Genomic DNA, 57671 nt, shown 5'->3' with positions numbered 1-57671 from the left:
GCCATATTTCGTCTTCTTCTGAAGAATTCCATTGCAGAATTTACACCCATTGCACCAATACTTAATGTCTCAACAAGTAATTGATCTTTTTCAGGGCAACAAATTACCTTAGCATCTAATCTTCTTACAAGCTCACCGACGGTGACACTTCTAAGCAGTGGTGATTTAGGCATTACCCCAAACACTTCAATATTCATATCTTTAAGAGAGGGTATTATTTCATTTTTAACTTTTTCTACTTCTTGAGGCAAAACTGCATTCAATACCACTCCAGCTAAATGATCTCCTAGTTGTTTTTTTGCATCAAGTAATGCATCTACGCTTTTACAATCTTCCCATAAATTCACAATTAAGACTTTCGCATCTAAACTCTCAGCTATTTGTGGGAGACTTAAGCCATAAATCATTCCTTCATGAAGACTTCCAGCCGCTTCTAAAATATTTAGTCCTTCAAAATCATCGTTAACCAATTCCGCAATTTGATCAAAACCTTTACCTGGAAGCAAGTCTTTATTTGAGATTCTTTTTTCAGCTGATATATTATCCAGTAATCCTACTGAAGAAATTAAATTCTCCTCTTCTATATTTAATGTTGATCCAATAAACTTAACATCATCATCTATTAATCCTTCATAAGACATTGAAGGTACATTAGTAAGTTCTATACATGTTGCGAGAGGTTTACCTATACGTACTTTTTTTCCCTCCTTTAAGAGTCTTTTTGCTATCCCAAGAACCAATGCAGACTTACCACTAAATGGCTCACATGAACCAACTAATAATATATCACTCATAATTAGTAAGATTGTTTATCAATAGGTTCAAGATAATATTTTTTTTCGAACTAAACAAATATTTATTTATGAGTTTTAATCAAATAAGTAAACAAATATTTTTTTAGGTAAATTTATTTTAGTTCTTTGGTATTTAATCAAAATCAAACAAAATGATAAATCCAATCAAAAACAAAAAAACTATTGGGATTACTGGAGCTTCCGGCGCGCTTGGGAAAGAATTAACAAAGTTGTTTCGACAGAAAGGATATAAAGTGATTGGATTTACTCATAGTAAAACTGATTATGTAATAAATCTTGAATCTCCTAATGAATGGATTAAATGGGAATGCGGGAATGAATCGATATTACAAAAGCATTTAGAAAAAATAGATATTTTAATTTTGAACCACGGTATCTATGATTTAAGCAGAGAAAATGCCAATTATGAAAACTCCATAGAAATAAATGCATTAAGCCAATTCAAATTTTTAAATTTATTTGAAGATATTGCTTTAAAAAATGAGTCACAAATAAAAAAAGAAATTTGGATAAACACATCTGAAGCAGAAATTTTACCAGCCTTAAATCCATCATATGAGATTAGTAAATCCCTGATTGGTCAATTAGTTTCTTTCAAAAAAAATCTTTTAAACAAAGATACTAAGAAAAAATTAATTATAAAGAAAATCATCCTAGGACCTTTCAAATCAGAACTAAATCCTATTGGAATTATGAGTCCAAAATTTATCTCTAAGAAGATTTATGATTTAGCTAATTCAAAAAGTTATTTAATAATAATTAGTCCAAACCCATTATCTTACCTACTTTTCCCCATTAAAGAATTTTTTAACTTTATATATTGCCAAATTATCTATAAATACAAATAAGAGTAGCTAAAAGTCTCTATCTGTCAATATTTCAATCCCATCTTTTAAAACAACTATTGTGTGTTCCCATTGCGCAGATAATTTTCCGTCTTTTGTTATGACGGTCCATCTATCATTTAATGTTTTACAATATTTACTTCCTTCGTTAACAATAGGTTCTACAGCTAATGTCATTCCCTCACGTAATACTACATTGGGTAATTCTTTAGTCCGAAAATTAAATACAGAGGGTTCTTCGTGAAGATTTCTTCCAACGCCATGGCCTGTATAGTCTTCAACGACACTAAACCCATTTTCTTTCACAATGTCTTCAATTGCTCCAGCGACATCGAGCAAGTTATTACCTGCTTTAATTTTCGAAAGCCCGGCATAAAGAGCTTTAAATGCTACATCACTAAGACTTTGAGCCTTTGAACTAACCTCTCCTACAGATATTGATATACAACTATCACCGTGGAAGCCATCTAAATATGCTCCTGTATCAATTTTCACTAGATCACCATTTTTAATTATTTTCTTTTTACTTGGTATTCCATGAACAACCTCATTATTAATACTAGAACAAATACTTGCGGGGAAACCATGGTAGCCTTTAAAACTTGGCACAGCTCCAAAACTTTTTATCCTCTTCTCTGCAAAATCATCTAAATCTTTTGTACTCATTCCCGGTTTAATTAAGTCATTAATTTCCCTCAGAACAGTTGCCACTATCCTGCTAGATTTTTTCATCAGATTTATTTCACGAGCAGACTTTATTTCAATTCCTCTGCTCCTCTGAATAAAGGGCACTTGATCATTAGTTTGGGAATTATTTTTATTTAATAAAAGATCTGCAAAATGTTTCATTGGAATAAATAATGCTAATAAGTAAATATCATCAAAATAGCCATTATGAACTTGGCTATCTTAAATCTATCAATGACAATGGGAAACAGGAATGAAATTTTTCTCTAATTCTAGGCAATTTCATAAAGCTTTGGCGCCTTGGATGTTTCTTCCATTATTTATTTCTTCCATCACTGGTCTACTATACAGGGTTTCAAAAGATTTATTAGGTTACTCTAGAGACCAAGTTCATTGGTTAATGTCCCTCCATGAGGGCGAATGGCTTGGAAATAATGGAGAATTAATATATGTATTGTTAAATTCCCTCGGAGTTTTATGGATGCTCATAACGGGATTCCAAATGTTTTCAAAAACAATTTCATTTAGCAAAAAGGTTACTAAAGGCGAGTCAAAGGGTTAAGATATTAAACTTGTAGGATAAAAAAGACCAAAATGGCTAAAGAGAAAAAAGAAAATGAGTTAGAAACCACCATCAAAAATGATGAATCAATTGATGTAGCAGTTGAACTTAAAGATAAAAAAGTGGTTTCTAAAACTACAAAAAAAATAAGCTTTTACAATGTTATTGAGGAATTTGAAAATGAACAATTAAAAAAAGAATTACCTGAAATTTATGTTGGAGACACTGTTAAGGTTGGCGTGAAAATTACAGAAGGTAACAAAGAAAGAGTTCAACCTTACGAAGGCGTTGTCATAGCAAAAAGGCATGGGGGCCTTAACCAGACAATTACAGTAAGAAGAATTTTCCAAGGCATAGGGGTTGAGAGAGTATTTATGCTACATAGTCCACAAGTTGCCTCTCTAAAAGTTGAACGTAGAGGTAAAGTAAGAAGAGCTAAGTTATTCTATTTAAGAGATAGAGTAGGAAAAGCTACTCGCGTAAAACAACGCTTTGATCGATAAAGTTGTAAAGTAACAATCTTATTGGTCACAAAGACGCTTATAATCATTAAGATGCGTCGTTAGTTCAGTTGGTAGAACGCAGGTCTCCAAAACCTGATGTCGGGGGTTCAAGTCCTCCACGACGCGTTTGATCAACATTATGTAAATCATTTTTTCATAAGATGGAGTTAGATCTTCAACCAGGGGACGTAGTTAAAGTCCTCGAATCAGCAGCTTTAGGATGGGTTCGTGCAAGAGTCATCAGAGTTAAATCTGGTGGAAGAGTTGTTGTACAAAGTGACCAAGGCAGAGAATTTACCGCCAGAGGCAATCAAGTTAGATTGATAGAACCTGCTGGCTTTCGACCTCAAAAATAAATATTTCTTTAATATTTAGATGGAACTAAACTAACTATTTCTTTAAATTCTCAAATTAATAAATTTTTTTTATTACAACAATATTAATTAAGTATTATGATCTGATAATTTTAAGAATGAAGTTCTAATTAAATTTAGAACTACAACTCTGGGACCGTAGTTCAACTGGTTAGAGCACCGCCCTGTCACGGCGGAAGTTGCGGGTTCGAATCCCGTCGGTCCCGTTTTTTTTTCTAAAAAAATTTGGAAAAACGTTTAAGATTAGCCCCAAGTCCAACAGGTTTATTTCATATTGGTACAGCTAGGACAGCATTATTCAACTGGTTATATGCCCAAAAAATTGGTGGTAAATTTCTTATCAGAATAGAAGATACAGATTTTCTTCGATCTAAGTCTGAGTACACAACAAATATATTAGAAGGCTTGAAATGGCTTGGGCTTAAATGGGATGAAGAACCTGTAAAGCAAAGTGACAGAATTTCGATCCACAAAAACTACATCAAAAAGCTACTAGAATGTGGAGCTGCATATAGATGCTTCACTACAGAAAATGAGATTTCCGAACTAAGAGAAGAACAAAAAAAGAAAGGATTACCTCCTAAACATGATAATAGACACAGAAATCTTTCAAAAGCAGATATAGAAACATTTATATCCCAAGGCAAAACTTCGGTAATAAGGTTTAAGATTGATGAAAACATAAAAATCACATGGGTAGATCAAATAAGAGGTGAAATCAAATGGCAAGGAAAGGACTTGGGTGGTGATTTAGTTTTGTCCAGAAGGTCTTTGGGATATGAGATTGGAGATCCTCTATATAATCTTGCAGTGGTAGTTGATGATAATTTTATGAATATTACTCATGTCGTAAGGGGGGAAGACCACATCTCTAATACTGCAAAACAAATATTGATTTATAAAGCATTAGATTTTAAATTGCCAATTTTCTCACATACACCTCTAATACTGAATAGCGAAGGGAAAAAATTATCTAAAAGAGATTGTGTTACTTCAATCGACGAATTTAGAGATATGGGCTATTTACCTGAGGCGTTAGCTAACTACATGGCCTTTTTAGGTTGGTCACCAAAATCTTCAGAGGGTGAAATACTTTCACTTGATGAGATATCTAAATTTTTTGACTTATCAGATATAAATAAAGCTGGAGCAAAATTTAATTGGGAAAAGCTCAACTGGATTAATTCTCAATACATAAAAAAAATGGAATTAATCAAGTTAAGTAAGATAATCCAGAGATATTGGGATGATATGAGTTGGAAACCACCATCTCAAGAATGGGCTGTAAAATTAGCAATTTTGCTTAGAGATTCAATGACCGTTTTAAAAGATGCCATTGATCAATCAAAACCATTTTTTTTATTGCCTCCAATTGAAAAAGAGGGTCAAGATTTTCTCGAAAACAAGGATAGTAAAGCATCTCTCAAACTTATCTTAAATTATTTAATACATCAAAATACTGTAAAACTAGACCAAGAGAAAGCAAAGGCAATAATAAACGAAATCTCAAAAAGGCATAATGTAAAAAAAGGGATTTTAATGAAATCACTAAGAGTGGCCTTTTTTGGTTGTCTCAGTGGGCCAGATTTAGTTCAAAGTTGGGAACTCTTCTCAGAGAGTAAAAGTGATATATCGCGGATTGAAAGATGTCTGATTACGGACTAGATTCTTTTCGTGCTAATTCAAGCCTATTCGCCAAAGGTTTGGCCGTAAGACCTTGGATCCCTACTGTCATTAATATTGTAAGGAACACTAAGCCTTGAAGACGTCCAGCTCCAAGTATACCAGCCTGCTCTAATCTGATAGAAAAAAGAGAGGCTACTGCTGCAGTAACAATACCTCTTGGGGCTAACCAGGCTAAAAAGACCTTTTCCTTTGATTCTAATTCTTTTCCCATTGTTGCTATCGAGATAGAGATAGGACGAACAATTACCATCATCATAAAAACGCAAACAACTCCTCCCCAACCCAGGGGACTTAATTCACCCCAAGAAACATCAGCTGCCAACAGAGGGAAAAGAACAGTTATTGCTAATTGAGCCAATTCACCTATTAGATTATCCAATCTCTCTTTATCTATTATTTCTCTTTTGCCCACAATAAAACCTGCCGAAACAGAAGCAGGCAAACCTGATTCTGGTAGGAAATATTCACAAATTCCATACACAAGGAAAATAAACCCAAGTGTAACTTGCAGCTCTATACCAAATGAGGCTTCATTTTTAATTTTTTTTAAAATTTCGGAAAGTAACCATCCTGAACTTAATCCGATTAAAACTCCGCCTCCTAATCTTTGCATTAATGCAATAAATACATCGTTAATCCCATGTAGGTCTCCTAACGTTAGTTCTAAAAGTAATAAAGCTAGTACTGCACCAATTGGTTCAAGTAACAACCCCTCAGCTTTTAAAACTTCCGAAAGAGGGGAAGCTAATTTTATTTGTTCAACTAATGGAGAGACGACAGTTGGTCCAGTAGCTAGAACTATGGCACTATATATACCTGCAACTTGCCATGAAAGTCCAGCCAGCCAATGAGCAATAAAGATTCCAGCTGATAATGAAATAAATAATCTTATCAATGATATTTTCAAAACAGTATTTCTTATATTCCCCTCAGGCAGTTTTAAATTTAGTCCCCCTTCGAATAGAACTAAGCAGACTAAAAGTCCAACAATTGTTTCAAGACCTTGTCCAAGATCTAAAGGTTCAACTATTCCTAAACCTGATCTTCCAATTAATAATCCAGACAGCAATAAAATAACAACACTAGGGAATCCCGTAAAAGAAGCAAATAATCGAGCACAAGCCCCTGCGAATACAGTTATACCCCAAAGTAATCCAAGCCTTTCAGGCGTCATATAATCTTATAAATAATAAAAAATATTAATTATTTTGATTAAATCAATAATCTAATCGCAAGTCCATTAAATAGAATACTTTTTAATCTAATTAATAAACAGAACTAAATCAAATTTTAGTAATCTTGTCAGTATTACGATTAAGTAGAAAAATTATCTCTATTAAGAAAATTGGCTTATTAAAGCAATAACAATAAAAATAATTCCTATACCAATAGTTGCCATCCTTCCATTCCATATTTCAGCTTGTGGGGTAAAACCTCTTTTCCATAAATTCAGTTCATTTTTATCAACTAAGTTTTTTGTTTCTTTAATCTCAATTTTGGGTTGATTATTCATTTGAGTTAAAAAGGAGGATTTTCTTCATAAAGGGTATTTGCTTGTTCAATTGAGAGTCTTCCTGAGACACCTAATTTAAGGGAACTTAAATGATCCTTAAATTTAATCCTGAACAACGCAGCTGCTCCAATCATCGCCGCATTATCTGTACACAGATTAAGAGGAGCTAAATGAACTTTAATAGATTTTTTACTAGCTTCACTAATCATCATTTTTCTTAATGTATTATTAGCGGCTACACCGCCAACTACAACAACATTATTCAAGCTATGATCTACTGCACATTTTATAGTCCTCTCTACTAATACCTCCGCTACTACTCTCTCAAAACTTGCAGCAATATCAGGTACTGGGACAGGCTTCCCATCTAGATTTATTTTCTCAACTAATCTTAATACAGCAGTTTTTAGACCACTAAAAGAGAAATCATATTTAAGAAATCCACCTTTTTTATCAGAAATCCTACATTTTGGTAAATTGAATTTCCCAGGGTCTCCATTTTTAGCAATCTTTTCAATTGCCGGTCCTCCTGGATAACTAAGACCTAATAATCTTCCAACTTTATCAAAGGCCTCTCCAGCTGCATCATCAAAACTCTTACCAAGTCTTTGCATTTTCCTTCTCTCATCAACCTTAATTAATTCAGTATGTCCGCCACTAACAAGCAATGTAAGAAATGATTTCTTTGGATAGTTTTCAGAAAATAGAATTGAAGATAAATGTCCCTCCAAATGATGCATTCCCAAAAATGGCTTTGAATGTAACATACAAAGTGATCTTGCGGTAATAGAGCCAACACGTAAACATCCAACTAATCCAGGAGCTACAGTTGAGGCAATATAATCAATTTCCTCAATTTTAATTTTTGATTCTTTTAATGCCTTGTCTAAAACAAAAGGTAATAATTCTAAGTGCTTTCTAGCCGCAAGTTCAGGGACAACTCCTCCCCATTTTGAATGATCTTCAATTTGAGATGCAATGATATTTGAATGAATTTTGAAATTATCGCCAATATTAGAAACTATTGAGACAGATGTCTCATCACAACTTGTTTCAATAGCTAAAACTTTACGCATATTTGATTCAACTTGTTCTATCTTAATATTAATTTCTTAATCAACACACTATAAGGAATTAAAGATTGCAACTTATGAAATTCTTTTTTTCAATCATAACCTCAGTTTTTCTGTTTTTAGGAATAACTCCAATTGCTCTAGCCGCAAATGGGCCAGCCTTAAATGCTGACAGAGCAAGCACAGAATTTACTGCATCAGCACTCACAAAATGTTCTGAAAACCCTAAGTTCATTGAGAGAGCAAGTGCTGCTACTACCCAAAAAGATATCGCAAGATTTGAAAGGTATGGAAAAGCATCTTGCGGCGACGATGGCTTACCTCATTTAATTTTGGGAGCTCCACTAGAACCATGGGGAGCGCTATTAAATAGAGGTCATGAAGGAGATCTTCTGATTCCAGGTACAATATTTATTTATATTGCCGGGATAATTGGTTGGTCAGGAAGGGAGTATTTAATTGAATCTAAAAAGACTAAGAATCCAGCTGATATGGAAATCTTTATAGACTTTGATCTGGCCCAAAAATGTCTTGTAAAAGGTGCTCAATGGCCATTACTTGCAAACCAACAAGGAAGAAGTGGAGAACTTAGAGAATCAGATAAAAATATCACTCTAAATGGTCCACGATAAAACTTAACTTTTATATTTATCTTAAACACAAAATGTTCAAAATTTTCAGTACTAAATACATGAGATCAGCTCCTGTAGTATCAGCGATCTGGTTGACTTTAACAGCAGGAATTATCATTGAATTTAATAGATATTTTCCTGATTTATTATTCCATCCAATGAGCTTGGGCTGAGATTTTACAAGAATAATCAAGACCTAATTATCTTGATTATTCTCTCAGCTGTTTCATCAACATTGTGATTTATTAATTCAAAATCAAATTGATTTGATAACGACATCTCATAATTAGCCCTGAAGAGTCTTTTTTTAATTGCCTCTTCTTTTTCTGTGCCCCTATTTCTTATTCTTCTCTCTAACTCTTTTTTATCCGGAGGAAGTAAAAATAATGAAAGAGACTCAGGAAACTTTTCTTTAATTTGTTTTGCGCCCTCCACTTCAATTTCAAGTAATACTGTTAATCCATTATTAATTTTCTCCTTAACAGAAGATAAAGGAGTTCCATAATAGTTTCCAGCAAATTCAGCCCATTCAAGAAAAAGATTTTGTTCAATCATTTTTTTAAATTTTTCTTGATTCAAAAAGTAATAATTTTCTCCCTCCTTCTCTCCCACTCTAGGTTCTCTAGTAGTTGCAGATATTGAAAGCGAAATATCTTTATCTTTACCTAAGATTTCTTTGACAACAGTTCCTTTGCCCACCCCGCTAGGTCCAGTAAGGATAATGAGTTTTTTTAGGTTTTTCATATTAAAATTTTTACAGTAAAATAAACATCTTGTGAATTAAATAGAAATAATGCAAAAAGGTGTTCCTCAGATAATGGATATTACAACGATTAAATCTGTCTTGCATGATTTATCAAAGAATATTTTACCTACAAAGTTTGAAACTGCCCAACAACCAGAGCCTAATACAATGCAATTATGTTTTCGAGGAGTTGATTCTCAAACTTGGTTAGAAGTTTCATGGAATGGTAACTCTCCAAGAATACTAAAGATAAATAAGCCAGAAAAGATTGGAAGAGAAAGCACACTTTCTAAACAAATAAGATACGGCTTAAAATATATGGCTTTAGTTTCGATTAATCAAGATGATTTTGAGAGAGTTATAAAATTTGGTTTTGCAAAAAAACCTGGAGATGAAATTAGCAAGTATTTAATTTTTGAGTTAATGGGAAAACATAGTAATATTTTTTATTTGGATGATAAACATAAAATAATCGCAGTAGGTAAACAAATTAATTCAAGTCAATCTAGTTTCAGAACAATTTCAACAGGATCAATTTATTCTGGCCCTCCAGCTAATCTTAAAAAACAACCTAGAGAAGATGAGTCTTTTCAATCATGGAAAGAATCAATTTCAACAGTGCCTGAGTCTTTGAAATACTGCTTAATAAATACCTACCAAGGAGTAAGCCCTATCCTCACAAAACAATTAGAAATCTTAAGTAATACTAGCGATTCGGAAATAATGGAAAAAAATATTGATTTCATTAGCGATGCAAACTTAAAGGAGATATTTAAAAGTTGGAAGATATGGATAAATAGGTTTAAAAACAATAACTTTAACTTTTCCATATTTAATAAATTTTTTTATTGCGTTTGGTTTTTAGATAAAGAAATTAACTGTGAAAATAAAATAGATTTATGCACCAGTTTAGAGAATTATTATGATTATCATTTAAAACAACAAAAACTTGAATTCTTAGTAAAAAAAATTGAAGGGATGATTTCGAAACAAACAAATAATGAGAAAAAGAATTTAAATTTTCAATATGATCTCCTGTTAAAGTCAGAAAACCACGAAGTATATAAAGAAAAAGCTGATAATATATTCACTACTAATGAGATCAAAAAACAAGATATTATTAGAGGACAAAAACTATATAAGAAATCAAAAAAACTAAAAAGATCTAGAGAATTGATAAAAGAAAGGCTAAATATTTATAAAACTAATTTAGCTAGATTAGATGAATTCACTACACTTCTAGAAAATCTAAATTCTTTCAATAATGAAGAGATTTTTGTGGAAATTAAATTACTAGAAGAGATTATGGACGAACTTTGTAACGAGTTTAATATTTATCTAAAGAAGCCAAGAGAAGATAAGAAAAATACATCTGATATAGAATCTTGCCCAATTGAAGTTGACACCCCCACAGGATTGAGGCTTCAGGTAGGGAGAAATATGAGGCAAAATGATTTAATAAGTTTTAAGTTTTCCAAAAAAGGTGATCTATGGTTTCATGCACAGGAATCTCCAGGAAGTCATGTAGTTTTAAAGTCTTCATCTCAAGCAGCATCTGAACAAGATCTTCAAATCGCTGCAGATTTAGCTGCTTTATTTAGTAAGGCAAAAAGAAACATTAAAGTTCCAATTAGTTTAGTCAAGATTAAAGATTTGCAAAAAATAAAAAAAGGTGGGCCAGGATGCGTTTCATTTAAAAATGTAGAGATTGTTTGGGGAAACCCTACAAGAGGAGAAGATTACATTAAAAAAAACCTTAAAAGAGTAATTTAGTTTATAATAAAAAAAATTTTTAATTCTAAATGTTTGATTTTCTTTTGGGTACTCATGAATTTTTAGGAAATCATAGTTTCCCAGAATTTATTGTGGGATATCTATTTGGAGCTGCATTGATAATTGGAGCTCCGACTGTTTTCTTATTACTTGCTTTCGTAAGCGCTCTAATGAAAACAAATGGGAAAATGGGTGGATATAGAGAATATGAAACCTATGGCGAATCATCATTAAATGATGCCCCTCCTTTTTTATTACCAGATCCAACCAATCCTAATAAGTAAACAAATAATTAAATAAATTTAACAAGAAATAAAATTGGACTTTAAACGAAATTAATTTCCAAACTTTATCTTACTAAATCTTTATTAATCAATAATGAAAGGTGAAAGTCAGAGCGAAAATAAACTATCAGACTCGATCACTTTTAGTGATCATTTAGAAGAGCTTCGTCAAAGAATACTAAACTCAATTTACTCAATACTTATTTCAATATTCTTTAGTTTTTTAACTATAAAGCCATTAATATCTTTTTTAGAAATCCCAGCTGGTGATATTCATTTACTACAACTTGCTCCAGGAGAGTTTTTATTTGTAGCTATTAAAGTTGCAGGTTACAGCGGATTAATAGTTTCTATGCCTTATATTTTTTATCAAATAATATTGTTCATTTCCCCTGGATTAACAAAACAAGAAAAAAGCCTTATTTTGCCCGCAGTTTTTGGCTCAGGTCTTCTATTTTTTTTGGGATTAATTTTTTCATGGTGGATATTAGTTCCTGCCGCCATAAATTTCTTTATTACTTTTGGTGCTGACATTGTTGAACCAACATGGTCGATAGAGAGATATTTTGATTTCGTTCTTTTATTAATGTCTAGCACTGCATTAGCTTTTCAATTACCAGTATTACAATTTATTCTTGGTTCTCTTGGAATAATTACTACAGAGAAAATGATTTCGAATTGGAAAATAGTTGTAATCTCCTCCGCAATCTTATCTGCAGTGATTACCCCTTCAACAGACCCATTGACAATGTCATTGCTATCTATATCAATTGTATTTTTATTTTTTGTGGGTACTGGATTAACTTACTTATCAGAAAATCTCAAGTCAAAAACTCTTTCATCTTCTCATTAATATTTAATTGCAAGCTGACAGCTCTACCTAACCTTGGCCTAGCATTGACTTTCTTTAGCCATTCCCTTACTTCTTCTGAGTATCCACCTCTATTTAAAATTTCGATTTTATCAGCTATCGATTTTTTATATTCAACTTCACTTAGAGGAAATGATTCCTGTCCAAGGAATCCCCACATCATTTGAAAATAGACAAATTTTCCTCTTCTAAAGAGTCTAAAGTCATATTTTTTTCCCCAGCGATGAATCAAATAATGAATAACTTCATCAACTAGTAATGGTTTCATTTGAATCAATTAATTAAGACTTCCAAAACTTTTACTTTAAATTATTAAAAGTCCTATCTATTTGCAACAGAAATTGAGCAATTTGATCCATAATAAATATTAAATAACTGAACCAAGTAGCGAATGACTCAATTAAGTTCCAATGATGTCCCTTCAATGGGGCGAAGGCAATTTATGAATCTTCTTACATTTGGTACTGCCACTGGTGTAGCTTTAGGAGCCCTCTACCCAGTAGCTAATTATTTCATGCCTTTAAGAGCAGGAGGAGGCGGTGGTGGAACTTCTGCTAAAGATGAATTAGGGAATCCAGTAACTAAGACAGGTTGGTTGGCCAACCATCAAGCAGGTGACAGAAGCCTAGTGCAGGGTCTCAAAGGTGATCCAACTTATTTAATAGTTAATGAGGGTGGGGAAATAGGAGAATTTGGTTTAAATGCAATTTGTACACATTTAGGTTGCGTTGTCCCATGGGATAGTGGAGCTAATAAATTTATATGTCCTTGTCATGGTAGTCAGTACGATACAAATGGGAAGGTAGTCAGAGGTCCTGCTCCTTTATCTTTAGCACTGGCTCATGTAGATATTGAAGATGATGCCGTACTTGTCAAACAATGGTCAGAAACAGACTTTAGAACCAATGAAAATCCTTGGTGGGCATAAAAAAAATGAAAGATCTTAAAAATCAAATCATGAGAAAAACAACTTTATTCATCTTCACAATGCTCTTCATTTCGAGTATTGTACTTTATCCTAAGACCACTTTTGCTTATCCATTTTGGGCTCAGCAAAACTATGAATCCCCAAGAGAAGCTACAGGAAAGATAGTCTGTGCGAATTGTCATCTAGCTCAAATGCCTACTATTGCAGAGGTTCCGCAATCTGTGGGTGCTGATAGTGTTTTTAAAGCTGTTGTAAAAATACCTTACAAAAATGACTTAAAAGAGATCGGAGCTGATGGTTCTGAAGTTCCATTACAAGTTGGCGCCGTTGTAATGCTGCCTGATGGCTTTAAACTTGCCCCACAAGAAAGATGGACTGAAGAAATCAAAGAGGAAACAGAAGGGGTTTATTTCACTAATTACAGCGAAGAGAAAGATAATATCATCATCGTTGGTCCTTTGCCTGGGGATACTAATAAAGAAATCGTTTTCCCTGTACTTTCGCCTGATCCATCCACTAATAAAGAATATCACTATGGGAAATACTCGTTACATATAGGAGGTAATAGAGGTAGAGGTCAGGTATACCCAACTGGAGAGAAAAGCAATAATTTAGTTTTCACCTCTTCCACCTCAGGAACTATTAATTCAATAGAAACAATTGAAGATGGCAGCTATAAGGTCAATATAGAAAACGATGAAGGAGAGATAACTACTGAAGCAGTTCCTGCTGGTCCTCAACTTATCGTAAAAGAACAAGACAAAATTAATGCAGGAGATCCACTTACTAATGATCCTAACGTTGGCGGCTTTGGGCAATTAGATGCTGAAGTTGTACTTCAAAGCCCTTACAGAGTAATTGGATTAATTGCATTCTTTATTGGTGTAGGGCTAACACAAATACTTTTAGTATTAAAGAAAAAACAAGTAGAAAAAGTGCAAGCAGCAGAGGGTATCTAACTTTCTTTTCTAAATGCTTATATTTCAAGCTTTTATACAATCTCCAGGTGAAACATTTTTAAATTTAGGATTTCTTACAATTAGATGGTATGGATTGCTAATTTCGGTTTCAGTTTTAATAGGCCTATTTGTCTCTAAAAAACTTGCCAAGGCAAGGAATATTAACCCACAGTACATTAGTGAAATACTTCCATCATTAATAATCTTTTCAATAATTGGAGCTAGAGCTTATTACGTAATTTTTGAGTGGAGGCAATATAGCGGAGAGAACTTTTTTACTTCTTTAGAACTATTCAATAACACCATTCAAATACCTTCTTTTCTGGCAGTTTGGGAAGGAGGCATAGCAATCCATGGAGGTCTAATTGGAGGATTATTATCTATTATTTATTTCTGTAAGTCGAAAAGCATTCATTTAAAAACTTTTATAGATATATTAATACCCTCAATTATTCTTGGACAATCTATAGGAAGGTGGGGGAATTTTTTCAATAATGAAGCCTTTGGGGTGCCTACGAATTTGCCTTGGAAATTATTTATACCTATCCAAAATAGGCCTTTAGAATTTATTAATTACGAATTTTTTCATCCTACTTTTCTCTATGAGTCATTGTGGAATTTTTTAATATTCATCCTCCTTATTTTTATCTTTAATAAACAGAATAAAACTGATTTTTTTAGGCCTGGCTTTATTAGCTGTCTTTATTTAATAAGTTATAGCTTTGGAAGATTCTGGATTGAAGGTTTAAGAACTGACCCACTATGTATTGGTGGGCTTCCGCCTTTCTGTAGTGGCGGTATAAGAATGGCTCAATTTATAAGTATTTTTCTATTTTCTTCTGGATTAATTGGAATATTTTTTTTAAGATTAAGAACATATAGTGGTAAAAACAGAAAGAATGGATAAAAAAATATCCTTTATTGGCGTTGGTCCCGGCGACCCCGATTTATTAACACTAAAAGCTTTAAAAAAGATAAAAATTGCAGATGTCATTATTTGGACTGATTCTCTAATTCCTGAAAAGATTTTAGATTTTTCAAAAGAAGGTTCTGAAAATATAAAAACGAGTTCGCTCAACTTAGAGCAAATCACCTCAATTATGATAAAAAAATTTCAAGAAGGGAAAACTGTTATAAGATTGCATGATGGAGATCCTTGTCTTTTTGGCGCGATTAGAGAACAAATAGAAATTTTAAAAAAAGAAAAAATTGAAATCGAAGTTATTCCAGGTGTAAGTGCTTTTCAAGTCGCAGCAGCATATCATGAAGCTGAGTTAACTATCCCTGACGTAACGCAAACAATAATTTTAACAAGAGCAGGAGGAAGAACTGGTATGCCCGAGAAAGAATCTCTGAAAGATCTTGCGAAACACAATTCCTCTTTATGCCTTTATCTAAGTGCTAGGCATGTAAAAAGGTCTCAAGAAACTTTACTAGAGTTTTATCCCCCAGAAACTAAAGTTATTGTTGGATTCAGAGTATCTTGGGATGATGGTTGGACATCATTAATAGAATTAAAAGATATGGAAAATTTTTCTATTGAAAAAAAATTAATTAGAACTACTATTTACATAATTAGTCCAGCAATTAATAATTCTCAAAACAGGTCTAATCTATACAATCCATCATATAGACATCTCTTTAGAAATAAATAATCTTAAAGTTGATAGAAAAATATTAATCACTATAATTAGTAAAAATTTGTTTGCTTTGAAAGAAATAAAATCTAATCCAGAAGGCAATAATAAAAAAGAACAATCCTCTTTAAAGAGAATTGGAAATTTTATTAAAGAGGCAAGGTTAAGTAGAGATCAATCTGTTGAAGAATTGGCTTCTGATTTAAAAATTGGATCTCATCAACTTAAAGCCATTGAAGAAGGCAATGAAGAAGAGCTACCTGAAAAAGTATTTATCAAAGCAATGATTCGTAGAATTTCACAGAAGCTGAAACTTGATACAGAATTTATAATGAATGAATTCAAGACTGAGAGGCAAGAGATAAAAATAGAACAAATAGTTGAAAAAGTGGCTAAAAAAACTAATAAAACTGTACAATCTAATGAACTAAGTCCACCAGGGTTTTGGATATTTATTTTAATCTCAGGCTTTCTTGGACTAGTCGCCTCATCCTTAATTTTCAATTTATTTTCAGAGTCTTTTCAGAATCAAACTCCAAAACAAGAACTTATTAAAAAAAACTAAATAACTTTTAAATACAAATTCTTTAGTTCTTTTATTACATTACGGCATAATCCTAAGTTCCATTTTTCAAGTAGAAGATCATTGTTTCTATTTAAAGGTAAAAGTTCAAAGGTAAGAAGATTTTCCTTCAATTTTATTTGAACTGAGGAGATTACCTTATCAGGTCTTTGATCAAGAGATGCTGCTAGTCTCAAAATTAATGACATTTCAAGAACTAATGTTTTATCTTCTTTGGATATTAAATTTTGCCAAGACTCATGTCTTTTCTTGGGTAGAGTCTTTCTATGGTATCTAGCTATCGAAGCAATAATATTTGTTTCTGCTTCAGAATATCCCAACAACTCACAATTTTTTATTAAGTACCAAGAGTGTTTGTGATATGAACCAACATTCACGTATTTCCCACAATTATAAAGATTAGAAGCTGCCCAAAGAAATTCTTTAGCTTTAGAATCATTATCGCTATGAAAAATATTTTTAGTCTGATCATAGATTTGAAAGGCAATATCGATAACTTTCTCAGCCCTTTTACTATCTACTCCAAACTTTCTAGCCTGATGAACTATCGTTGTTTTTCTAATATTGCTTTGAATATTTAACTCATTTTTTATTATCCCTTTACGAAGCATCCAATCAACAACTAAACCCTCTCTAAGCGCCCTCTCACTTATTGCTAATTCATTAAAGTTCAACATATCCATTGCAGTATTTAATATCAATGCACCTGGAATAATTATTTCTGCTCTTCTCTCACTTAATGAAGGTATTTTCTTGATTTCCGAAACTGGCATATTAATTAGTTTTTCCAATACATTCTGTAAATTTTCCCTTTTAAATTTATAACCATGCAACTTTTGTTTAGATTCTCCTAAATCATCTAAAATCAAATTTCCTAATGAAGTTGCAGTGCCACTTGTTGCAATCATAGATAAAGACTTATCTCCCTTAGATCTACTCTTTATTTTTCGAACGGATGGTTCCAAAGAGCCTTGAATAAAAGTTGTTAGAAACTTCGATCTTTCTGAATTTAAAGGTTCTTTATTTAAAAAATCATTCTTAAGTCTTACCGCACCAACTCTAGAACTGGTAAGAGCTATTGCATCTTTTTTATCTGCAAGTATTAATTCTGTAGATCCTCCTCCAATATCTATGATTACATAAGATTGGTCTTCAAAAGCCATCCCAGAAAGAACACCAAGATAAATTAATCTGGCTTCCTCAGAACCACTTATCAATTCTATTTGAATCTCAGTTTCATCAAGAACTCTTCTAATAAAATCTTGACCGTTTGGCGCTTCCCTAACTGCACTTGTTGCTGCTGTTACTATTTGTTTTACTCCATTACTTTTACAATATTCCTTAAATCGCTTAAGAGTAACTAATGCTCTTTGGATTGATTCTTCAGTAAGATTACCCTCCTCATCTCTTTCTCCAAGACGAGTGGTTGATTTATCAGTAAATTTTATTGAAAATGATTTTAATTCTAGATTGATTTCTGCTACCAAGAGATGTGTAGAGTTAGTTCCAATATCTATCGAAGCTACTAAAATTTGCTTTTCTTGAAAATATCTTAAATCTTGTTTCTGTATCATTTCTTTTTATAAGATGCAGACATCTTTAATCCATTAATAAATATACTCAAGATTGATTATTAAATAATAGAAATTACTTAATCCTAGTAAGATTATTTAAAGTTATGAAATATACAATAGGTTATATGCAAAATAAAAATCGAGAACTTAAATTAAGTACTTTTTTTGAATTATTAAGGTGGAATAAGCCTACTGGAAGAATAATCTTACTTATTCCTGCTGGATGGAGTTTATATTTAACACCAAATGCTAATCCAACATTTTTAATGTTGTTAAGAATAATCCTGGGAGGACTAGTAGTAAGTGGATTAGGCTGCGTGGTTAATGATATTTGGGATAAAAAAATTGATCAAAGAGTTTTTAGGACAAAAAATAGACCTCTAGCTGCAAATAAAATCGGTCTTAAAGCGGCTTATTCAATTCTTTTCTTTTTAATTTTATTTAGTTTCTTTTTAACTTTGTCACTACCTCAACCTGGAAGGCTCCTTTCCATTTTACTTGCTTTTTTAGCTTTACCTATTATTTTAATTTATCCTTCTGCCAAAAGATGGTTTAAATATCCTCAATTAATATTATCCATCTGCTGGGGTTTTGCTGTCTTAATTCCCTGGGCAGCAAATGAAGGCAATTTGAATAGTATTGTTTTATTGTTTTGCTGGCTAGCTACCATTTTTTGGACTTTTGGTTTTGACACGATTTATGCTTTAGCAGATAAAAAATATGATATCAAAATTGGAATAAATAGTTCCGCTGTTAACCTCCAGAACAATACAAGAATAACTATTCAAATTTGTTATTTTTTAACTTCTAGTTTTCTTGCATTATGCGGATTTATTAATCAAATGGATTTTATTTTTTGGCCAATTTGGCTTATAACGTCAATCTTAATGCAGAGAGATATACTAAAGGTATTTCCTGAGGAAAAGCAATCAATAAAAAATATTGGGAATCACTTCAAAAATCAATCAATTTATGGAGGAGTACTTTTATTTGGAATCATTATTGCCTCATAAATTCTAAATATGGTTTTTAGATTAAAAAAAGGTGATCTAATCGAAATTGTAACTCCAGGCTCCTTTATTGATGAAGAAGAAAATTATCAAAAAGGCATAGAAATATTAAAAAACTGGGGCTTGGAAATTAATGAAAATAATTCTCTATCAAAAAAATTTGGTTATTTTGCAGGCGATGATCTAACTAGATTTGAAGAACTGGAAAAAGTACAAAATAGTAAGCTAATCATTTTTGCAAAAGGAGGCTGGGGTTCAGCAAGAATATTAGAAAAAGAACCTTCTTGGCAGCATGGGTTAATGCTGGGATTCTCAGATACATGTTCTTTATTATTATCTAAATATTCTCAAGGATTTATGGGTTCTATTCATGGGCCTATGGTTACAAGCCTTTACAAAGAGCCAGAGTGGAGTCTTGAGAGATTAAGAAATTTACTTTTTGAGGGATATGTTGAGGACATTAGAGGGATTCCTTTAAGAGGTGGAAAAGCGAAAGGAAATATTATAGTTTCTAACTTAACTATTGCTACTTTTTTAATTGGGACTAATCACTTTCCAGATTGCAGAGGGAAAATAATAATTTTTGAAGATATTAATGAAGATATTTATAAAATTGATCGCATGTTGACTTACCTCAGGATGACTAAAACACTTACTGAAATTGCGGGTATTGGATTCGGAAGTTTTTCTAATAATTCCTTCGACCTTGAATGGAAAGATTTACTAAAAAACTGCATTATTGAAAGACTCCAAGAGTTTAATTTTCCTATTCTTTTTGACCTCCCCATAGGCCACATCTCAGGGAATGCATGCATCCCGTTAGGGTATGAAGCAACCTTAAATGGTGATAACGGCATTCTTAGTATCAATAAATCTTTTTAACTAGGAGTGCTTCACAAAAAGTTTTGCTATTTTCAAATCTATGGGGGATGTAATTTTTATATTTGAATAAGTTCCTTCAATAATCTTTACTTTCCAATTAAGCATTTCGAATAGTGAGGCATCATCTGTGACTTTCCAGTTTTGATCAATTGCCATATTATGAGCTTTTTTTAATCTATCTACTAAAAAGCCCTGAGGAGTTTGCGCTGCCCATAAGTAATTTCTATCTGGTGTTTCTTTAATAAAACCTTCATTATTCACAATCTTTATTGTGTCAGTTACCTTAGTAGCCAAAATAACAGCTTCATTTTCATCTAATTGGTTTGCGCATTGGTCTATCAATTCAGGATTAATTAGACATCGAGCACCATCATGAATTAAAACTTTTTCAGCATCTTTTGGCAGTGCATTTAAACCATTAAAAACTGACTTTTGTCGAGTATCTCCACCATTAATCCAATTAACTTTATGGGCAAAGTTCTTTGCTGAATTTAATAATAATTCTTTATCTTTTGGTTGCCCAATTATTCCAACCCATTTTGTTGAGCTTGCAGAAAATACAGATTTAAGTGTCCAATAAATCAAGGACTCTCCCTCTAAATCAATAAGTAATTTATTTTTTCCAGCTTTCATTCTGCTACCACTGCCTGCAGCTGGTATTAAAAAGTGCACGATAAAAGGTCTTAATTTTTTCTAGACAATTATAAATAAAAACAATATCTTTACACAAATAGTACTACGATTGAAAATTATAAAATTTTACAATGACCAATACAGATTTATTATCAGGCAAAGTTGCTTTAATAACTGGAGCTAGCAGAGGAATTGGTAAAGAAATTGCTTTAGAACTAAGCCGCTTGGGAGCAGAAGTTTTTATTAATTACTCTTCCTCCGATGAAAAAGCTGAAGAAGTCGTAAATTCAATAAAAAATTCGGGAGGTAAAGCTCATAAATTAAAATTTGATGTTTCAAAAGAGGATTCTGTTAGTTCAGCTTTTGAAGACATCATAAAAATCAATGGCTCCATTGATATCCTCATTAACAATGCTGGTATTACTAGAGATGGACTATTGATGAGAATGAAATCGGAACAATGGGATGACGTACTAAATACAAACTTAAAAGGAGTTTTTCTTTGTACAAAATATGCGTCAAAATTTATGATGAAAAAAAGAAGTGGTAGTATCGTAAATATTTCATCTGTTGTTGGAATAATTGGTAATCCCGGTCAAGCAAATTATTCTGCAGCCAAAGCTGGCGTTATTGGATTCACAAAAACTTGCGCTAAAGAATTTGCTTCAAGAGGTATAAACGTAAATGCAATAGCTCCAGGTTTCATAGAAACAGAGATGACTGAAAAACTTAATACTGAAGAGATTCTTAAAGTTATTCCTTTAGGGAAATTAGGAAGTTGTACTCAAATTGCAAACTTAGTTTCATTCTTAGTTTCAAGTAATGCAGGAAGTTACATTACAGGACAAACAATTAGTATTGACGGAGGTATGAGTATTTAATTATGTACTTTCGTAAGGCTGGCCCAATTCATCTCTTAACCTTCTAATTTTTTGTAATAGTTTTAGTCTTCGACTTCTAGCCGTTAATGTCAAGAAAAATCTTAGAGGAAAGTATATTAGTGTCATAGCAATCGCGAGGATCGCGGTAAGAGTAAAAATAAGATTATTTGTTTCATCCATATTCTAAAGATACTATTATTTGAATTAATTTGTATGTCTCATTAAAAGAAATTCGGCTTTCCCCACTTAATTAAATATCCCTTAAAAATGATTCTATGGGAGATTAGAATAAGAATAAAGAACGAGTAAACATGGCTAAACAGTTAAGTTTTTCTAATGAATCAAGAGAAGCGTTAGAGAAAGGTGTAAATTTCGTAGCTAATGCAGTAAAGGTTACTATTGGGCCGAAGGCAAAAAACGTAGTCATAGAAAGAAAATTTGGTTCTCCAGATATAGTAAGAGATGGATCTACAGTTGCTAAAGAGATTGAGATTGAAAACCCTATTTCTAATTTAGGAGCGAAGTTAATAGAGCAAGTTGCATCCAAAACAAAAGAGAGTGCTGGTGATGGAACAACAACAGCAACCATTTTGACTCAGAAGATGGTTCAGGAAGGATTAAAAAATATTGCTTCAGGTGCTAGTCCCATGGAGTTAAAAAAAGGTATGGAGGTAGGCTTAGCTTTTGTTCTAGAAAAATTAAGTTCTAAAAGTATTTCATTAAGTGGTTCTGATATCCAAAAAGTTGCAACAGTTAGTGCGGGAGGTGATGAAGAAATTGGATCTATAATTTCAAAGGCCATGGATATTGTTACTTCGGATGGTGTAATAACTGTTGAAGAATCTCAATCATTAGATACAGAATTAGATATAACTGAAGGAATGTCTTTTGATAGAGGATATAGTTCTCCGTATTTTGTAACAGACCAAGAAAGGCAAGTTTGTGAACTTGAAAACCCCAAAATATTAATAACTGACCAGAAGATTTCAACGTTAGCTAATTTAGTTCCAATATTAGAAGAAATTCAGAAATCAGGATCACCTTTTCTAATTCTCGCTGAAGATATAGAAGGAGAAGCATTAACGACTCTTGTCTTGAATAAGAATAGTGGAGTTTTGAATGTAGCTTCCGTGAGGGCTCCATTATTTGGTGAGAGAAGAAAAGCTGCCCTTGAAGATATTGCAATTCTTACAGGGGCTAAGTTAATTAGCGAAGATAAATCAATGACACTAGACCAAGTATCGATTAATGATTTAGGTAAAGCAAAAAAAATAACCATAACAAAGGATAAGACTACTATTGTTGCCTTTGAAGACACTAAAGATTTAGTTAAAGCGCGAGTAGAGAAATTAAAGAGAGAAGTCGAGATTACAGAATCAGAATATGATCAGGATAAAATCAATGAAAGGATCGCCAAACTTGCGGGAGGTGTGGCTCTTATAAAAGTAGGAGCTGCAACAGAAACAGAGATGAAGTTCAAAAAATTGAGAATAGAAGATTCCCTTAATGCTACAAAAGCTGCTATTGAAGAAGGTGTTGTTTCTGGAGGTGGTCAAACTTTAATTGAAATATCAGATGAACTTTTAAATTTAAGTCAAAAATCCTCCGATGATTTGAGAACAGGCATAAATATAGTAAAAGAAGCCCTTTCAGAACCTACTAAACAAATAGCAAAAAATGCTGGTTTTAATGGCGATGTAGTTGTCGCTGAAATTAAGAGGCTTAACAAAGGCTTTAATGCTAATTCAGGAAAATATGAGAATTTAAAGGAGTCAGGGATATTAGACCCAACTAAAGTAATAAGATTAGCGCTTCAAGATTCAGTATCTATTGCAGCTATGCTTCTGACAACAGAAGTTGCTATTGCTGACATTCCAGAACCTGAAGCTGCCGCGCCTGGAGGGCCAGGTGGAGATCCGATGGGAGGTATGGGAGGTATGGGTATGCCAGGAATGGGTGGTATGGGTATGCCAGGAATGGGTGGCATGGGTATGCCAGGAATGGGTGGCATGGGTATGCCAGGAATGGGTGGCATGGGTATGCCAGGTATGATGTAAAAAGCTAACTAGCTTTCTTATCGTTTTTAATCCACTTTCGTCAATTTTTAATATAAGACAGGAGTGATTTTTGTGAATTTATATATTGATTTATATTATTAGAATCTTGATTTTTGCTAATTTTTTCATTATTCCTGGAATTTTTTAAGCCATTCAATTCCCATTTTGTTTCTTCTATATTTTCTGATTTTTTTAATAATTCAAGCTTAATTTGTTCTTAATTTTCTTCTTCATGCTGATATCCCCTTAGTACTGGGCTATGGAGTAATAAATCATTTAATAAATCAATCCCAAATCGATGGACCTACTTAAGAACAACATGTTCTTTAAGAAAAATTATTCTCTAAAGAGGCCTTTAAAAAACTTCTATTAGATGATTTTTTAAAAGCATATTTTTTTTAATTTAACTTTCTATTTAAAAGAGGTCTTATAATAATTAAGGAAAAAACTGTCAAAGAAAATAAAATTGAGATACAACTCTTACAAGTTAAATCACCATATGGGGCATGTAAAGCCACTAATTCTAAATCCATAGTTTGTGTGTAAGCTGTCCTAATAGGTTCAATCGCAAAAGTTAATGGATTTAATGAAGCTAACCAACCCAGCCAATTTGGCATAAAAGAGATTGGAGCTAAAGCAGTGCTTGCAAAAAGAAGAGGTAAGTTTATTACGAAAATAAGAGCGATTAATTCAATATGTCCCGGCAAAACAAACGCTAAACATAAACTTATTGATGTCACAAAAAGAACTAATAAAATTAGTGTTGTAAAGACAATTCCTAAACCATATAAATTTGGCCATCCATAACCCAAAATATATGAAACAACCATTATTACAATACTCTGAATAAAGCTCAGGATTGTTATGTAAAAAAAAGAAGATAAAACTATGGATAATCTACTGGTTAAAGGAGCCACAAGTAATCTATTAAGAAATCCAAACTCTCTATCAAACATTAAAGGAAGACCAGAGTTTAGGGCTCCGCTAAAAGCAGTAAAAACAATAAGTCCCGCTCCTAAAAAATTCCCATAAGAATCAACTCCTGGTAAAAAACCTTCGGGAGCTTTAGAGAATAATGCCCCAAATAAAAAAAGCCAAATTATGGGTTGTAATATTCCAGCTAAAAGAGTTGATGGTCTTCTTTTTAATTGAATAAATAATCTCTTTGTTAAGGCAAATGTTTCTTGATATAAAAAAAATAAATTATACTGTTTTAATTCCATAATTAGCAGTAATTAGTTTTCATTATAGTTAGTTAAGCAAAAGTTTTTTATCGCATTGATTGCTTTGATTCTTTTTTAAGGTCTCTTTTCCCTGTCATAAAAATTTCGGCATCCAATAATGTTTTCCCAGTTGCCTGAAGATATACATCATCCAAGCTTGGCTGACTTTGGGTAAGAGAAAAAATTTCAAACTTTGAGAAGGCCAATTCCACTTTGAGCTTCGTAAGTAAATCTTTTTCCTTATCTGCTACAAAATTTATGGAGAAACCTTGAGCTTCATTTATGATAATCTGACTAATTCCATCTATTGAAGATAAAATTTGACATATATTTTTTGCTTCTTCCTGATTACTAAATTCTCTTACTTTCAAAGTTACTCTATCTCCTCCTAATTTTTTTTTGAGTTCTACAGGAGCTCCTTGTGCTATAACTCTTCCATCATCAATTATCACTAATCTGTCTGCCAATTTATCTATTTCATCAAGATAGTGACTGCTTAAAATAATAGTCATCCCATCATTTCTGAGATGTTTCAAAAGTTGCCATATAATATTCCTACTTTCAATATCTAAACCAACTGTAGGTTCATCCAATATTAATACTTGGGGCAAATGTAACAGTCCAGCTGCCAGATCTATTCTTCTTTTCATCCCCCCTGAATAAGTTCCGCACTTACGATCAATCCAATCATTCATTTCTAATTGATCTATTAATTTCTTTATCCTTTCAAATTTTTTGTTTTTGTTGAGATGATATAAATCTGATTGAAAATCCAAAAGCTCTCGTCCAGTTAATATTTTATCAAGTGCAATGTCCTGGGCAACATAACCAATTAATTCTCTAATTTTTCTAGAATTTTTTATCAGATTAATATTATTTATAAAAACTTCTCCACTATCAGGCTCTATTAAAGTAGCGAGTATTTTTATTAGTGTTGATTTGCCAGCACCATTTGGACCTAGTATTCCGAATAATGTGCCAGCTTCAATTTCCATCGATAAATTTTTTAATGCCTTAATACCTGAATAAGATTTTGAGAGCCCTTTAACTTTTATATAATTCATCAAACTTACTATTTAATTAAAAAACATTTTACATCTAATTTAATTACTAAGCAGGGATAATATAGAGACAAATATTTGCATAGATTGCTGCTCAAATTCTACGGATAGTTGGGTTCTGGAAATTAATAACAAAAGACAAATACCAAACATATATAGAATAGACCACCTAAAAAGAGACTTTGCTCTTGAAAGATCATCAGGAGATTTCTTTAATTCATTTATTAATTGAATAAGTCTTCCATTAAATGGCAATAACATAATTCCATATAAGAGCCCTCCTTCAGGTAAAGCAAAGACTCCCATTATACTCATTAAAACTGTTGCCCATCCGTAACGAGAAATCGCTTTAGCAGTAAAAACAGATCCCTTAACAGAAGGGAGCATAGGAATACCAACAGATGCATAATCATCCTTCAACAAAATTGCAAGTGCCCAAAAATGAGCTGGGGTCCATAACATTACTAAGCCAAACAACCACCAACCACTAAGGCCTACATGCCCTGTAGCAGCAGATGCTCCAACTAAAGGTGGTATCGCACCAGCAACTCCTCCGAAAACAATATTTTTTGTTGTACGAGGTTTCAAAATAACTGTATATAAAATCACGTAGCTAAATAGACCAAGAAGAGTTAATCCCGCAGCTAAATAATTTACACCACTTACTAAAAGCATAGAAGCTGCCAAAGTACATGATACGGCAGCTAAAAATACAGTCTCAGATGACAACTTTCCTGCGGGTAAAGCTCTTTTGCTAGTTCTTGTCATCCGCTTATCTAATTCCATTTCCCACAAACAATTAAGTGCTCCTGCTGCTGCTGCTGCCAAAGCTCCACCTCCTAAAGTACAGATAAGTTTTGGAGAAGGTAAAGGCCATTCCTCTGTTAAAGCCATTCCTCCCAAAGTTGTTGCCAGTAAAAGTGGGATTAATCTGGGTTTTGCTACTTCAAGCCAAGGAGGCAAAGTTAATCTTTTTCTTGAAGGTACAACTTGATCCCTAATTGAAGATTTATAGTTCAAGTTTTCCAAGTTACTACTGTTCATGAATTGATACCAACCATTTGAGAATTTAGGGAGTGGTTTAGACCTTTTTTGTTAAAAGGATTTCTAAAAATTAATGTTGTTAATATCGCAATAAATAAAGAAGCATTGAGTTGATGACCGATAATAAAAATAGGTTCATTCAAATTTGTTTTAAGACTTAAAACACCCAAAACAATCTGGGAAAACAAGAGAAAAATAAGTGCTGAGAGATATTGCCAATTTTCAGTAAGCAAACTTCTCTTATAAATTGCAGTAGCAATAATCAATAGAATTGAAAAAGTAATTGGAAAAGCAAATAATTTATGAGTATTTAGAATTAGGCATTGTTTATTAAAAGATAAGCAAATATGTGCTGACCAAGTTGATGAAAGCCTTACTCCAATAAAAGATTGAATCAGAGTAAGTAAAAGAGGAATAAACAATAATAATCTCCACCAAATTAATGGTTCTTCTATTTTGTTATTTTCTAAATTTTGATTTATTGAAATTGTTGTAATGAGAAGTAGAAATGCTATTAAAAGATGGCCCGTAACAGTATATGAATCAAGCAGGTTTATTACTGTTAAAGCTCCAAAAGATCCTTGGATAATAACAAGACAAAGTAGTAATGAATAAGTTTTAGGTAACCAATTTGGAATTTCTTTTTTCCAGATAATTGAAAGGGCAAATTTAAAAAGAATTAATACTCCAACAAGAAAAGCATCTAGGCGATGAAACCACTCTAGAAAAACTCTTAGGTTCATATGACTAAAAGGCAAAAATGATCCATAACATAATGGCCAATCTGGACAAGCAAGGCCAGCCTCCATGACTCTCGTAGCACCTCCAATGACAATTAGGGCGATGAGTGCAAATACACTATGCCTTCCTAATCTTTTAAAAATTGGCAGATATTTTGATTTATATAATTGGTTATTAATCAAATGGATAAAACCTATTATTTTGCATAATAATTTAGATTCAAAAACCAAACATTAATTAAAAATTAATATGTTAAATTTAAAAAATAATTTATTAATTTAATCTTTTTTCCCTGACAATTAAATCTAAAAAGTTATTAATAATACGTCTTTTCTTTCAGAAATCTTAAGAAGTTATGAATTTAAATGATTTTCTTTTAATAAAGGATGCAGAATTTTAAATATTGAATATCTTAAAAATATAAATACAAATTTTTAGACATCAATTGTTAAATAAAAACATTTATTTAATACTAATAATTTCACTCGTTTTTTCTATATCTTTTTGGATCGGATTCAATGTAAATTTGCTCCCAGCTGAAGCAAGTATTAATGCTCCAATTTACGATGAACTCTTTAAAATTCTTTTCATCATAGGCTTAATTATTTTTATAGGAATGACAATAGCTGTTATTTATAGTTTATTTAAGTTTAGGAAAAGGAATGATCAGATAGGCGATGGTATAGCTTTAGAGGGAAACTTAAGATTAGAAATTGTATGGACAATTATCCCTTCAATAATTGTTTTATTAATAGGTTTATATAGTTACAACATCTACGACCGAATGGGAGGGATGAAGGAACTAAATCATAACCATGAAATGATGAGTTCAAATCCTGAAAAAATATGGGCTGGAATTAGTCAAACTTCCGATAATGAAATATCAAAAAATAATTTATCAATTGAAGTTTCGGCTATGCAATTTGCATTTCTATTCAATTATCCCAAAGGAAATTTTATATCAGGAGAGCTACACGTTCCTGTTGATCAAAAAGTATCGATGAAAATGGAATCTAAAGATGTCATTCATGCTTTTTGGGTGCCAGAGTTCAGAATTAAACAGGATATTATTCCTGGACAACCAACTGTTCTAAATTTCACTCCTACGAAAGTAGGGAAATATCCAATAATTTGCGCAGAATTATGTGGCCCATATCATGGGGGAATGAGAGCCTCGATAATTGTTGAAGAAGAATCTGATTACAACGATTGGTTTGACAAAAATAAAAAAACAGAGGTGAATTTATGACAATATCAATTGATCCACAAAAAACTAATAATGAAAGTCTTCAACCTAAAGGCTTGCTTAGATACTTTAGTTTTAGTCTCGATCATAAAGTGATTGGAATACAATATCTTGTTTGCGGTTTTCTTTTCTATTTGATTGGCGGAACTTTAGCTAGCGCTATAAGAATTGAACTGGCTAGTCCAATGTCTGACTTTATGCCAAGAGATGTTTATAACCAAGTTTTAACCTTACATGGAACAATAATGATATTCCTTTGGATAGTGCCTGTAGTTAACGGTGCTTTTGGAAATTATTTAATTCCATTTTATGTGGGTGCAAGAGATATGGCATTCCCAAGATTAAATGCCGTAGCTTTTTGGTTAATTCCTCCATCGGGTTTGATGCTAGTAGCAAGCTATTTTGTTGAGGGGGCTGCTCAGGCTGGATGGACGGCTTATCCACCTTTGAGCATAACTACTCCTCAATCGGGACAAATAATTTGGATACTGAGTGTTCTATTACTCGGAGGCAGTTCTATCTTTGGTGGGATAAACTTTATCGCCACCATTATCAAATTAAGAAGACCAGGATTAAAACTCATGCAATTGCCAATGTATTGTTGGGCAATGCTTGGGACAAGTCTATTAGTTGTCTTATCAACTCCTGTTTTGGCAGGCACCTTAATTCTGCTTAGCTTCGATATCATCGCTAAAACAGGGTTTTTCAATCCTGTTTTAGGTGGCAATGTCGTAGTTTATCAGCATTTATTTTGGTTTTATTCTCATCCAGCAGTTTACATTATGGTCCTTCCTGCCTTTGGTTTAGTTAGTGAAATACTTCCTGTACATGCTAGAAAACCACTTTTTGGATATACAACAATGGTTTTTTCAATAATGGGGATAGTAGTTTTAGGGTTAGTTGTTTGGGCACATCACATGTTTACAAGTGGAACGCCCCCTTGGATGAGATTGTTCTTTACTATAGCGACAGCATTTATTGCTGTTCCAACCGGTATAAAATTTTTCAATTGGGTTGCAACCTTATGGGGAGGTAAAATTTCCATCAATAGTGCAATGTTATTCTCTTGTGGATTTATTATAAATTTTGTTTTTGGAGGTATTACAGGTGTTGCTTTGGCACAGGTACCTTTCGATATTCACGTTCATGATACCTATTTCGTTGTAGCCCATTTTCATTACATAGTTTATGGGGGGACAGTTTTTATTATTTTCTCTTCGATATATCATTGGTTCCCCAAAGTAACTGGGAAAATGCTTTATGAAAAATTAGGAATTTTACACTTTATCATTACCTTTATTGGATTTAACTTGTGCTTTGCTCCTCAACATTGGCTCGGTTTAAATGGAATGCCGAGAAGAGTTGCAGAATATGATCCTCAATTCCAGTTCGTTAATCAAATTAGTAGTCTTGGAGCTCTCTTAATGGCTATAAGTACAATTCCTTTTTTAATTAATGTTTTCATTAGTGTAAGAAATGGAAAAGATGCTGGAGATAACCCTTGGAATGCTCTTACACCTGAATGGTTAACATCTTCTCCTCCTCCAGTTGAAAATTGGGAAGGCGAAGCTCCATTAGTTGAAGAACCTTATGGTTATGGTAAACAATTTTCTGAACAAAAATAAAAACATATGACAACTCTAGATAGTTCAAAAGAAATTCAAAAAAATAATTCTGAAGTTAAGGAAACACACGAAGACTTCAGAATGTTTGGTCTCATAACTTTCCTAATTGCGGACGGAATGACTTTTGCTGGATTCTTTGCTGCTTATTTAACTTATAAAGCAGTAAATCCATTACCTGATGGTGCTATTTATGAATTAGAACTCCCAATACCTACACTAAATACAATTTTATTACTTGTTAGTAGTGCAACTTTCCATAAAGCAGGTAAAGCACTTTTAAAAGATAAAAACTCTGATTCCCAAAAATGGTTGTTTTTTACTGCATTTCTTGGAATTATATTTTTAATATGTCAATTATTTGAATATTTTCATTTACCATTTGGATTAACCGATAATTTATTTGCAAGTACTTTTTATGCTCTTACTGGTTTTCATGGATTACATGTCACTTTAGGCACTTTAATGATTTTAATTATTGCTTGGCAATCGAGAATTAATGGTGGAAGAGTCACTAGTCAAAATATATTCCCATTGGAAGCTGTTGAATTGTACTGGCATTTTGTAGATGGAATATGGGTTATTTTATTTATTATTTTGTATCTTTTATGAAAAACTAAATTTTAAAAATTAAATATATTTTTTATTAATTTATATTGCCACAGTTCTCTATTTTTAGTAAGAATATATAATTAGAAATTTGTTAGATAATGCTAGAAGGAAAAGAACTTCTTGAGAAAGCAAAATTATTAAGTAAACAATCTGAAGATGAGATAGCCAAAGGCTGTGGTTATGTTGGTCCAAGCGGTAGAGTCTTAAGAAAAAGTTTTTACAGAGCGCTTATCGCAGCTAAGGGTTACAAAATAGGAAATGGTCGTCAAGGGAAAAATGGTAATAGAGCTTCAAGAGGCAGACAGGCAGAATTTAAAACTAAAGTTCATGGCAATGGGAACCTATTAATTGGTCATGCCTACACCAAAAAATTAGGTCTAGAACCTGGTCAGGAATTCAAAATCGATCTAAAAAAAGAGTCAAAAACAATTTATCTGGTTCCATTAAATTAAAAATATATTTCACCAACCGTTTTCTTTAAGCCACTCCAAAGAAATATTATTTGATGAGAAATCTTCTTTACTATTTTTATTGAATAAAAGTAATTTCTCTACATATTTAATTAGTGCATCTGCCTCAAGGTTTACGCTTTCACCAACATTTAATTTATTCAGATTTGTGTTATGCCAAGTATGAGGAATTATCGCAATAGTAAATATTTCTCCTTCCTGCTCATATTTTGCAATTGTAAGACTTATACCATTTACACAAATACTACCTTTATTAACTACATATTTCGAAAAATTATTATTTTTCCACTTTATGGATAAAAGCCAAGATTTCTCTAATTTTTCTATATTCTCAACTGTTCCAAGGCCATCAACATGTCCACTGACTATATGCCCTCCTAGACGATCAGATACCCTAAGAGCGGGCTCCAAATTAACAATCTGATTAAGGTTCGACTTTACTCCTAAAGTTGTTTTTTTTAATGTTTCCTCACTAACATCAACAGTAAATTTATTTTGAAAAATCTCTTTAACTGTCAAACAAATCCCATCAACAGCTATGCTATCTCCGATTGCCATATCAAATAAGTTATCTAAAATTTCAATTTCTAAAATATTTTTTTCTTGTTTTAGTTTTCCAATTGATTGAATTATTCCTGTGAACATAGATTTAAAAAAAATATTTTTGCAAAATTTTGTATTTACTTTAATTTACTTTAAATCATTTTCAACTATAAATAAATTAAAGAGTAAATAAAAAGAAATTGATCATATTTAGATGATTATTAATTCACAAAAAAGATCATTTGGTAGAGGGGCGAAAGTGAGCTTATTCACTTTAGGGACAATGCGAGCAACTGAGAGTCTAGAAAAAATGTATAGCATAATAAAAAATGCATATTATGTAGGAATTAACCACATAGAAACAGCACCTTCTTATGGTAATGCCGAATCACTCATTGGAAATTCAATAAAAAAACTAGCATTAGTAGACAACATACCCGAAAAAAACTGGGTGATTACTACCAAAGTTTTACCAAAGGGTGATTTTAACTTTTTAAAAAAAAATTTTCAAAATTCTCTTAAAAATTTAAATCGCGAGAAAATTAATAATCTTGCAATTCATGGACTCAATTTAAAACAACATCTAGCTTGGGTTCTAGAGGGAGAGGGTAAGAAATTCATATCATGGATACTTGAGAAGGAACTAGTTGATCAAGTTGGCTTTAGTTCACACGGAAGTTATTCACTAATTAAAGAAGCAATTAACTGTGAAGTTTTTAGTTTTTGTAGCCTACATTTACATTATTTAGATCAATCTAAAATTACTTTGGCAGAGCAAGCCATAAAAAAAGGTATGGGAGTATTAGCAATATCGCCCGCTGATAAAGGCGGTAGATTATATTCTCCAAGTGATATTTTGTTAGAGGCCTCAAAGCCTTTTCATCCATTAGAATTAGCGTATCGATTTCTTTTGGCAAAAGGCATTACAACTTTGTCCTTGGGGGCCACAAACAAAAAAGATTTTGAATTTGCTAATAAACTTAGAAACTCTTCCGAGAGGCTCACAACACCTGAAATAATTGCCCTCAATAAAATTGAGGAAGTGGCTAACGAAAGATTAAGCTCAACAAAATGTGAACAATGCAGATGTTGTGTGCCATGCCCAAATGAAATACCTATTCCAGAAATACTTCGTTTAAGGAATATATCTATTGGTTATGGCCAATTAGAATTTTCAAAAGAAAGATACAATTTAATAGGAAAAGCTGGCCACTGGTGGGAAGAAAAAAATGCCTCATTTTGTCAAGAGTGTAATGAATGTGTTCCTAAATGTCCTAGTAAATTAGACATACCAAATTTATTAAAGGAAACCAATAACTTATTAATTGAAACTCCTAAAAAAAGATTATGGGGTTAAAGATTCATTCCAGGAATTTTCAAGATTAATTTTTTGTTCATTTGTTAGGAGAGGGAAAGACCAACTATTATCCCAACATTTCTTAGAAGGTCCTGATATTGTGTTTATCTCAGAGTTATATTTACTTTGCAAATAATCACTATTGAATGGTAGATACCAACCTTGACTTACTAATTTATCTACTATTGATTTATTTTCTAAAGATTTAATCCATTTAATTAATATTTCATTATTTAGATTTGATCGACTAAGTAGAAAATGCCACATCAAAGGTACACCTTGATTTGGGAAAACCAAAGAAAGTCTTGGATCTATTTTTAAATATTTTGAGCAAAGACTATAAGGAACTATTGCGACACAAGCATGAGAATTAAGCAACCAATTGAGCATATTTTTATCATCAAATAACATTGCTTGGCTTTTAAGTTTTTTTAAAGAATTAAATGAATTTATTTTGTTAGCAATTGACAATATTATTCTGGGACTTTCTGGAAAAATTATTTTTCCAGTTAATTTTTTAGAAAGAAGGAAATCCCAAGAATTTCTAGCTGCATTTATTAATTCTCTATTATTTTTAATGATAATTGTATAAGGTACTAAGCCAATAGGAAATAGTTTACTTCTTTGATTTTGATTAAAACTTCCTAAAAAATCTATCGATCTCTTATCCAAATTTTCGATCAGTGGATATTCATTTATTTTTTCAAATTCAGCAAAATCTAAACTAGTAATCCATCCATCGTTTATTAAAGTAAAGTCAGAATTGAAAATTATGTTTCTATTTTTTTGTAGCTGGATACTTTCAAAATTAAATTTTTCCTGCTTCCAATCTTTTGGAATCGTATCTTTAAAAGATTGTGGATAAAAAGAATTTTGGAGTGCAATCTTTACTTTATTAGGAATATTACTGCAAGAGTTTAATAGAAATAAAAGCGAAAGCTTACCACAATTTAAAAATTCTCTTCTGGTTGCAAATTTTGAAAACATTCAGCAATCCTTCTCTAAAGAAATTTGACCTAGACCCTTCATCATTTCCAGATTTTGTTGACACAATGAAACTATTTCGTGATTTTTAAACCCATTCAAAAATGCAAGTATTGATATTCCACCAGCACCTACACCTTCTTTGACATGGCCTATTTCATAATCCTGCAATTCTTTATATATAGACGATTTAAAATTTAAAGGGCTTGCTAAACCTAATAATTTGATATCGTATTTCTCATTAATTAAATTTAATAAATCATTTAGAGAATTATCTTTTATAAGCCAGCCAGTTGTCGCAATAAAAACATCCTCAATAAAGTCATCTTTATTTTTTGCACCTAAGAATTCTAATACAAGCAAAATGACAGCCATCATTTGACTTCCACCAGACAATATTACAGGTTGTTTTGCTAATCTAGCACCAATTAATAAACCCATTGAGAAAGCTTGGAAAGGGTCTCCCACTGATGCGACAACATCAAAAGAGTCAAAATTAGTCTTGAGATTTGCATTTAAAAGTCCTTTCTGAACTACTTTTCTTCTTAGTTCTCTTGGAGCTTTAAATAAACTACTCCCTACTAAATCAGACACCTGCAAACCAAAAGCTTCCATTACTGCCTGAGCAGTTGTGGTGCCCCCTGGTACAGATTCAGAAATTAAGATGGGTTGTTTTGTGGATTTCCCTATCGCAAGACCTCTTTCATAGAGATTTATAACTCTCTCTTTGGGCATGGATTTACCAGTAGTAAGACAATTTGATGGTCCCAAATCTCTATCTTCTACAACCAAATGATTAAAATAAGGCTTTACTCCTATTCCAAGAGGAACAATATCTGGATAAATATTTATAAGCTTTGAACAAACATGACTTATTAGGGCAGGAGTTACTCCTGCATTGAGGAGAGGCAATTTATATTTATGATCTTTTGAAGCACCCTTAAGCAAAAATTCGGCATCTGCGAGCGCAGTTATTCTCCTTGATTTTGCATTAATACCTGCAGCGGAAATTCCTGAAATTTGAGATGTATTAGTGCCTGCAATTACAAGAAATATTTTGAAATTATTTATATCCTTTTTCAGTATTTCTATCCTATTAAGTTGTCTTTCTTGATTGGATTCATTACCAAAAAAATTTATCCCTAATTGTTTACTATACATTCTTATTTTTTTCAATTATTGAAATCAACTAAGTTATTTAATAATCTTGGAGGATCTGGGATAGTTAATTTAAATCTTGGGAACAGAGAATAGGCAACTACATGTACCGTTAAAACATAAACTATTTCTTGAAAAATTATTAATAAAATTGCACCTAATTGGATACTCAAAATTGATGGAGAAAAAGGTAAATCTAATAATCCAATGAACTTTTCTATTAGACCATAACTCGCTCTAGTAATTAACACCCAAAGATTATCGCCAACCAACGTAGATAATGCTATTACTCGGAGGAAGAAGCCTAGAGTTCCAATAATAACTCCTACAGTTAAACTAATTTTCCAACTCTTTTCTTTAAACCAACACCAGCCCAACCAAAAAGCCAAGATGCCATAAGGAAATAAAAATAAAGTTCCTCTAACAGGACCCATAATTATGAATAAAAGTAGAAATTGTATTAGGAGTCCTTCCAAGGCAGTTTTAGTTCCTCTTCTCAATTGCAATATGATCATTGGGAGGGGTAAAATCAACCTTAATAAAGCTCCCCCAATTGGCAAATAATATAGTGCAACCCATAATAAAGACGAAAGAGATGCTAAATATGAGGTCTCGACAATATTTAATGCTTCAGTTTTTGTTGTTATTTTCATTTTTTGTTGAATATTTTTAATTAATTTTTATTAATACTTTTATTTTTTGAATCTAAGATACGTTCAATCTTTTCTATTTCAAAATTTACCTCAGAATTACTTAATATGGAACTTAACTCTTCCGTAAGATCTTTTGGATCTATATCTTTCAAGATGAATATTATTTTGTAGGATTGAAGCTCAATTTTTCTTTTTCTTGAAGAATTCTTAATTTTGTTATTTTTTTGTTTTGATATATTTTCTAAATTTATATCATTTTTATTTTCTAGATTATTTTTTGGCTTTTCTACTTTTTTGATTTTTTTATTTTTTTTCTGATCAATTTCTTTATTTTCTGTTTCTAAATCTATATCCTTTTTATTTTCTATAACATTTTTTGGCTTTTCTACTTTTTTGATTTTTTTATTTTTTTTCTGATCAATTTTTTTGTTTTCTTTTACTACAAGTTGTTTATTGCCTAAATTTTTTTGTAAATCTTCATTTTGGCTTATTTTTTCTAAATCATTAAAACTACTTTCAAGAAAATTTCCAATCCTCCCTCCAGAGCATGATTGCAATAAAATTAAAAAAATTAATAAAAAAAATTCATTTTTTTTTAAAATCATATTCTTTTCTAACTTTTCTTTTTCCTAGTGGTTTTTTTATTTCTTATTTTTGTTTTTTTTGAAATAGATCCTTTTTTATCTTTTAGTTTTTCTTCTAAAAGAAATAAAGCATCATCTATGGAGAATTTTTCTAAGTCAGTATCTTTGGCAATCGAAACATTAGTTTTGCCACATTTTAAATAGACCCCATATCTTCCATTTAATATTTGGATTTTTTCTTTAAATTCTTTCGGCTTGCCAAAATCTTTAAGTACCTCTTGACCTCCTCTACCCATTTTTGGCATCGCAAGAATTTCTAATGCTCGTTTTATATCAACTGTAAAGACATCATCCTCTTTCTTTAATGATCTGTTTTCAGATTCATTTTCATTTTTAATCCATTTAATATAAGGTCCAAATCTTCCTCTGTCAGCCTCAACGACACCGCCTTCAGGATGAACTCCTAACAATCTAGGCAAACTTAAAAGAACTAGAGCCTCATCAAGAGTTAGATCATCAGTTTTCAATTCTTTGGGTAATGAAGCTCTTCTTGGTTTAGCTTTATCTTGATCATTATTTCCCAATTGTACGTAAGGTCCATAAGGGCCAAATCTTAAAAAGACTTTTTCACCAGTTTTTGGATCGGTTCCAAGATCTGATGGGCCACTTAAAATTTGATCAACTTGCTTGATGTCTAAATCTCCAGGAGTAATATCCATTGGAAGATTACCTTTAGCCTGAATTTCATTACCAGATTCATCAATTTTTGTACCCTCTAGCCAAGGTCCATTAGAGCCAATTCTGACTACGCAAGGAAGATCTTCGAAATCAACTTGTCTATAAGCTTTACCATCAATATCACCCTCTGTTTTCTGAACTTTCACCTCCAGACCATTTTTACCTTTATAGAAAGTCTCGAGGTATGGTAGCCACTCAAGATTACCTGAAGATATTTCATCCAATGAAGATTCCATTTTTGCAGTAAACGTAGTATCAACTAGATCAGGAAAATGTTCTTCTAATAAAGCGGTAACAGCAAAAGCTGTAAACGTTGGAGCTAAAGTATTGGAAGATATATTTGCATAACCTCTATCCACAATTGTCCCAATAATGCTTGCGTAGGTAGAAGGTCTTCCAATCCCTTCTTTTTCAAGAACTTTAACTAATGCAGCCTCTGTATATCTTGCAGGTGGTTTAGTTTCATGAAAAGTAGATTCCTGATTGGTAACTTCAAGACATGTTCCAGTTATTAAGTTTGGGAGAATAATTTCTTGTTGTTCAAGGGATGAACTTGGGTCATCACTTCCCTCCACATAAGCTCTGAAGAATCCCGCGAAATCAATACTTTTCCCGCTAGATTTAAATAATCCATCCCCCACACTAATTTCAGCATTAATCATTGTTAGCCTAGCTTCGGCCATTTGACTAGCTACAGTTCTTTTCCAAATTAAATCGTAAAGAGATAAATCTCTACCAGTCAGGTTAGTTTCCTTTGGTGTTTTAAATACCTCACCTGCTGGCCTAATAGCTTCGTGTGCTTCTTGAGCATTTCTTGCCGTTGAATTAAATTGTCTTGGTGAGTCAGATAAATATTCTTTTCCATACATTGTACTGACACATTCTCTAGCAGCTCTTGTGGCTTGTTCGGAAAGATGGACTGAATCAGTCCTCATATATGTTATGAAACCTCTCTCATATAGCCCTTGTGCACATCTCATAGTTTCTCTTGCAGACAAACGAAGCTTCCTATTTGCTTCTTGTTGCAATGTACTAGTTGTAAATGGAGGAACTGGCTTGCGAGTGGATGGTTTTTTTTCGATTTTTGAGACTAACCAATCCTCAGAGGAAAAAGTCTTCAATAAATCATTTACCTTTTCTTCTTCAATTATCAAAGATTTATTTCCTTGTTTTAATTTGCCGGTCTGTTCATCGAAATCGGAACCATTACAAATTCTTTGACCGTTCAAGCTAAATAATTTAGTTTCGAAAGTAACATTATCTTTTACTAGAGAAGCTTTAATCCCCCAGTAACTAGCTTTTTTAAAGGATCTTCTTTCTCTCTCTCTTCTAACAAGAAGTCTTACAGAAACTGATTGAACACGTCCAGCAGATAATCGGGGAGCCACCTTCTTCCAAAGTAAAGGAGATAATTCATATCCAAAAAGCCTGTCCAAGATTCTTCTTGTTTCTTGAGCCTGGACAAGTTCCATATCAATTTCTCTTGTTTGATCTAAAGCTTTTTTAATTGCCTTTTTTGTAATTTCATGAAAAACCATTCTCTTAGTAGGTATTTTAGGATTAAGTATTTGCAGAAGATGCCAGCTAATACTCTCTCCCTCTCTATCTTCATCAGTTGCCAGTAATAGTTGGGTAGCACCTTTCAATGCATCTTTCAGCTCTTTAACAACCTTTTTCTTATCTTTTGGAACTATATAAAGTGGTTCAAAATCCTCTGTTGTATTAACTCCTATCCTTGACCATTTTTCCTTTTTTACTGCAGCAGGGATTTCAGCAGCTCCTTTTGGAAGATCTCTTACATGCCCCATTGAAGCAAGAACTTCATAATTAGAAGGCAAAAACTTTCTTATGGTTTTTGCTTTGGTGGGACTTTCAACAATAACAAGTGTGTGATCCAAGGTTTATTTCAAAAATTGGTGTTTTTGTTCAGTTAGGGCATATTATGTTTATTTGAAGCTTTTTCAAGTAATTTCTCCTGAAAATTTCAAAACTCATACCCACAAATTATAATTAAGTTAAGATTAACTCTTTGACTCTTACAATCAAACATCTAATTTAATCCAATTTAATAAAGTGCCCAACGAAATCTTTACAATTAATTTAAATGCTCAAGCCATTATTCCAGAGGCTTTTATTTTACTAGGTATTGTTGGGACTCTTCTTGTAGATTTAGCAGGAGAAAAAACCGCCTCAAAGTGGGCACCAATAATTTGCTATTTATCAATTGGCAGTTCTCTATTTAGCTTGGCATTGCAATGGAGTAATCCAGTAAATAGTGCATTTCTTGGTTCCTTTAATTCAGATAATTTAGCAATCGCATTCAGAGCAATAATATCTTTATCAACTTTAGTTTCATTACTTATAAGTTGGCGTTATACAGAACAAAGTGGCAGCCCTATTGGCGAGTTCGCAGCGATAATTCTTTCGGCAACTCTAGGAGCAATGCTTTTGTGTGGATCTACTGACCTCATTAGTGTATTTATATCTCTGGAGACTTTATCGGTAGCAAGCTATTTACTCTCTGGTTATCTAAAGAGGGATCCAAGAAGTTCAGAGGCAGCTTTAAAATATCTGCTAGTTGGGTCAGCTGCTGCTGCAGTTTATTTGTATGGCTCCTCTTTTCTTTATGGATTAAGTGGTTCAACAAACTTAGAAATAATTGGTTTAGAGATTATAAACAAACCATCATTTATTACTTCCTTAGCTCTTGTATTTGTATTGTCAACTGTTGCATTTAAAATCGCTGCAGTTCCCTTTCATCAATGGACTCCTGATGTGTATGAGGGATCACCTACACCTGTAGTAGCTTTTTTATCTGTTGGATCAAAGACAGCAGGGTTTGCATTTGCAATAAGAATATTGAGCACTACTTTTTCTTCTTTCGATGAAGAATGGAAACTTTTATTTACTATATTAGCCATATTGAGTATGGCTCTAGGAAATGTTGTGGCCCTTGCTCAAACCTCAATGAAAAGGATGTTAGCTTACAGTTCTATTGGACAAGCAGGATTTGTAATGATTGGAATAGTATCTGGTACTCAAGACGGTTTATCAGCTTCAGTTTTATATTTAGCTGCATATTTATTTATGAATTTGGGTGCATTTTCATGTGTAATACTATTTTCTCTAAGAACTGGTTCTGACAGAATTATTGATTACTCAGGACTTTACCAAAAAGATCCTCTGATTACATTAGGCTTAAGCCTTTGTCTTCTTTCTCTTGGAGGTTTACCTCCAATGTTAGGATTTTTTGGAAAGATATATTTATTCTTTGCTGGTTGGGCTAATCATCAATATTTATTAGTAATAGTTGGGCTAGTAACTTCAGTTATCTCTATTTATTACTATATTTCAGTAATAAAAATGATGGTAGTAAAAGAACCTCAGGAAGCTTCTGAGATAGTCAAATCATATCCTGAAACAAATTGGGAGGTTGTAGGATTACCTCCCTTGAGAATTGCACTTTATACCTGTGTGGGGGTCACAGCTCTAGGGGGGATCCTTTCTAACCCTCTTTTTAAATTAGCTAACACAGCAGTTTCAGAAACGCCTTTTTTACAAGATATTATTGCCATAACAAACAATATTTCCTAAAGAACTTCCCAATAAATGCCTAAGAAAGTAGCAACTTTAGAAAGAATATCTAAAACATATGGAAAGGGTGATTTAACTGTTAAAGCTCTAGATAGTATAAACTTAGAAATTTTTAAAGGTGACTATTTAGCTGTAATGGGAGCTAGTGGCTCGGGTAAAAGTACTGCTATGAACATTATTGGATGTCTAGATAGGCCATCAGAAGGTATTTATAAATTAAATGGTATCCCAGTTGAGAATTTATCTGATGATGAGCTTGCAGAGATACGTAACCAAAAATTAGGATTCGTTTTTCAGCAATTTCATCTGCTATCAGACGCAACAGCACTTGAGAACGTAATTTTACCAATGATTTATGCAGGTATTGCTCCTGAGCAAAGAATAGAGAGAGGTAAGAATGCCCTAAAACAAGTTGGTCTTGCTGAAAGAATGAATAATCGCCCTAATCAATTATCAGGAGGTCAACAACAGCGAGTAGCAATTGCTAGGGCTATGATAAACAAACCTGCAATACTGTTAGCAGACGAACCAACCGGTGCACTAGATTCAACAACGACTGAAGATGTGCTAGATCTGTTTGACAAACTACATGAATCAGGAATAACAATAGTTTTGGTAACGCACGAAGATGAAGTTGCAAATCGTGCAAAAAAAATAGCCAAATTTAAAGATGGGAAAATAGTTGAATTAAAAGTTAATTAGAATTAGAACCTGTAAGTACTTTCTCTTGAGTTTCATTGTAAATTCTTAAATTCCCATTGGAATTAATATCTTTAATTTTCCATATATGAGAACAAAAACCACTAGGTAAAAATCTTTTAGCAAGGAACTTATTCGCCGATTTGATTACATATTCTTTTTTGTTATTACATTCAACTGAATCATGAAAAGCTTTAAGAACTTTGGCGGTCCAATAATGTTGATTAATATTCTTAGTTTGAAGTACTTTTGATAATGAAATACCTTCTGATGGAGTATGATTTAAAACATTCATGCCAAGACCTATTCTTACATATATAATTTCCTTGCCTCTTGTTATCACCCTTGGTAAAAATCCAATCAACTTTTTTGAACCAAATAAAATATCATTAGGCCATTTCAAACAAACATTTATATTTTCTTTTCTAAGCATTTCACATATCTTAATTCCTAAAGACAAATTAAATATTTGGCTTGTAAATTCTTTTGAAAATATTGGGTAAGCTGCACTTAACCAAATCCCTCCTTTTGGGGAAACCCAAGTTCTTGAGTTTTGGCCAACCCCTGAGAACTGTTCTCTTGCTATTATCGCTACTGGCTGGTTTCTCTTTATTTCAGAATATCTAAGCCAGTTTGTTAGCTCATTTTCAGTACTTTTGCATTTTATTTTGTACTGAAGTTTCCAACTTGGATATTGACCATGAATTTTTTTTAAATAAAAAACTGTCTTTGCTGCAGATCCAATAACTTTCACAAATTCTTTATTAAAACAACGAGCATCTTTTTGAAGATTAGATTAACTTTAATCTGAATAAGTAAATTTTACAAATTGGACAAAAAGTATTTGCCAATAGTGAATAGCAGGAATCCACATCCATTAAAAAATTGTCTTGATAATTTCAAAAAATCATGGGGTGACTTAGATAAACTTTCTAAAATCAACGAAAACTGGAAGGACTTAATCGGTTTGGAACTATTTCAAGAATGCAAACCATTAAATATTGAAAAAAAAATACTTACTATTGCAGTAAATCATCCACAGTGGCGCCAAGCTTTAATCTACAACAAGCATAAATTAAAAGAGAGAATAGAGAAAATTGGAATAACTTTGAATGAAATAAAAATAATACAAAATTATGAACTTAAAAATAAAAATATTAAAGCTACGAATGCAAAGGTAGTCTGGGCTAAGCATCCAAGCAGAATCCATCAAAATAATATTTGTATTTGTAATATCTGTAATTCCCCAACTCCTGAGGGCGAAATCAAAAGATGGGGAAAGTGTTCTTTTTGTTGGAGAAAAATAAATAACTAAATTCTTTATTTAGCTAAAATCAGTATTCCCATTTGCCCCCAAAAAATAGTTTTATATTCAGCTTTTTTAAATCCAACTTTCTGAGCAATTTTTATAAGCTCATTTTTCTTTGGAAAATTTCTAATACTTTTTTCAATATATGCGTACTCTGGACTTAAATTAAAAAGGCGCGAAATGGTCACTACAATAAATCTCAAATATACTTTCTGAAAAATATTAGATAAAGAATTTTTTGTTGAGTGATTAAAATCCAGAAATCCTGCCCTTCCTTTATCTTTCAAAAGGTAAAAAACTTTTTTTATGCCTTCTTCAACATTATTCAAGTTTCTTAATCCATAGGACATGCAAATTCCATCAAAATTTTTTGAATAATCATTAATTTCTAAAACATCTTTAATTTCCCACTTAATAAATTTATTTTTTTTTAGTTCTGATTTTTTCTTTGCAATATTGAGGATATCCTTGGCACTATCAATACCCGTAATTGAGCCCCTTGGACTTACTCTCTCAGAAATTAAGAATGCTAAATCTCCTGTCCCACAGCATAAATCAGCCCAATCTTCACCATTTAAAGGTTCCAATAAATTAACTAATTTCCTTTTCCATAATTTGTGCAGTCCAAAACTTAATAAATTATTCAAAAAGTCATATTTATAAGAAATTTTATTAAATATATTTTTAACTTCGATAGTTTTTGTGAATTTCATTTTTAAATTTTAAAGTACTTTTTTTTGGGGATTAATATAAATTTTTATTCATATGGTCTAATTGGAAGTTTTTTTTCTAGGAGGAATTCTTTTATTTCTTGTAAAGTAAGTTTCTTATCATGAAGTAATGATGCTAAAAGTGCTGCTGATGCCCTGCCTTCTTTGAAAACATTATAGATATCTTCTAGAGAGCCTGCTCCTCCAGAAGCAATTACTGGGATGTTAACAATATTGGCAACAGATTCAGTTAGATCTAAATCATATCCATTCTGAGTCCCATCACCATCCATTGAAGTTAGCAATATTTCCCCCGCGCCTAATTCCTCAACTTTCTTTGCCCAACTTAATACATCTATTCCAGTATTTTCTCGCCCTCCTTTTACATATACCTCCCATTCATCAACCTTATTAACTTTTCTTCTTGCATCAATTGCTATAACGATGCATTGAGTACCAAATTCTCTAGAACTTTTAGAAATTAAATCAGGATTTCTTACCGCTGCGGAATTCAAACTCACTTTATCCGCTCCTGCTCTTAAAAGATCATTAATAGAAGAAACAGAATCTATACCTCCACCTACAGTAAAAGGGATTTTTACTGTTTTTGCTGTCCTAGAGACAAGGCCAACTAATGTCTTCCTATTTTCCACACTTGCTCTAATATCTAAAAATACTAATTCATCTGCGCCTTCATCAGAATACCTACAAGCCAATTCAACAGGATCACCTGAATCTCTCAAGTTAACAAAATTTACACCTTTAACGACTCTGCCATTGGCGACATCTAAACAAGGAATTAAACGAAGAGCTACCATTTTAGTAAAAATTGTCCAAATGCTGTTAATCTTGCATAATAGCTTCCATTTTACCTCTTATGGCTGAAACAAAATTATTACCCAAAATCGGTAGTAAAATCAAAATTAACATTAACAAAGTAAAAGATAGACTACCTGCTAAATTAATTGATCAAATATCCTCTAATCCTAAAGCTGTAATAACAGGCTATAAGATGACAGACGGCAGGAGTATTGGAATCACCGCAAAATTTCAAAATGGTTCACAAAACTGGTTTTTCCCAGAAGAAATTGAGAAAGGTTAAAGAGTAAAGTGAATGATCCCAAACAACTATTAGGCATTAAGGGTGCCTCTGAAACTTCAAGTATATGGAAACTTCGTATACAGTTAATGAAGCCAATTACGTGGATCCCTTTAATATGGGGTGTTATTTGTGGAGCAGCTGCAAGTGGAAATTTTAAATGGACATTTAGTAATGTTTTAGCTTCACTTGCATGCATGTTAATGAGTGGGCCTCTTCTAGCAGGTTATACACAAACCATAAATGATTTTTTTGATAAAGAAATTGATGCAATCAACGAACCAAATAGACCTATTCCTTCTGGGAAAATTTCAATTAAAGATGTAAAAATCCAAATCTGGGTATTACTTATTGCAGGCCTAATAGTTGCTTTTCTATTAGATTTATATGCTAAACATAACTTTCCCTCCGTCTTACTTTTAGCATTAGGAGGATCTTTTGTTAGTTATATATATTCTGCTCCACCTCTTAAATTAAAACAAAATGGTTGGCTTGGAAATTATGCATTAGGCGCATCATATATAGCTTTACCTTGGTGGGCAGGACAAGCCTTGTTTGGGAAATTAACTATTGTGACGGCATTACTAACTCTTGCTTATAGCCTCTCTGGGCTTGGTATTGCTGTTATTAATGATTTCAAAAGCGTTGAAGGAGACTCAAAGTTAGGATTGAATTCTTTACCCGTAGTATTTGGAATTAAAAATGCAAGCAGAATCAGTGCAGGGCTCATTGACATTTTTCAATTAGCAATGGTTGTAGTATTAGTCATTATTGGTCAACATTTAGCCTCTGTGATTTTGGTTTTATTGGTAATTCCACAAATTACATTTCAAGATATGTGGTTACTAAGAGATCCTCTAAAGTTTGATGTCAAATATCAAGCAAGTGCCCAACCCTTTCTTATAACTGGAATGTTAGTTACAGCTTTAGCAATAGGACATAGTTTTTTAGTTGCTTAAGGTGCAAAAGATTAAATCCAAATCTTTTGTTTTAATAATTCCTATATTAATATTTTCTGGAATATTTTTTTATTTTTATAATCTAATATTTACTACATTAAAATTTGACATATCTAAAAATAAAAGTTCTCGCGCAACCAAATATTCTTATGTAATATCATCTTCTGATAATAAGATACTGAGCAAATTAAGCCGCAAATTTGAAATAGACAATAGTAAAAATAAAATTCCATATTTTCTTAAAAATTCTTTTATATCTTCGGAGGATAAAAGATTTTATAAACATAATGGAATAGATTTAAAAAGTATTTCACGTGCCCTTTTTCAAAATATTAGAAGTGGTTATGTTAAGGAAGGAGGAAGTACGATTACGCAACAAGTTGCTAGATTACTTTTTCTAAATAATGATTTAAGTTTCCAAAGAAAAATCAAAGAAATACTTATATCACTCATACTTGAATTTAGATATGACAAAAATCAAATTTTGAAATTATATTTAAATAATATTTATTTAGGATCAGGAGCTTATGGGGTTAACGAGGCTTCTCAAGTTTATTTTGGAAAACTAATAGAAGAATTGACATTATCAGAGATCGCTTTAATTGCAGGATTGGCTCCAGCTCCATCAATTTATTCACCTTATCAAAATATAGAACTAGCTATTAAAAATAGAAATAAAGTTCTTGAATCAATGTATGTTGATGGATATATTTCTCTTGCAAATAAGAATAAGGCTATTAAAGAGAAAATAAACTTAAATTATCAAAAAGCTGATAATTTTTTAGATGATAAATTACTAATAAATTTTATTCTTGAGGCAACAAATAAAAGAATTAAAAATAAAAGTGATTATAAGTTTTTAAGGATTAAATCTTCTATCAATAAAGATTGGCAAGAAAAGGCCCAAGAAATTTCAAGATATGCTGGGCCTAAAGAACTTGAGTTTGCTCTGTTATCAATCGAATCAAACACAGGACTAATCAGGACAATGGTAACCAGCAGAAATCCATCAATTAATGAATATAATAGAGTGATTTCATCTGTAAGACCTTTAGGTTCTACTTTTAAAATAATTCCTTATGCTGCTGCATTAATAGAGGGGATAAAATTAAGCGATAAATTTGAGGACTTACCAAGATGCTGGGAAAGTTATTGCCCAAAAAATTTTGCAGAAGAGTATAGAGGTTCTATATCTTTGATTGAATCATTTAAAATTTCATCCAATATTGTTCCAATATCAATAACAAAAAAAGTCGGCTTAAGAAATATTATTAATCTAGCGAATTCATTTGGTTTAGGTTATGAACAAGAGTTTAAGGAATTCCCATCATTAGCTATTGGTTCTTACGGAGATACTCTTTTAAACATTACAAATGCATATTCTGCAATAAATAATAGTGGGAAGATTCAAAGCCCTAGCATCTTAGAAAAAATAGAATCATTTAATAATCAATCCATTTGGAAGAAAAAATTTTCTTCAAAGAAAATATTAGATTTAAAAGTAAACAAAAAAATAAATAAGCTTCTTGAAAAATCTGTAAAAGAAGGCACCTCGAAAGCAGCCTCTATAAAAGGAAAGAAAATTTATGGGAAAACAGGAACATCTGATGGGAATAAAGATCTTTGGTTTATTGGTTCACTTTATAACCTTACAACAGGAATTTGGATAGGTTATGACGATAACAAGGAATCCGAATTATCTAGTGGGAATGCAGCTTATTTATGGAGGAAATTTATAGCTGAAATTTATAAAATCCCAGTTAAAAATTAAATGATATTTTTAAGATTTATAAGAAATTGTTGCAGCATAAAATCCATCACCAGGATATTCTAAACTAGGTAAAATTTGTTTCTGGCTAACCAATTTTAAACCTTTGTTTTTTTCAATAAATCGTTCAATTAATAGATTATTTTCATCAGGACAAATAGTACAAGTTGAATAAACTAAAGTTCCATCTTTTTTCAAAAGAGGAACAATACTCTCTAATAGTTTTTCCTGCAATAAAGTTAAGGATATTATTTTTTCTTTACTTAAAGACCATCTAGAATCTGGATTCCTGGAAAGAGTTCCAATCCCAGAACAGGGAGCATCTAACAAAATCTTATCAAAATAAGATATGAATTTTGGATGTAATTCAATCAAACTTGTTGCATCAGCCTTGAGGGTCTTTACAGATTTTAAATTTAACCTTTCTAAATTTGATTGAAGTATTTTCAATCTTTTTTCTGATCTATCTACAGCTAGTATTTCAGCATTATCATTTGCTAATTCTGCCAAGTGAGTAGATTTACTTCCTGGAGCTGCACAAGCATCTAAAATCTTTTCACCTTCTTTTGGATTTAATAGAGGTGCTACCCACTGAGAAGATCTATCTTGAATTGTCCAAAGCCCATCACTATACCCTGGTAAGTTTTTAATAGATCTTGGATTAGATTTTAAAGTAATTCCATTATTTAAATCTTTAATAATTTCAGCATCAATTTTATTTTCATAAAGTACTTTCAAAAATTTATCTAAATCAGTTTTTAGTGAATTAATTCTCAAATCAATTGAAGGTTTTTTATTAAATGACTTAATTATATTTTCACCCTCGCTATTGCCTAACCATTTATAAAGATCATTTACAAGCCATAATGGCAATGACTCAATATATGAAATTCTTTCTTTTCTATCAGAAGATAATTTTGGAAAAATTTGATTTTTTAATTTTCTAGATGCATTTCTCAATATCGCATTCACAGTGCCTGCTAAACCATTTAAATCTGTTTTTTTAGCTACTTCTACAGTGGTAGAAATAGCTGCTGGAAAAGGAATTTTGTCCATTTTTAATAATTGATATAAACCTATATGTAAAAGCCATCTTAATTTTGGAGGCTGCTTTTTATGAGTAATTTTTGATGTATGATCCAACCAAAGATCTAGAAATTTTCTGTACCTTATACATCCAAAAGATAATTCAGTAATAAAAGCAATATCAAGAGGATTAAATTGATAATTTTTTAAAACCTTTTCAAGGGCATGATCAGAAAAATCACCTGAACTAACTTTTAATAAAATTTCCCAAGCTGCTTTTCTTTGTAAATATCCAATACTCAAAATATAATTTATTTTTAAAGATAACTTTAATATACAAAATATTTTAAAATTTAAACTACTTTTTCAATTGAAGAATTGAACCAAATAAAACCTAAGATAGAGATGAGTGTCAGATTAAATCCTAAAAAAAGAAAGATATTTAGAGAATGGATTCTTTCTCGAAAAAATAATTTTTTCTCTTCTTGATACTTCATTAATAAAATAAAAACTTAATCAGGAATTTAAACGGCAACCTATATTTATACATCCTGCATCAAGCATTCTTCCTAATTTAATGGCTATAGATTCCTCTAACCTTGTGAAATTAGATTGATGGGTAGTTATCCAATCTAATTCAGAAAAAGTGATGATACCAGTTAAATTACTTTTCAAGAAGAGGGTTCCAATATTCATTGCTGGACTTAGACTTTAATTAAAATAACATCAAATTGTAATATTTCGTAATAATATAATATTCTCTTAATTTTTCAAAATCAGCTAAAGATTATTTATCTTAAATTATTGAATATCTCTTAAAAATTTATCGGCCGTTCTAAAATGATTATTTAATTTTTCCTCTGACATTTTGTCAAGATTTCTTGTTAACATTGCCAGCCTATATTGCTTTCTAAAAAAGCTTTCATTATCTTTAATAAATTTCCAAAATAAGCCATCCCATATTTCACACCACGGGCCACTTTTAAAATTTGACATTTTTTTTACATAATTAGAGCTTGATATATATGGTTTAGTTGAGAAAATACCTCCATCACTAAACTGGCTCATTCCATAAACATTTGGAACCATCACCCAATCATAAGAATCAATAAACATTTCCATAAACCATTTATAAACTTGGTTGGGGTGAATTCTACATAGAAGCATAAAGTTGCCAATAATCATTAGCCTCTCAATATGATGACAATAACCAAATTTGATAATATTTTTTATAACAATGTCTACTGGTTCAATTCCTGTATTTCCTTTATAAAAAGATTCTGGAATTGGCTTATTTTCAAAATTCCAAAAATTACTATTTCGCATCTTTGTTCCATACTTCTTATAGACAAGACAAATAAATTCTCTCCATCCAATAATTTGACGAATAAACCCCTCTAAAGAGTTAATTGGAACATTATTATTTTTGGCATAAAGTAATGCTTTATTTACTACTTGATCTGGTGTTAATAAGCCGCTATTTAAAAGGGGAGAAAGTAAACTGTGCCATAAAAAAGAATTTTCTTTAGAAATAGCATCTTCATAATCTCCAAATAAGAAAAATCTATGTTTAAAAAAATCATCTAACCATTCATCTGCCTCATCAAAATTAGTTGGATATAAAAAGTTATTACTTTCTCCAATAAACTCAATATCAAAGTTAGCTAATGACTTTTCGGCATGAACTACAAAGTTATTTTTTGGTAATTTAAGTGTATCAGGTATGCTTATTTTTTTTGGTAATTTTTTTCTATTCATTTCATCGAAACTCCACTTACCTCCCTCAGGTGTATCATCCGAATTCACTAATATCTTGTGGCTCTTTCTTTGATTCTCATAAAATCGGGCCATAAGAGGTTTTTTTGTATTTAATGCAAATAACTCTTTTAATTCTTCACTACTCATAAACATTGGAGAGGGCAGAACATTTAAAGCTAAATTATTGCTTCCAACAAATTTATTGATCCTTTTCATTATTAAGAAATCATGAGGGTCTATAAGATTTATTGCCTGATATTTATCTTTAATAAATTCTGATAAATAGTCAACTGTAGACATATCATTCTTGTTTTCGAAATATAAAACTTTAAAGCCAGATTTTTCTAAATATTTTTTATAAGCAAGCATAGATGCCCTATGAAAAACCAACTTGTTTTTATGGTTAATTAATTTATGAAATTTATCATTCCCAAAAAATAATGAGTCTTCCAAAATTAAAATTTCACAATTTATTTTTAAAATTGGGCTTTCTCTAAAAAGTTGATTCGGGAAGATAATTGATATTCTTCTCATCTTTGAGACTTCCAGTTACTGCATCTTTTTGAACAGTAGATAACATCATCCCAACAGTTTTTCCATTTTTTACGCCACTCGAATGGCCTATTGCAAACAGGACAAATTTTAGTAGAAAGATTTTTCAAAATTTATAATTTTCTCTTATGAGTAGATTTGAACCTAGTTGAATCTTTAAGCGCCAAATGTTTTGTATTTCTTCCTGTAACTCTCTGTCTCCAGACTTTAAATGATTTAGGTTTAAGATTTTGACGCATAATTTTGATCGCATCTTCCTCTTTTAAACCAAATTGATACTCAATGGCTTCAAAGGGTGTTCTATCTTCCCAACACATTTCTATTATTCTGTCTATTTCGATATTTTCCATATTTATTGTTCACATTTAGAGGTGCAAAGTTTTTTAATCTTGGATCGACCTGTAATTTGAAGTCTATATTGTGCCCAATATCTGTAAACCAGCCTTAATAATGGAGATAAGAGCTTAATCTTTAAAGGATAATAAACCCAACCTAAACCAATTAATTCATAAGAATATGCAAGTACATCTAATCCTCTAATAATTTCACCATTTTCTATAATCCCATGCAGGTTTGACATGGCTTCTGAATATGAAATGTTATTAAAAAGATTTTGATCATAATCTTTACTGTTTATATCTACAAATGAAATTTGATTTAATATATCTCTTTTTTTTAGAAAATTTGTTTCTCTCAAGCAAAGTGGACAACCACCATCGAATAAAAAAATTAATTTATTTTTCATATTTTTATACAAATATAGAATTTAAATAAATTTTTTGTGGGAGATAAAAAAATAAAATTATCTCATTCGAATAAGCTTTTTACCTTACAAGCTTTATAAAGCCTTAATAATTACCAGTTCTAATTTAATTAAATTGTATTATCTTAATTATTAATAAGCCATTGATTAAGGGATACATCAATGGTTTAAAACTATTTTTGATTATTCATCTAAAAGATGAACTCCTTCTCCTACATCAGGAGTGAATTTACAATATTTTTCAAAAACGATTCCAACTCCTCTCATTTTTTCTCCTAATTCATCTTTAAATTTATTCCATTCTTCAGATTCTCGCTCAGGCAAATTCCATCCTTGTTTTTCTACCATGCTAGTGATAACTGTATAGTCCCATTCTATGTATGCCATTGAGTTAATTCATACTACTCAAATATTATAAACCAAGAGATTTAATAGGTAATCAATATTTTTTGAATATAATTTAAAAAGTGTGAAAAATTATAAATGTCAATTTTGCCAAGAAGATTCGAGCGAATCAAAAGTGTTTTAGATTGCAGAATGAAAAACTTGACTGTTTTAGTTGAGAATGTAAATAAACCTCATAATCTATCAGCAATATTAAGAACCTGTGATGCAGCTGGGGTTTTCGAAGCAAATTTTATTAGCAAAACGAATGCCGTTAAGACTTTTAATAGTACTGCTCAAGGAAGTCAAAAATGGGTCAAACTAAATAATCATGAAAACACTATCACGGCAATCTCTGATTTAAAGAATAAAGGTTTTAAATTATATGGAACGACTCTTAATAGTGAATCAGTAGATTATAGAAATTTTGATTATACACAAAATACATGTTTTGTTTTAGGAGCAGAAAAATGGGGATTAAGTAATGAACTTATATCAATGGTTGATCAATCAATTTACATACCTATGAGAGGTATGGTTCAATCCCTGAATGTTTCAGTTGCGGCTTCCATATTATTATTTGAAGCTATACGCCAAAGAAAAAATAAAGGTATATTGCCCGCGAATGGAGAAGGTTTAAATATAGATGAATATCAAAAAACACTTTTTGAATGGTGTCACCCAGAATTAGCTGCGATGTATAAAAAATCAGCTAAAGAATATCCAAAGTTGAATGATCAAGGAGAAATTGATCCTATTACAGATAACTAAATTTATTCAGAAATTTGACTATCAAAAATTTCTTCAAGATCCTCTCCTATAAAAGAAAGACCTAAAACTAAAAAAAACATTGCCAAACCTGGAAACAAAGCCGTCCACCATATACCTGTAGGTAAAGCAGCAAGAGCAAGATTTAAATCACTGCCCCACTCTGGGACATCTGCAGGAACACCAAGACCTAAAAATCCTAAACTTCCTAATACCAAAACAGCATCCGCAGCATTTAGGGTAAGCAGAATAGGCAAAGGTGTTATTACATTTGGGAGAATATATTTAAAAATAATCTTTTTAACATCAGCTCCTGAAACTTGAGCTGCCTCGACGTAAGTTTCGGATTTAACCAATATTGTCTGATTTCTGATTAATCTAAAATATTGAGGCGAATAAACAATACACAATGCCAAAGCTGCGTTAAGGATACCCTTACCCAAGACAAAAGCCACAACAACTGAAAGCAAAATTACAGGTATTGAAAAAATAGTATCCATTATTAGTGATAAGCATTTATCAAAAAAACCACCAAAATATCCACTTAATAATCCTAATGGCAAACCCAAACTTAATGAAAAAAGAATAGATAAGAACACAACTTCTATGGCTAAGGATGATCCTTGCAAAGTTCTTAAGCAAACATCTCTTCCTAATCTATCTGTGCCACAGAAATGATTAAGCGAAGGAGGTGCAAAGATATCATTGCTTAATATTGAAAATGAATAACCAAAAAAATTATTGGCCTCTAAAAATTTCATTATTAAAACAACAAGAAGATAAAAAAGTACAATTAGAAATCCAGCTTTTCTGATATTTGTGCCGACACGATTAAATGAGTTAATATCCAAAATCTTTTTTACAGATATGACTGAAATATACCCAATTCTTTAAAAAAAAAATAGCTATTAATTTTAAATTTTAAAAAATTACTGGTTTAATTTTAGGACTGCCATAAAAGCTTCTTGGGGGACTTCAACTTTACCCATTGCCTTCATCCTCTTTTTACCTTTAGCTTGTTTCTTTAAAAGTTTCTTTTTCCTAGAAATATCTCCTCCATAACATTTAGATAAAACATCTTTTCGTAAAGCACTTATACTTTCACTTGCAATAATCCTGCTCCCGATTGATGCTTGAATAGGTATTTTAAATTGTTGTTTTGGAATAAGTTCTTTTAATTTCTCAACTAAACTTCTGCCAATTCCATAAGCCTTATCTTTATGAACAATAGAAGTTAATGGATCTGCTCTTTCTGAATTTATTAGGACATCTAATCTGACAAGGTCATTCTTTCTATAGCCAATCAAATGATATTCCATTGATGCATAACCTTGGGTCCTACTTTTCATTTGATCAAAGAAATCTGTAACTACTTCTGCTAATGGAATTTCATAAATCAAAGTAACTCGATCTGTTGTTATGTATTTCATATCTATAAATACTCCCCTTCTTTCCTGACATAAACCCATTAATGTTCCATTAAATTCATTGGGAGCATAAATTTCCATTTTCACATAAGGCTCTTCTATAGATTCTCTAAGTTGTGGATCAGGAATTGTAGAAGGATTATCAATAAAGATATGTTCCTGCTGATTTAAATTAACCTTATAGATAACTGATGGTGCCGTTACGATTAGATCCAAATCATATTCTCTTTCTAATCTTTCTTGAACAATCTCCATATGAAGAAGTCCTAGGAATCCGCACCTAAATCCGAAGCCCATTGCACTACTGGTTTCGGGCTCATATTTTAAAGCTGCATCAGATAATTGTAATTTTTCAAGAGATACTCTTAAATCTGGAAATTGATCAGCATCAGTCGGGAATAAGCCACAAAAAACCATAGGGTTTGCTGTCTTATAACCAGGCAAAGGATCATTTGCAGGTGAATTTAAAAGAGTAATCGTATCTCCCACTCTCGCATCAGCAACTGATTTTATAGAAGCAGCTAAATAACCAACTTCTCCTGCATGTAATTCATCAACTTGCTGCTGATCAGGTGCCATTATTCCTATTTCATCCAGTTCATAATTTTTTTGACTCGCCATTAATAATATCTTTTCTCTCTTATTAAGAGACCCAGATATCACTCTGAAATAAACAATAACTCCTCTGTAAGGATCATAATAAGAATCAAAAATGAGTGCCTTTGTAGGTAGTTTAATTTCATCTTGAGGAGGAGGTACTCTTCTTACAATTGCTTCCAAAATATCTTTAATACCAACTCCAGTTTTTGCTGAACAATTTATTGCATTAGATGTATCAAGCCCAATAATTTCTTCTATTTCTTTTTTTATTTTTTCAGCATCAGCACCTGGTAAATCAACTTTATTTAAAACAGGAATTATTTCAAGATTATTTTCTAAGGCAAGATAAACATTAGCTAAGGTTTGAGCTTCTACTCCTTGACTTGCATCAACAACTAGTAAAGCACCTTCACACGCCTGAAGAGATCTACTAACCTCATAAGAAAAATCGACATGACCTGGTGTATCTATTAAGTTCAAAACATATTCTTGAGAATCTTCAGCTTTATATTTCATCCTAGCTGCCTGTAATTTGATAGTAATTCCTCTCTCTCTTTCTAGATCCATACTGTCCAAAAATTGTTCTTGCATATCCCTTTGCTGAACAGTACCAGTATCTTGGAGCAACCTATCAGCAAGGGTAGATTTACCATGGTCAATATGAGCAATTATGCAGAAATTTCTTATTTTTGAAACAGATATATCAGTCATTTAGAAAGAAAAAATCTCCTCTTATTACATCTTGATTAATATTAGCTAATTAGAATTATGGATGGAAACCAAAAATCGAATTATTTCTTTTTTTGATGTCTTTTATGAAGTTACTGTCATTTTCAAAGGCCGATAGTTCTGGATAAATTAAGTCATTTATTTTTTTCTTAAGATTATGCTTGTCGTTTAAAAATAAAACAGATTTTTCTAGAACCTCAACCATAATTGAAACCGCAGTACTTGCTCCGGGAGAAGCTCCTAGCAAAGCAGATAATGATCCATCAGATGAATTCACAATCTCTGTTCCAAATTTCAAAGAACCTCCTCCTTCAGTTTTTTTAATTATTTGGACTCTTTGACCAGCATTCTTTAAGTACCAATCAGAGGGATTAGCTGATGGCATCATATTCTTTAAATTCTCAACTCTTGAGTTATGGTTCTTTAATGATTGTGATATTAGGTAATTAATTAAATCATTGTTCTTGAAACCAACGTCTAACATAGAAAATATATTATTCTTTTTAATTGAACTAAATAAGTCAAAGTATGAACTTTGCTTTAAAAATTTTGTTGTAAATCCAGCAAAAGGTCCATATAAAAGAAGTTTTTTATTATCAATCCATCTAGTATCTAAATGAGGCACAGACATTGGTGGCGATCCAATATCAGCCTTACCATAAACTTTTGAGTTATGTTTTTCTGTTAGATCTTTTTTCTCGCAAATAAGCCATTTCCCACTAACAGGAAATCCACCATAAATCTTTGCTTCTGGAATTTTTGATTTTTGCAAATAATTAATTGTCTTTCCACCAGCACCAAGAAAAACATAGCCAGTTCTAATGGAAGTTTTTCTACCTTCTGAACTAATTTCTAGTTCCCATTTTTTTTTATCAATTTTCTTTAAATCTACTAATTCTGTTTTGTATCTAATTTCAACATTTTTGTTTAAAGAAACTAATGACAAATACTCTTTAGTCAAAGCCTCAAAATTAATATCAGTTCCTCTTCCTATTCTGGTAGCAGCAATTTTAGTAAATGGATTCCTATCTTTTGTTATTAGAGGAGCCCATGATGTAATTTCATCAAAAGATGTAGAAAATTCCATATCGATAAATTCAGGATTTTCAGTCATTTTCTGAAATCTTTTTTTTAAAAAAGAAATATTATCCTGACCAGAAACAAAGCTAATGTGAGGAATAAATTTTAAAAACTTTTTAATATCAATTTTCCCTGCTTCATACAATGAGGCCCACAAAGACATTGATCTTTCAAAAGAACGATTTATTGAGAGCGCTTTATCTATTTTTATATTTGCTTTTTCATCTAAAGGGGTATAATTTAATTCGCAATTAGCAGCATGTCCTGTACCTGCATTATTAAAAGCGCCAGTACTTTCACTTCCTGGATCATTTAGTTTTTCTATAATAAGAAACCTTACATCTGGTAAAACTTCTGAAATTAGGAGAGCTAAAGTACTGCTCATTATACCTGCTCCTACTAAGACTGCATCAAAGTAGCTATTGTCATTAGTAGGGTTTTTAAATGAAGTCACAACAGAAAATTATCTTTTTTGCAATTAATCAAATTTCTTTCTAGGCTTATTATAAAGTTAATCCAAAATTATGAGTACTGAAACACTCTCGCTGACAAATGAAAATGTAGAAAAAGTCCTTGACGAGCTCAGACCGTTTTTAATATCTGATGGAGGTAATGTAGAAATTGCAGAAATAGATGGTCCAATTGTCAAAGTCAGACTTCAAGGGGCATGTGGCAGTTGCCCAAGTAGTACTATGACTCTAAAAATGGGTATTGAAAGAAAGTTAAAAGAAATGATTCCTGAAATAAGCGAAGTTGTCCAGGTTTTATAAAAATTTTTAACTGAAAAATATATTACTTAGTTTTTAGTTCCTTCAACAAAGCTGATTCCATATTAAGGCAATCAATTGGAAGTCCTTGCCCAATAGCGATTAAAATAGGTGCAAGAATTCCTAGAGTAAAAAC

The 57671-nt window shown here is 31.8% G+C and carries 65 protein-coding genes, 2 tRNA genes and 1 pseudogene (2 of these 68 running past the window's edge); 34 read left to right on the top strand and 34 right to left on the bottom strand.

The annotated features are described in order from the left end of the window. Nucleotides 1-794, bottom strand: the 5' portion of a protein-coding gene (locus HA143_RS02620) for a phosphotransacetylase family protein (RefSeq protein ID WP_209083089.1). The gene continues 316 nt to the left of window position 1, outside the view; 794 of the gene's 1110 nt are visible here — the first part of the coding sequence; its start codon is at nt 792-794; its stop codon lies off the left edge, out of view. Nucleotides 795-946: 152 nt separating this feature from the next. On the opposite strand from HA143_RS02620, the gene HA143_RS02615 reads away from it, so the two are divergent. After that, entirely contained in the window at nt 947-1663 is a 717-nt protein-coding gene (locus tag HA143_RS02615; protein ID WP_209083088.1) for an SDR family oxidoreductase, read from the top strand. A 6-nt stretch (nt 1664-1669) separates the two neighbouring features. Here the strand turns inward: HA143_RS02615 and map are convergent, their stop codons facing one another. Continuing rightward, entirely contained in the window at nt 1670-2509 is an 840-nt protein-coding gene (map, locus tag HA143_RS02610; RefSeq protein WP_209083087.1) for a type I methionyl aminopeptidase, read from the bottom strand. A 91-nt stretch (nt 2510-2600) separates the two neighbouring features. On the opposite strand from map, the gene HA143_RS02605 reads away from it, so the two are divergent. From HA143_RS02605 to gltX, 6 genes are all read left to right on the top strand, one after another. Beyond that, on the top strand, nt 2601-2909 hold the full coding sequence (locus tag HA143_RS02605; RefSeq protein ID WP_209083086.1) for a PepSY domain-containing protein: 309 nt from the start codon (nt 2601-2603) through the stop codon (nt 2907-2909). Nucleotides 2910-2941: 32 nt separating this feature from the next. Then, nucleotides 2942-3412: a 50S ribosomal protein L19 gene (gene rplS / locus HA143_RS02600; protein WP_245210840.1), complete on the top strand. Its 471-nt coding sequence runs from the start codon at nt 2942-2944 to the stop codon at nt 3410-3412. A gap of 53 nt (nt 3413-3465) precedes the next feature. Then, nucleotides 3466-3538 (top strand) — tRNA-Trp (locus HA143_RS02595). A 35-nt stretch (nt 3539-3573) separates the two neighbouring features. Then, nucleotides 3574-3768, top strand: coding sequence for a hypothetical protein (locus HA143_RS02590; protein ID WP_002807701.1), 195 nt, complete (start codon nt 3574-3576; stop codon nt 3766-3768). Between the two features lie 150 nt (nt 3769-3918). Next, nucleotides 3919-3992: transfer RNA gene (locus HA143_RS02585), tRNA-Asp, on the top strand. A gap of 19 nt (nt 3993-4011) precedes the next feature. Further along, entirely contained in the window at nt 4012-5451 is a 1440-nt protein-coding gene (gene gltX / locus HA143_RS02580) for a glutamate--tRNA ligase (protein WP_209083085.1), read from the top strand. Here the strand turns inward: gltX and HA143_RS02575 are convergent. From HA143_RS02575 to tsaD, 3 genes are all read right to left on the bottom strand, one after another. Then, nucleotides 5441-6646: a cation:proton antiporter gene (locus tag HA143_RS02575; protein ID WP_209083084.1), complete on the bottom strand. Its 1206-nt coding sequence runs from the start codon at nt 6644-6646 to the stop codon at nt 5441-5443. The genes gltX and HA143_RS02575 overlap by 11 nt on opposite strands. Nucleotides 6647-6808: 162 nt before the next feature. Further along, nucleotides 6809-6985, bottom strand: coding sequence for a high light inducible protein (locus tag HA143_RS02570; RefSeq protein ID WP_209083083.1), 177 nt, complete (start codon nt 6983-6985; stop codon nt 6809-6811). A gap of 5 nt (nt 6986-6990) precedes the next feature. Further along, on the bottom strand, nt 6991-8061 hold the full coding sequence (tsaD, locus tag HA143_RS02565) for a tRNA (adenosine(37)-N6)-threonylcarbamoyltransferase complex transferase subunit TsaD (protein WP_209083082.1): 1071 nt from the start codon (nt 8059-8061) through the stop codon (nt 6991-6993). A gap of 74 nt (nt 8062-8135) precedes the next feature. On the opposite strand from tsaD, the gene HA143_RS02560 reads away from it, so the two are divergent. After that, the gene (locus tag HA143_RS02560; protein ID WP_209083081.1) at nt 8136-8690 is read left to right on the top strand and encodes a Photosystem I reaction center subunit III; all 555 of its coding nucleotides are present in this window, start codon (nt 8136-8138) and stop codon (nt 8688-8690) included. A 32-nt stretch (nt 8691-8722) separates the two neighbouring features. Beyond that, entirely contained in the window at nt 8723-8863 is a 141-nt protein-coding gene (psaJ, locus tag HA143_RS02555) for a photosystem I reaction center subunit IX (RefSeq protein WP_209083080.1), read from the top strand. Between the two features lie 16 nt (nt 8864-8879). Here the strand turns inward: psaJ and gmk are convergent, their stop codons facing one another. Next, complete coding sequence (gene gmk, locus HA143_RS02550) at nt 8880-9434, bottom strand: guanylate kinase (RefSeq protein ID WP_209083079.1); 555 nt, start codon at nt 9432-9434, stop codon at nt 8880-8882. A 73-nt stretch (nt 9435-9507) separates the two neighbouring features. On the opposite strand from gmk, the gene HA143_RS02545 reads away from it, so the two are divergent. From HA143_RS02545 to tatC, 3 genes are all read left to right on the top strand, one after another. After that, a complete protein-coding gene (locus HA143_RS02545; RefSeq protein WP_209084402.1) occupies nt 9508-11208 on the top strand; it encodes an Rqc2 family fibronectin-binding protein in 1701 nt (566 codons plus the stop codon). 29 nt (nt 11209-11237) lie between these two features. Further along, nucleotides 11238-11492 carry a hypothetical protein gene (locus HA143_RS02540; protein WP_209083078.1) on the top strand — a complete coding sequence of 85 codons (255 nt, stop codon included), beginning with the start codon at nt 11238-11240 and terminating at the stop codon, nt 11490-11492. A gap of 94 nt (nt 11493-11586) precedes the next feature. Further along, nucleotides 11587-12345, top strand: a complete 759-nt coding sequence (gene tatC, locus HA143_RS02535; RefSeq protein ID WP_209083077.1) for a twin-arginine translocase subunit TatC — start codon at nt 11587-11589, stop codon at nt 12343-12345. Here the strand turns inward: tatC and HA143_RS02530 are convergent. After that, complete coding sequence (locus tag HA143_RS02530) at nt 12314-12631, bottom strand: DUF3067 family protein (protein ID WP_209083076.1); 318 nt, start codon at nt 12629-12631, stop codon at nt 12314-12316. The two genes, tatC and HA143_RS02530, sit on opposite strands and share 32 nt — an antisense overlap. A 123-nt stretch (nt 12632-12754) precedes the next feature. Between HA143_RS02530 and petC the strand changes: the two genes are divergently transcribed. From petC to HA143_RS02505, 5 genes are read left to right on the top strand one after another with little or no spacing between them, the layout of a single operon-like run. Further along, entirely contained in the window at nt 12755-13291 is a 537-nt protein-coding gene (petC, locus tag HA143_RS02525) for a cytochrome b6-f complex iron-sulfur subunit (protein WP_209083075.1), read from the top strand. A 29-nt stretch (nt 13292-13320) separates the two neighbouring features. Continuing rightward, nucleotides 13321-14250 carry a cytochrome f gene (gene petA / locus HA143_RS02520; protein ID WP_373921631.1) on the top strand — a complete coding sequence of 310 codons (930 nt, stop codon included), beginning with the start codon at nt 13321-13323 and terminating at the stop codon, nt 14248-14250. Between the two features lie 13 nt (nt 14251-14263). After that, entirely contained in the window at nt 14264-15157 is an 894-nt protein-coding gene (lgt, locus tag HA143_RS02515) for a prolipoprotein diacylglyceryl transferase (protein ID WP_209083073.1), read from the top strand. Further along, nucleotides 15150-15905, top strand: a complete 756-nt coding sequence (gene cobM / locus HA143_RS02510) for a precorrin-4 C(11)-methyltransferase (RefSeq protein ID WP_209083072.1) — start codon at nt 15150-15152, stop codon at nt 15903-15905. Before lgt ends, cobM begins: the two co-directional genes overlap by 8 nt. Before the next feature lie 55 nt (nt 15906-15960). Then, nucleotides 15961-16452 carry a helix-turn-helix domain-containing protein gene (locus HA143_RS02505; protein WP_209083071.1) on the top strand — a complete coding sequence of 164 codons (492 nt, stop codon included), beginning with the start codon at nt 15961-15963 and terminating at the stop codon, nt 16450-16452. Here the strand turns inward: HA143_RS02505 and HA143_RS02500 are convergent. Continuing rightward, complete coding sequence (locus HA143_RS02500; protein WP_209083070.1) at nt 16449-18044, bottom strand: Ppx/GppA phosphatase family protein; 1596 nt, start codon at nt 18042-18044, stop codon at nt 16449-16451. The genes HA143_RS02505 and HA143_RS02500 overlap by 4 nt on opposite strands. A gap of 104 nt (nt 18045-18148) precedes the next feature. Here HA143_RS02500 and HA143_RS02495 point away from each other — a divergent pair, with 104 nt between their 5' ends. Further along, entirely contained in the window at nt 18149-19057 is a 909-nt protein-coding gene (locus tag HA143_RS02495) for a 4-hydroxybenzoate polyprenyltransferase (protein WP_373921630.1), read from the top strand. A gap of 9 nt (nt 19058-19066) precedes the next feature. Continuing rightward, complete coding sequence (locus HA143_RS02490; protein ID WP_209083069.1) at nt 19067-19936, top strand: LD-carboxypeptidase; 870 nt, start codon at nt 19067-19069, stop codon at nt 19934-19936. Here HA143_RS02490 and ispD read toward each other — a convergent pair whose 3' ends face one another. Continuing rightward, the gene (gene ispD / locus HA143_RS02485) at nt 19937-20608 is read right to left on the bottom strand and encodes a 2-C-methyl-D-erythritol 4-phosphate cytidylyltransferase (protein WP_209083068.1); all 672 of its coding nucleotides are present in this window, start codon (nt 20606-20608) and stop codon (nt 19937-19939) included. It abuts the gene before it with no gap. Between the two features lie 92 nt (nt 20609-20700). Between ispD and fabG the strand changes: the two genes are divergently transcribed. Beyond that, nucleotides 20701-21450, top strand: a complete 750-nt coding sequence (fabG, locus tag HA143_RS02480) for a 3-oxoacyl-[acyl-carrier-protein] reductase (protein WP_209083067.1) — start codon at nt 20701-20703, stop codon at nt 21448-21450. On the opposite strand, the gene HA143_RS09730 is transcribed toward fabG, so the two are convergent. Then, a complete protein-coding gene (locus HA143_RS09730) occupies nt 21451-21630 on the bottom strand; it encodes a hypothetical protein (RefSeq protein ID WP_011376012.1) in 180 nt (59 codons plus the stop codon). Nucleotides 21631-21761: 131 nt separating this feature from the next. Between HA143_RS09730 and groL the strand changes: the two genes are divergently transcribed. Beyond that, nucleotides 21762-23507 (top strand): chaperonin GroEL, encoded by a 1746-nt coding sequence (groL, locus tag HA143_RS02475; protein ID WP_209083066.1) that lies wholly within the window; start codon nt 21762-21764, stop codon nt 23505-23507. A 398-nt stretch (nt 23508-23905) separates the two neighbouring features. On the opposite strand, the gene HA143_RS02470 is transcribed toward groL, so the two are convergent. The 4 genes from HA143_RS02470 to HA143_RS02455 are packed head-to-tail and all read right to left on the bottom strand — an operon-like array spanning nt 23906 to nt 27758. Next, a complete protein-coding gene (locus HA143_RS02470; protein ID WP_209083065.1) occupies nt 23906-24730 on the bottom strand; it encodes an ABC transporter permease in 825 nt (274 codons plus the stop codon). Between the two features lie 47 nt (nt 24731-24777). Continuing rightward, nucleotides 24778-25794 (bottom strand): ABC transporter ATP-binding protein, encoded by a 1017-nt coding sequence (locus tag HA143_RS02465; RefSeq protein WP_209083064.1) that lies wholly within the window; start codon nt 25792-25794, stop codon nt 24778-24780. Nucleotides 25795-25833: 39 nt separating this feature from the next. Beyond that, complete coding sequence (locus tag HA143_RS02460) at nt 25834-26835, bottom strand: heme o synthase (protein ID WP_209083063.1); 1002 nt, start codon at nt 26833-26835, stop codon at nt 25834-25836. After that, entirely contained in the window at nt 26832-27758 is a 927-nt protein-coding gene (locus tag HA143_RS02455) for a COX15/CtaA family protein (protein WP_209083062.1), read from the bottom strand. Before HA143_RS02455 ends, HA143_RS02460 begins: the two co-directional genes overlap by 4 nt. A 263-nt stretch (nt 27759-28021) precedes the next feature. On the opposite strand from HA143_RS02455, the gene coxB reads away from it, so the two are divergent. The 4 genes from coxB (at nt 28022) to HA143_RS02435 (ending at nt 31508) form a co-directional block, all read left to right on the top strand. Then, nucleotides 28022-28825, top strand: a complete 804-nt coding sequence (gene coxB / locus HA143_RS02450) for a cytochrome c oxidase subunit II (RefSeq protein WP_209083061.1) — start codon at nt 28022-28024, stop codon at nt 28823-28825. Beyond that, on the top strand, nt 28822-30447 hold the full coding sequence (ctaD, locus tag HA143_RS02445) for a cytochrome c oxidase subunit I (protein ID WP_209083060.1): 1626 nt from the start codon (nt 28822-28824) through the stop codon (nt 30445-30447). Before coxB ends, ctaD begins: the two co-directional genes overlap by 4 nt. Nucleotides 30448-30453: 6 nt before the next feature. Continuing rightward, complete coding sequence (locus tag HA143_RS02440; RefSeq protein ID WP_209083059.1) at nt 30454-31056, top strand: cytochrome c oxidase subunit 3; 603 nt, start codon at nt 30454-30456, stop codon at nt 31054-31056. Nucleotides 31057-31154: 98 nt separating this feature from the next. After that, nucleotides 31155-31508, top strand: coding sequence for an AbrB family transcriptional regulator (locus tag HA143_RS02435; protein WP_209083058.1), 354 nt, complete (start codon nt 31155-31157; stop codon nt 31506-31508). Nucleotides 31509-31517: 9 nt separating this feature from the next. Here the strand turns inward: HA143_RS02435 and HA143_RS02430 are convergent, their stop codons facing one another. Beyond that, on the bottom strand, nt 31518-32171 hold the full coding sequence (locus HA143_RS02430; RefSeq protein ID WP_209083057.1) for a riboflavin synthase: 654 nt from the start codon (nt 32169-32171) through the stop codon (nt 31518-31520). Nucleotides 32172-32283: 112 nt separating this feature from the next. Here HA143_RS02430 and HA143_RS02425 point away from each other — a divergent pair, with 112 nt between their 5' ends. Continuing rightward, nucleotides 32284-33426, top strand: coding sequence for an aldo/keto reductase (locus HA143_RS02425; protein WP_209083056.1), 1143 nt, complete (start codon nt 32284-32286; stop codon nt 33424-33426). On the opposite strand, the gene HA143_RS02420 is transcribed toward HA143_RS02425, so the two are convergent. The 5 genes from HA143_RS02420 to topA are packed head-to-tail and all read right to left on the bottom strand — an operon-like array spanning nt 33415 to nt 39441. Next, the gene (locus HA143_RS02420) at nt 33415-34413 is read right to left on the bottom strand and encodes a hypothetical protein (RefSeq protein WP_209083055.1); all 999 of its coding nucleotides are present in this window, start codon (nt 34411-34413) and stop codon (nt 33415-33417) included. The genes HA143_RS02425 and HA143_RS02420 overlap by 12 nt on opposite strands. Further along, nucleotides 34414-35571, bottom strand: coding sequence for a nicotinate-nucleotide--dimethylbenzimidazole phosphoribosyltransferase (locus HA143_RS02415; RefSeq protein ID WP_209083054.1), 1158 nt, complete (start codon nt 35569-35571; stop codon nt 34414-34416). It lies immediately after the preceding gene. An 11-nt stretch (nt 35572-35582) separates the two neighbouring features. Then, complete coding sequence (locus tag HA143_RS02410) at nt 35583-36221, bottom strand: DUF2232 domain-containing protein (RefSeq protein ID WP_209083053.1); 639 nt, start codon at nt 36219-36221, stop codon at nt 35583-35585. A 20-nt stretch (nt 36222-36241) separates the two neighbouring features. Then, nucleotides 36242-36826, bottom strand: a complete 585-nt coding sequence (locus HA143_RS02405; RefSeq protein WP_209083052.1) for a hypothetical protein — start codon at nt 36824-36826, stop codon at nt 36242-36244. Between the two features lie 8 nt (nt 36827-36834). After that, nucleotides 36835-39441 carry a type I DNA topoisomerase gene (gene topA, locus HA143_RS02400; RefSeq protein ID WP_209083051.1) on the bottom strand — a complete coding sequence of 869 codons (2607 nt, stop codon included), beginning with the start codon at nt 39439-39441 and terminating at the stop codon, nt 36835-36837. A 175-nt stretch (nt 39442-39616) separates the two neighbouring features. Between topA and HA143_RS02395 the strand changes: the two genes are divergently transcribed. Together HA143_RS02395 and HA143_RS02390 are read left to right on the top strand one after the other, a co-directional pair. After that, complete coding sequence (locus tag HA143_RS02395; protein WP_209083050.1) at nt 39617-41137, top strand: NAD(P)H-quinone oxidoreductase subunit N; 1521 nt, start codon at nt 39617-39619, stop codon at nt 41135-41137. Nucleotides 41138-41152: 15 nt separating this feature from the next. Further along, entirely contained in the window at nt 41153-41839 is a 687-nt protein-coding gene (locus tag HA143_RS02390; RefSeq protein WP_209083049.1) for an ABC transporter ATP-binding protein, read from the top strand. On the opposite strand, the gene HA143_RS02385 is transcribed toward HA143_RS02390, so the two are convergent. Then, nucleotides 41832-42590: a biotin--[acetyl-CoA-carboxylase] ligase gene (locus HA143_RS02385; protein ID WP_209083048.1), complete on the bottom strand. Its 759-nt coding sequence runs from the start codon at nt 42588-42590 to the stop codon at nt 41832-41834. The genes HA143_RS02390 and HA143_RS02385 overlap by 8 nt on opposite strands. 99 nt (nt 42591-42689) lie before the next feature. On the opposite strand from HA143_RS02385, the gene HA143_RS02380 reads away from it, so the two are divergent. Then, nucleotides 42690-43151 (top strand): DUF721 domain-containing protein, encoded by a 462-nt coding sequence (locus tag HA143_RS02380; protein ID WP_209083047.1) that lies wholly within the window; start codon nt 42690-42692, stop codon nt 43149-43151. A 5-nt stretch (nt 43152-43156) separates the two neighbouring features. Here the strand turns inward: HA143_RS02380 and ubiE are convergent, their stop codons facing one another. Both ubiE and hisF read right to left on the bottom strand, forming a co-directional pair. Then, on the bottom strand, nt 43157-43858 hold the full coding sequence (gene ubiE, locus HA143_RS02375; RefSeq protein ID WP_209083046.1) for a bifunctional demethylmenaquinone methyltransferase/2-methoxy-6-polyprenyl-1,4-benzoquinol methylase UbiE: 702 nt from the start codon (nt 43856-43858) through the stop codon (nt 43157-43159). A gap of 44 nt (nt 43859-43902) precedes the next feature. After that, complete coding sequence (hisF, locus tag HA143_RS02370; RefSeq protein WP_209083045.1) at nt 43903-44673, bottom strand: imidazole glycerol phosphate synthase subunit HisF; 771 nt, start codon at nt 44671-44673, stop codon at nt 43903-43905. A 59-nt stretch (nt 44674-44732) separates the two neighbouring features. Here hisF and petP point away from each other — a divergent pair, with 59 nt between their 5' ends. Genes petP through HA143_RS02355 form a run of 3 tightly spaced genes read left to right on the top strand, consistent with a single transcriptional unit; the run spans nt 44733 to nt 47684 of the window. Next, a complete protein-coding gene (gene petP / locus HA143_RS02365; protein WP_209083044.1) occupies nt 44733-44957 on the top strand; it encodes a cytochrome b6f subunit PetP in 225 nt (74 codons plus the stop codon). A gap of 8 nt (nt 44958-44965) precedes the next feature. Further along, entirely contained in the window at nt 44966-45913 is a 948-nt protein-coding gene (chlG, locus tag HA143_RS02360) for a chlorophyll synthase ChlG (protein ID WP_209083043.1), read from the top strand. Between the two features lies 1 nt (nt 45914). After that, complete coding sequence (locus tag HA143_RS02355; RefSeq protein WP_209083042.1) at nt 45915-47684, top strand: transglycosylase domain-containing protein; 1770 nt, start codon at nt 45915-45917, stop codon at nt 47682-47684. Nucleotides 47685-47693: 9 nt separating this feature from the next. Here the strand turns inward: HA143_RS02355 and HA143_RS02350 are convergent, their stop codons facing one another. From HA143_RS02350 to HA143_RS02320, 7 genes and pseudogenes are all read right to left on the bottom strand, one after another. Continuing rightward, a complete protein-coding gene (locus HA143_RS02350; protein ID WP_209083041.1) occupies nt 47694-49010 on the bottom strand; it encodes a 16S rRNA (cytosine(967)-C(5))-methyltransferase in 1317 nt (438 codons plus the stop codon). Between the two features lie 213 nt (nt 49011-49223). Continuing rightward, on the bottom strand, nt 49224-49403 hold the full coding sequence (locus HA143_RS02345; RefSeq protein WP_209083040.1) for a hypothetical protein: 180 nt from the start codon (nt 49401-49403) through the stop codon (nt 49224-49226). A 105-nt stretch (nt 49404-49508) separates the two neighbouring features. Then, nucleotides 49509-50999, bottom strand: a complete 1491-nt coding sequence (locus tag HA143_RS02340) for a cryptochrome/photolyase family protein (protein ID WP_209083039.1) — start codon at nt 50997-50999, stop codon at nt 49509-49511. Between the two features lie 68 nt (nt 51000-51067). Continuing rightward, nucleotides 51068-51127: pseudogene (locus HA143_RS09890) on the bottom strand (DUF2256 domain-containing protein); the annotation flags it as partial. A gap of 3 nt (nt 51128-51130) precedes the next feature. Next, nucleotides 51131-51367, bottom strand: coding sequence for a TIGR03643 family protein (locus HA143_RS02330; protein ID WP_209083037.1), 237 nt, complete (start codon nt 51365-51367; stop codon nt 51131-51133). Nucleotides 51368-51369: 2 nt separating this feature from the next. Beyond that, nucleotides 51370-51762 (bottom strand): thiol-disulfide oxidoreductase DCC family protein, encoded by a 393-nt coding sequence (locus tag HA143_RS02325; RefSeq protein WP_209083036.1) that lies wholly within the window; start codon nt 51760-51762, stop codon nt 51370-51372. A gap of 201 nt (nt 51763-51963) precedes the next feature. Next, nucleotides 51964-52167 (bottom strand): hypothetical protein, encoded by a 204-nt coding sequence (locus HA143_RS02320; protein WP_209083035.1) that lies wholly within the window; start codon nt 52165-52167, stop codon nt 51964-51966. 96 nt (nt 52168-52263) lie between these two features. Here HA143_RS02320 and trmH point away from each other — a divergent pair, with 96 nt between their 5' ends. Continuing rightward, entirely contained in the window at nt 52264-52935 is a 672-nt protein-coding gene (gene trmH / locus HA143_RS02315; protein WP_209083034.1) for a tRNA (guanosine(18)-2'-O)-methyltransferase TrmH, read from the top strand. A gap of 2 nt (nt 52936-52937) precedes the next feature. On the opposite strand, the gene HA143_RS02310 is transcribed toward trmH, so the two are convergent. The 3 genes from HA143_RS02310 to HA143_RS02300 form a co-directional block, all read right to left on the bottom strand. Then, nucleotides 52938-53693: an ABC transporter permease gene (locus tag HA143_RS02310; protein WP_209084398.1), complete on the bottom strand. Its 756-nt coding sequence runs from the start codon at nt 53691-53693 to the stop codon at nt 52938-52940. Between the two features lie 168 nt (nt 53694-53861). Continuing rightward, nucleotides 53862-55670, bottom strand: a complete 1809-nt coding sequence (gene lepA, locus HA143_RS02305; RefSeq protein WP_209083033.1) for a translation elongation factor 4 — start codon at nt 55668-55670, stop codon at nt 53862-53864. A 55-nt stretch (nt 55671-55725) separates the two neighbouring features. Beyond that, nucleotides 55726-57222: a malate:quinone oxidoreductase gene (locus HA143_RS02300; protein ID WP_209083032.1), complete on the bottom strand. Its 1497-nt coding sequence runs from the start codon at nt 57220-57222 to the stop codon at nt 55726-55728. 70 nt (nt 57223-57292) lie between these two features. Between HA143_RS02300 and HA143_RS02295 the strand changes: the two genes are divergently transcribed. Beyond that, entirely contained in the window at nt 57293-57538 is a 246-nt protein-coding gene (locus HA143_RS02295; RefSeq protein ID WP_002805305.1) for a NifU family protein, read from the top strand. 22 nt (nt 57539-57560) lie between these two features. On the opposite strand, the gene HA143_RS02290 is transcribed toward HA143_RS02295, so the two are convergent. Next, a protein-coding gene (locus HA143_RS02290; protein ID WP_209083031.1) for a hypothetical protein crosses the window boundary here: on the bottom strand, nt 57561-57671 show its final stretch. 147 nt of this gene lie beyond the right edge of the window; 111 of the gene's 258 nt are visible here — the last part of the coding sequence; its start codon lies beyond the right edge, outside the window; it ends in the stop codon at nt 57561-57563.

It is taken from the genome of Prochlorococcus marinus CUG1415, assembly GCF_017696015.1.
Classification (GTDB): domain Bacteria; phylum Cyanobacteriota; class Cyanobacteriia; order PCC-6307; family Cyanobiaceae; genus Prochlorococcus_A; species Prochlorococcus_A marinus_AE.
The sequence above is the reverse complement of the archived record's forward strand: the minus strand, read 5'-3'. Positions and strand labels throughout refer to the sequence as shown.

Coding starts and splice junctions, on each gene's coding strand:
- HA143_RS02615 (WP_209083088.1), top strand. CDS start 947: ATGATAAATCCAATCAAAAACAAAAAAACTATTGGGATTACTGGAGCT.
- map (WP_209083087.1), bottom strand. CDS start 2,509: ATGAAACATTTTGCAGATCTTTTATTAAATAAAAATAATTCCCAAACT.
- HA143_RS02605 (WP_209083086.1), top strand. CDS start 2,601: ATGAAATTTTTCTCTAATTCTAGGCAATTTCATAAAGCTTTGGCGCCT.
- rplS (WP_245210840.1), top strand. CDS start 2,942: ATGGCTAAAGAGAAAAAAGAAAATGAGTTAGAAACCACCATCAAAAAT.
- HA143_RS02590 (WP_002807701.1), top strand. CDS start 3,574: ATGGAGTTAGATCTTCAACCAGGGGACGTAGTTAAAGTCCTCGAATCA.
- HA143_RS02575 (WP_209083084.1), bottom strand. CDS start 6,646: ATGACGCCTGAAAGGCTTGGATTACTTTGGGGTATAACTGTATTCGCA.
- HA143_RS02570 (WP_209083083.1), bottom strand. CDS start 6,985: ATGAATAATCAACCCAAAATTGAGATTAAAGAAACAAAAAACTTAGTT.
- tsaD (WP_209083082.1), bottom strand. CDS start 8,061: ATGCGTAAAGTTTTAGCTATTGAAACAAGTTGTGATGAGACATCTGTC.
- HA143_RS02560 (WP_209083081.1), top strand. CDS start 8,136: ATGAAATTCTTTTTTTCAATCATAACCTCAGTTTTTCTGTTTTTAGGA.
- psaJ (WP_209083080.1), top strand. CDS start 8,723: ATGTTCAAAATTTTCAGTACTAAATACATGAGATCAGCTCCTGTAGTA.
- gmk (WP_209083079.1), bottom strand. CDS start 9,434: ATGAAAAACCTAAAAAAACTCATTATCCTTACTGGACCTAGCGGGGTG.
- HA143_RS02545 (WP_209084402.1), top strand. CDS start 9,508: ATGGATATTACAACGATTAAATCTGTCTTGCATGATTTATCAAAGAAT.
- HA143_RS02540 (WP_209083078.1), top strand. CDS start 11,238: ATGTTTGATTTTCTTTTGGGTACTCATGAATTTTTAGGAAATCATAGT.
- tatC (WP_209083077.1), top strand. CDS start 11,587: ATGAAAGGTGAAAGTCAGAGCGAAAATAAACTATCAGACTCGATCACT.
- HA143_RS02530 (WP_209083076.1), bottom strand. CDS start 12,631: ATGAAACCATTACTAGTTGATGAAGTTATTCATTATTTGATTCATCGC.
- petC (WP_209083075.1), top strand. CDS start 12,755: ATGACTCAATTAAGTTCCAATGATGTCCCTTCAATGGGGCGAAGGCAA.
- petA (WP_373921631.1), top strand. CDS start 13,321: ATGAGAAAAACAACTTTATTCATCTTCACAATGCTCTTCATTTCGAGT.
- lgt (WP_209083073.1), top strand. CDS start 14,264: ATGCTTATATTTCAAGCTTTTATACAATCTCCAGGTGAAACATTTTTA.
- cobM (WP_209083072.1), top strand. CDS start 15,150: ATGGATAAAAAAATATCCTTTATTGGCGTTGGTCCCGGCGACCCCGAT.
- HA143_RS02500 (WP_209083070.1), bottom strand. CDS start 18,044: ATGATACAGAAACAAGATTTAAGATATTTTCAAGAAAAGCAAATTTTA.
- HA143_RS02495 (WP_373921630.1), top strand. CDS start 18,149: ATGAAATATACAATAGGTTATATGCAAAATAAAAATCGAGAACTTAAA.
- HA143_RS02490 (WP_209083069.1), top strand. CDS start 19,067: ATGGTTTTTAGATTAAAAAAAGGTGATCTAATCGAAATTGTAACTCCA.
- fabG (WP_209083067.1), top strand. CDS start 20,701: ATGACCAATACAGATTTATTATCAGGCAAAGTTGCTTTAATAACTGGA.
- HA143_RS09730 (WP_011376012.1), bottom strand. CDS start 21,630: ATGGATGAAACAAATAATCTTATTTTTACTCTTACCGCGATCCTCGCG.
- groL (WP_209083066.1), top strand. CDS start 21,762: ATGGCTAAACAGTTAAGTTTTTCTAATGAATCAAGAGAAGCGTTAGAG.
- HA143_RS02470 (WP_209083065.1), bottom strand. CDS start 24,730: ATGGAATTAAAACAGTATAATTTATTTTTTTTATATCAAGAAACATTT.
- HA143_RS02465 (WP_209083064.1), bottom strand. CDS start 25,794: ATGAATTATATAAAAGTTAAAGGGCTCTCAAAATCTTATTCAGGTATT.
- HA143_RS02460 (WP_209083063.1), bottom strand. CDS start 26,835: ATGAACAGTAGTAACTTGGAAAACTTGAACTATAAATCTTCAATTAGG.
- ctaD (WP_209083060.1), top strand. CDS start 28,822: ATGACAATATCAATTGATCCACAAAAAACTAATAATGAAAGTCTTCAA.
- HA143_RS02440 (WP_209083059.1), top strand. CDS start 30,454: ATGACAACTCTAGATAGTTCAAAAGAAATTCAAAAAAATAATTCTGAA.
- HA143_RS02435 (WP_209083058.1), top strand. CDS start 31,155: ATGCTAGAAGGAAAAGAACTTCTTGAGAAAGCAAAATTATTAAGTAAA.
- HA143_RS02430 (WP_209083057.1), bottom strand. CDS start 32,171: ATGTTCACAGGAATAATTCAATCAATTGGAAAACTAAAACAAGAAAAA.
- HA143_RS02425 (WP_209083056.1), top strand. CDS start 32,284: ATGATTATTAATTCACAAAAAAGATCATTTGGTAGAGGGGCGAAAGTG.
- HA143_RS02420 (WP_209083055.1), bottom strand. CDS start 34,413: ATGTTTTCAAAATTTGCAACCAGAAGAGAATTTTTAAATTGTGGTAAG.
- HA143_RS02415 (WP_209083054.1), bottom strand. CDS start 35,571: ATGTATAGTAAACAATTAGGGATAAATTTTTTTGGTAATGAATCCAAT.
- HA143_RS02410 (WP_209083053.1), bottom strand. CDS start 36,221: ATGAAAATAACAACAAAAACTGAAGCATTAAATATTGTCGAGACCTCA.
- HA143_RS02405 (WP_209083052.1), bottom strand. CDS start 36,826: ATGATTTTAAAAAAAAATGAATTTTTTTTATTAATTTTTTTAATTTTA.
- HA143_RS02390 (WP_209083049.1), top strand. CDS start 41,153: ATGCCTAAGAAAGTAGCAACTTTAGAAAGAATATCTAAAACATATGGA.
- ubiE (WP_209083046.1), bottom strand. CDS start 43,858: ATGAAATTCACAAAAACTATCGAAGTTAAAAATATATTTAATAAAATT.
- hisF (WP_209083045.1), bottom strand. CDS start 44,673: ATGGTAGCTCTTCGTTTAATTCCTTGTTTAGATGTCGCCAATGGCAGA.
- petP (WP_209083044.1), top strand. CDS start 44,733: ATGGCTGAAACAAAATTATTACCCAAAATCGGTAGTAAAATCAAAATT.
- HA143_RS02345 (WP_209083040.1), bottom strand. CDS start 49,403: ATGAATATTGGAACCCTCTTCTTGAAAAGTAATTTAACTGGTATCATC.
- HA143_RS02340 (WP_209083039.1), bottom strand. CDS start 50,999: ATGAGAAGAATATCAATTATCTTCCCGAATCAACTTTTTAGAGAAAGC.
- HA143_RS02330 (WP_209083037.1), bottom strand. CDS start 51,367: ATGGAAAATATCGAAATAGACAGAATAATAGAAATGTGTTGGGAAGAT.
- HA143_RS02325 (WP_209083036.1), bottom strand. CDS start 51,762: ATGAAAAATAAATTAATTTTTTTATTCGATGGTGGTTGTCCACTTTGC.
- HA143_RS02320 (WP_209083035.1), bottom strand. CDS start 52,167: ATGGCATACATAGAATGGGACTATACAGTTATCACTAGCATGGTAGAA.
- trmH (WP_209083034.1), top strand. CDS start 52,264: ATGTCAATTTTGCCAAGAAGATTCGAGCGAATCAAAAGTGTTTTAGAT.
- HA143_RS02310 (WP_209084398.1), bottom strand. CDS start 53,693: ATGAAATTTTTAGAGGCCAATAATTTTTTTGGTTATTCATTTTCAATA.
- lepA (WP_209083033.1), bottom strand. CDS start 55,670: ATGACTGATATATCTGTTTCAAAAATAAGAAATTTCTGCATAATTGCT.
- HA143_RS02295 (WP_002805305.1), top strand. CDS start 57,293: ATGAGTACTGAAACACTCTCGCTGACAAATGAAAATGTAGAAAAAGTC.